Source organism: Marinobacter sp. C1S70 (assembly GCF_000475355.1).
GTDB lineage: Bacteria > Pseudomonadota > Gammaproteobacteria > Pseudomonadales > Oleiphilaceae > Marinobacter > Marinobacter nauticus.
On sequence record NZ_AXBW01000041.1, the window covers coordinates 115,344 to 159,735 of the forward strand.

43 protein-coding genes and 1 tRNA gene (1 of these 44 running past the window's edge) are annotated in these 44,392 nt (G+C 58.3%); 26 read left to right on the forward strand and 18 right to left on the reverse strand.

Annotation, left to right across the window (positions count from 1 at the left end; genetic code table 11):
- From Q669_RS13355 to Q669_RS13365, 3 genes are all read right to left on the reverse strand, one after another.
- On the reverse strand, positions 1 to 624 hold the 5' portion of the coding sequence (locus tag Q669_RS13355) for an HIRAN domain-containing protein (protein ID WP_011783615.1). It extends 129 nt beyond the left edge of the window; only the first 624 of its 753 coding nucleotides appear in the window; the start codon lies at positions 622 to 624; the stop codon falls past the left edge of the window.
- Positions 621 to 1,616 (reverse strand): hypothetical protein, encoded by a 996-nt coding sequence (locus Q669_RS13360; RefSeq protein ID WP_152525051.1) that lies wholly within the window; start codon positions 1,614 to 1,616, stop codon positions 621 to 623. The genes Q669_RS13355 and Q669_RS13360 overlap by 4 nt, the downstream gene beginning before the upstream one ends.
- Positions 1,617 to 1,834: 218 nt before the next feature.
- Positions 1,835 to 1,911 (reverse strand) — tRNA-Pro (locus tag Q669_RS13365).
- A 223-nt stretch (positions 1,912 to 2,134) separates the two neighbouring features.
- Here Q669_RS13365 and Q669_RS13370 point away from each other — a divergent pair.
- Positions 2,135 to 3,580, forward strand: coding sequence for a TrkH family potassium uptake protein (locus tag Q669_RS13370; RefSeq protein WP_022992647.1), 1,446 nt, complete (start codon positions 2,135 to 2,137; stop codon positions 3,578 to 3,580).
- 57 nt (positions 3,581 to 3,637) lie between these two features.
- Here Q669_RS13370 and glyS read toward each other — a convergent pair whose 3' ends face one another.
- From glyS to def, 6 genes are all read right to left on the reverse strand, one after another.
- Positions 3,638 to 5,719, reverse strand: coding sequence for a glycine--tRNA ligase subunit beta (glyS, locus tag Q669_RS13375; RefSeq protein ID WP_022992648.1), 2,082 nt, complete (start codon positions 5,717 to 5,719; stop codon positions 3,638 to 3,640).
- A 2-nt stretch (positions 5,720 to 5,721) separates the two neighbouring features.
- Positions 5,722 to 6,744 (reverse strand): glycine--tRNA ligase subunit alpha, encoded by a 1,023-nt coding sequence (gene glyQ / locus Q669_RS13380; RefSeq protein WP_036149746.1) that lies wholly within the window; start codon positions 6,742 to 6,744, stop codon positions 5,722 to 5,724.
- Positions 6,745 to 6,878: 134 nt separating this feature from the next.
- The gene (gene trkA, locus Q669_RS13385; protein WP_022992650.1) at positions 6,879 to 8,282 is read right to left on the reverse strand and encodes a Trk system potassium transporter TrkA; all 1,404 of its coding nucleotides are present in this window, start codon (positions 8,280 to 8,282) and stop codon (positions 6,879 to 6,881) included.
- Positions 8,279 to 9,580 (reverse strand): 16S rRNA (cytosine(967)-C(5))-methyltransferase RsmB, encoded by a 1,302-nt coding sequence (gene rsmB / locus Q669_RS13390; RefSeq protein ID WP_022992651.1) that lies wholly within the window; start codon positions 9,578 to 9,580, stop codon positions 8,279 to 8,281. The genes trkA and rsmB overlap by 4 nt, the downstream gene beginning before the upstream one ends.
- Positions 9,581 to 9,582: 2 nt before the next feature.
- Positions 9,583 to 10,518: a methionyl-tRNA formyltransferase gene (gene fmt, locus Q669_RS13395; RefSeq protein WP_022992652.1), complete on the reverse strand. Its 936-nt coding sequence runs from the start codon at positions 10,516 to 10,518 to the stop codon at positions 9,583 to 9,585.
- An 80-nt stretch (positions 10,519 to 10,598) separates the two neighbouring features.
- Entirely contained in the window at positions 10,599 to 11,105 is a 507-nt protein-coding gene (gene def, locus Q669_RS13400) for a peptide deformylase (protein WP_198324811.1), read from the reverse strand.
- 464 nt (positions 11,106 to 11,569) lie between these two features.
- Here def and Q669_RS13405 point away from each other — a divergent pair, with 464 nt between their 5' ends.
- The 8 genes from Q669_RS13405 (at position 11,570) to Q669_RS13440 (ending at position 18,272) form a co-directional block, all read left to right on the forward strand.
- Complete coding sequence (locus Q669_RS13405) at positions 11,570 to 12,586, forward strand: LysM peptidoglycan-binding domain-containing protein (RefSeq protein ID WP_022992653.1); 1,017 nt, start codon at positions 11,570 to 11,572, stop codon at positions 12,584 to 12,586.
- Between the two features lie 33 nt (positions 12,587 to 12,619).
- A complete protein-coding gene (gene dprA, locus Q669_RS13410; protein ID WP_022992654.1) occupies positions 12,620 to 13,837 on the forward strand; it encodes a DNA-processing protein DprA in 1,218 nt (405 codons plus the stop codon).
- A gap of 15 nt (positions 13,838 to 13,852) precedes the next feature.
- Positions 13,853 to 14,425, forward strand: coding sequence for an L-threonylcarbamoyladenylate synthase (locus Q669_RS13415; RefSeq protein ID WP_022992655.1), 573 nt, complete (start codon positions 13,853 to 13,855; stop codon positions 14,423 to 14,425).
- Positions 14,426 to 14,433: 8 nt separating this feature from the next.
- Entirely contained in the window at positions 14,434 to 15,360 is a 927-nt protein-coding gene (gene hemF / locus Q669_RS13420) for an oxygen-dependent coproporphyrinogen oxidase (RefSeq protein ID WP_011783627.1), read from the forward strand.
- On the forward strand, positions 15,353 to 16,180 hold the full coding sequence (gene aroE / locus Q669_RS13425) for a shikimate dehydrogenase (protein ID WP_011783628.1): 828 nt from the start codon (positions 15,353 to 15,355) through the stop codon (positions 16,178 to 16,180). Before hemF ends, aroE begins: the two co-directional genes overlap by 8 nt.
- Before the next feature lie 38 nt (positions 16,181 to 16,218).
- Entirely contained in the window at positions 16,219 to 16,992 is a 774-nt protein-coding gene (locus Q669_RS13430; protein WP_011783629.1) for a motility protein A, read from the forward strand.
- Positions 16,993 to 16,995: 3 nt separating this feature from the next.
- On the forward strand, positions 16,996 to 17,829 hold the full coding sequence (locus tag Q669_RS13435) for a flagellar motor protein MotB (RefSeq protein ID WP_022992656.1): 834 nt from the start codon (positions 16,996 to 16,998) through the stop codon (positions 17,827 to 17,829).
- 125 nt (positions 17,830 to 17,954) lie between these two features.
- On the forward strand, positions 17,955 to 18,272 hold the full coding sequence (locus tag Q669_RS13440) for a PA4642 family protein (RefSeq protein WP_022992657.1): 318 nt from the start codon (positions 17,955 to 17,957) through the stop codon (positions 18,270 to 18,272).
- A 39-nt stretch (positions 18,273 to 18,311) separates the two neighbouring features.
- Here Q669_RS13440 and Q669_RS13445 read toward each other — a convergent pair whose 3' ends face one another.
- Both Q669_RS13445 and Q669_RS13450 read right to left on the reverse strand, forming a co-directional pair.
- A complete protein-coding gene (locus Q669_RS13445; RefSeq protein WP_022992658.1) occupies positions 18,312 to 18,767 on the reverse strand; it encodes an Hsp20/alpha crystallin family protein in 456 nt (151 codons plus the stop codon).
- Positions 18,768 to 18,957: 190 nt separating this feature from the next.
- Positions 18,958 to 19,497: a gamma carbonic anhydrase family protein gene (locus Q669_RS13450; protein WP_011783633.1), complete on the reverse strand. Its 540-nt coding sequence runs from the start codon at positions 19,495 to 19,497 to the stop codon at positions 18,958 to 18,960.
- Between the two features lie 282 nt (positions 19,498 to 19,779).
- Here Q669_RS13450 and prlC point away from each other — a divergent pair, with 282 nt between their 5' ends.
- Together prlC and Q669_RS13460 are read left to right on the forward strand one after the other, a co-directional pair.
- On the forward strand, positions 19,780 to 21,825 hold the full coding sequence (gene prlC / locus Q669_RS13455) for an oligopeptidase A (protein WP_022992660.1): 2,046 nt from the start codon (positions 19,780 to 19,782) through the stop codon (positions 21,823 to 21,825).
- A 56-nt stretch (positions 21,826 to 21,881) separates the two neighbouring features.
- Positions 21,882 to 22,133 (forward strand): YheV family putative zinc ribbon protein, encoded by a 252-nt coding sequence (locus tag Q669_RS13460; RefSeq protein WP_011783635.1) that lies wholly within the window; start codon positions 21,882 to 21,884, stop codon positions 22,131 to 22,133.
- 58 nt (positions 22,134 to 22,191) lie between these two features.
- Here the strand turns inward: Q669_RS13460 and Q669_RS13465 are convergent, their stop codons facing one another.
- Together Q669_RS13465 and Q669_RS13470 are read right to left on the reverse strand one after the other, a co-directional pair.
- Positions 22,192 to 23,514 (reverse strand): Na+/H+ antiporter family protein, encoded by a 1,323-nt coding sequence (locus Q669_RS13465; RefSeq protein WP_022992661.1) that lies wholly within the window; start codon positions 23,512 to 23,514, stop codon positions 22,192 to 22,194.
- Between the two features lie 114 nt (positions 23,515 to 23,628).
- Entirely contained in the window at positions 23,629 to 23,859 is a 231-nt protein-coding gene (locus Q669_RS13470; protein WP_011783637.1) for a DUF1653 domain-containing protein, read from the reverse strand.
- A 160-nt stretch (positions 23,860 to 24,019) separates the two neighbouring features.
- On the opposite strand from Q669_RS13470, the gene Q669_RS13475 reads away from it, so the two are divergent.
- On the forward strand, positions 24,020 to 25,816 hold the full coding sequence (locus tag Q669_RS13475) for a diguanylate cyclase (protein WP_022992662.1): 1,797 nt from the start codon (positions 24,020 to 24,022) through the stop codon (positions 25,814 to 25,816).
- Positions 25,817 to 25,818: 2 nt separating this feature from the next.
- On the opposite strand, the gene Q669_RS13480 is transcribed toward Q669_RS13475, so the two are convergent.
- The 3 genes from Q669_RS13480 to Q669_RS13490 form a co-directional block, all read right to left on the reverse strand.
- Positions 25,819 to 26,205, reverse strand: coding sequence for a DoxX family protein (locus Q669_RS13480; protein ID WP_022992663.1), 387 nt, complete (start codon positions 26,203 to 26,205; stop codon positions 25,819 to 25,821).
- Between the two features lie 80 nt (positions 26,206 to 26,285).
- A complete protein-coding gene (locus Q669_RS13485) occupies positions 26,286 to 26,933 on the reverse strand; it encodes a hypothetical protein (RefSeq protein ID WP_031211724.1) in 648 nt (215 codons plus the stop codon).
- A gap of 191 nt (positions 26,934 to 27,124) precedes the next feature.
- Positions 27,125 to 28,471 (reverse strand): MATE family efflux transporter, encoded by a 1,347-nt coding sequence (locus Q669_RS13490; protein WP_022992664.1) that lies wholly within the window; start codon positions 28,469 to 28,471, stop codon positions 27,125 to 27,127.
- Positions 28,472 to 28,659: 188 nt separating this feature from the next.
- On the opposite strand from Q669_RS13490, the gene coxB reads away from it, so the two are divergent.
- The 4 genes from coxB to Q669_RS13510 are packed head-to-tail and all read left to right on the forward strand — an operon-like array spanning position 28,660 to position 32,933.
- Positions 28,660 to 29,784 carry a cytochrome c oxidase subunit II gene (gene coxB / locus Q669_RS13495; protein ID WP_011783642.1) on the forward strand — a complete coding sequence of 375 codons (1,125 nt, stop codon included), beginning with the start codon at positions 28,660 to 28,662 and terminating at the stop codon, positions 29,782 to 29,784.
- 57 nt (positions 29,785 to 29,841) lie between these two features.
- Entirely contained in the window at positions 29,842 to 31,425 is a 1,584-nt protein-coding gene (ctaD, locus tag Q669_RS13500; protein WP_022992665.1) for a cytochrome c oxidase subunit I, read from the forward strand.
- Between the two features lie 13 nt (positions 31,426 to 31,438).
- A complete protein-coding gene (locus Q669_RS13505) occupies positions 31,439 to 32,029 on the forward strand; it encodes a cytochrome c oxidase assembly protein (protein ID WP_022992666.1) in 591 nt (196 codons plus the stop codon).
- A gap of 16 nt (positions 32,030 to 32,045) precedes the next feature.
- The gene (locus Q669_RS13510; protein WP_022992667.1) at positions 32,046 to 32,933 is read left to right on the forward strand and encodes a cytochrome c oxidase subunit 3; all 888 of its coding nucleotides are present in this window, start codon (positions 32,046 to 32,048) and stop codon (positions 32,931 to 32,933) included.
- Between the two features lie 11 nt (positions 32,934 to 32,944).
- Here Q669_RS13510 and Q669_RS13515 read toward each other — a convergent pair whose 3' ends face one another.
- Positions 32,945 to 33,148, reverse strand: coding sequence for a twin transmembrane helix small protein (locus tag Q669_RS13515; RefSeq protein ID WP_011783646.1), 204 nt, complete (start codon positions 33,146 to 33,148; stop codon positions 32,945 to 32,947).
- 97 nt (positions 33,149 to 33,245) lie between these two features.
- Between Q669_RS13515 and Q669_RS13520 the strand changes: the two genes are divergently transcribed.
- The 9 genes from Q669_RS13520 (at position 33,246) to Q669_RS19560 (ending at position 41,095) form a co-directional block, all read left to right on the forward strand.
- The gene (locus Q669_RS13520; RefSeq protein WP_022992668.1) at positions 33,246 to 33,995 is read left to right on the forward strand and encodes an SURF1 family protein; all 750 of its coding nucleotides are present in this window, start codon (positions 33,246 to 33,248) and stop codon (positions 33,993 to 33,995) included.
- Positions 33,976 to 34,617 (forward strand): hypothetical protein, encoded by a 642-nt coding sequence (locus tag Q669_RS13525; RefSeq protein WP_011783648.1) that lies wholly within the window; start codon positions 33,976 to 33,978, stop codon positions 34,615 to 34,617. The genes Q669_RS13520 and Q669_RS13525 overlap by 20 nt, the downstream gene beginning before the upstream one ends.
- 15 nt (positions 34,618 to 34,632) lie before the next feature.
- The gene (locus tag Q669_RS13530) at positions 34,633 to 35,739 is read left to right on the forward strand and encodes a COX15/CtaA family protein (protein ID WP_022992670.1); all 1,107 of its coding nucleotides are present in this window, start codon (positions 34,633 to 34,635) and stop codon (positions 35,737 to 35,739) included.
- A complete protein-coding gene (gene cyoE, locus Q669_RS13535; RefSeq protein ID WP_022992671.1) occupies positions 35,736 to 36,656 on the forward strand; it encodes a heme o synthase in 921 nt (306 codons plus the stop codon). The genes Q669_RS13530 and cyoE overlap by 4 nt, the downstream gene beginning before the upstream one ends.
- A gap of 32 nt (positions 36,657 to 36,688) precedes the next feature.
- Entirely contained in the window at positions 36,689 to 37,345 is a 657-nt protein-coding gene (locus tag Q669_RS13540; RefSeq protein ID WP_022992672.1) for an SCO family protein, read from the forward strand.
- An 82-nt stretch (positions 37,346 to 37,427) separates the two neighbouring features.
- Positions 37,428 to 38,630 carry a YbfB/YjiJ family MFS transporter gene (locus Q669_RS13545; RefSeq protein ID WP_022992673.1) on the forward strand — a complete coding sequence of 401 codons (1,203 nt, stop codon included), beginning with the start codon at positions 37,428 to 37,430 and terminating at the stop codon, positions 38,628 to 38,630.
- A 1,020-nt stretch (positions 38,631 to 39,650) separates the two neighbouring features.
- Entirely contained in the window at positions 39,651 to 40,049 is a 399-nt protein-coding gene (locus tag Q669_RS13555; RefSeq protein ID WP_022992675.1) for a hypothetical protein, read from the forward strand.
- A 13-nt stretch (positions 40,050 to 40,062) separates the two neighbouring features.
- Positions 40,063 to 40,722, forward strand: coding sequence for a hypothetical protein (locus Q669_RS19555; RefSeq protein WP_152525052.1), 660 nt, complete (start codon positions 40,063 to 40,065; stop codon positions 40,720 to 40,722).
- Positions 40,670 to 41,095 carry a hypothetical protein gene (locus tag Q669_RS19560; RefSeq protein ID WP_152525053.1) on the forward strand — a complete coding sequence of 142 codons (426 nt, stop codon included), beginning with the start codon at positions 40,670 to 40,672 and terminating at the stop codon, positions 41,093 to 41,095. Before Q669_RS19555 ends, Q669_RS19560 begins: the two co-directional genes overlap by 53 nt.
- A 257-nt stretch (positions 41,096 to 41,352) precedes the next feature.
- On the opposite strand, the gene Q669_RS13560 is transcribed toward Q669_RS19560, so the two are convergent.
- Positions 41,353 to 42,297, reverse strand: a complete 945-nt coding sequence (locus tag Q669_RS13560) for an IS5 family transposase (protein ID WP_011784145.1) — start codon at positions 42,295 to 42,297, stop codon at positions 41,353 to 41,355.
- An 85-nt stretch (positions 42,298 to 42,382) separates the two neighbouring features.
- Here Q669_RS13560 and hrpB point away from each other — a divergent pair.
- On the forward strand, positions 42,383 to 44,392 hold a 2,010-nt coding region (gene hrpB / locus Q669_RS13565; protein ID WP_036149747.1), incomplete at its 3' end, for an ATP-dependent helicase HrpB.

Here is a 44,392-nt window from a genome sequence, read left to right on the forward strand (position 1 = left end):
GCCATCATTCAAAAAATCGAGGATAACAGGAGCGTGCCCCCGGGCGACATAGCCAATCTTTGTGCCACGCAGCTCTATTCGAATCGCATGGGGATCATATTGGTTTTCAGGTTCCGGATGGAACGTTACGCTTTCACCCACCACGATTTGATCCGCCGGGATGGTGGATTCGTGTCTGAAACCCGCTACTTCTAAAACGAACTCAACTTGGTCACCAGCATGCTCGAACGTATGGACAATTTCGAACCCGTCGTTCGGTAACTTGGCTCCCGTATAACCGAGCAGCGCAAAGTCGCTAATCTCCGCTTCCGGTGAGATTCCTCTCATTTCCAAATAACGAGAGAAATCTCGGCGATTCCTCGGTGGCAGTCGACGTGTGAAAGCCTCAAGAACTTGGCCGGTATGAACGTCACCGCTACGGATTGGGAACGCTGGATACCCAACGAACCCATTGTTCAACGCCTCTTTAAATTCCGGAGTACCAGTAAAGTACCTCAATGTCACATTTTTTTCTCTTTGCACCAATTCGCCAACCACATAGCGAGATCGACTCTCACTATCTCTGGCTTGCCAGCAAAGGAGCAAACGCCTTGGCTCGATGATGTGTTCTATAAAACGTGTCATTCAAGTTCCTCTAGAGCTTTCAGTAGCAGCTCTCTTCTTTTCATAGTGAGACTATAGACGAATTCAGCTCGCAGTGCTGTTAAAGGGGCTGCGATATCGAACTCTGTTAAGTTGTCCAATATTTGCTTTAACTGTCCAGAATCCCAGCGCGTAAGACGATCAGTAAGTGTCGGAATGATTGAAGGGTATTTTGCGCAAAATTGCCTGACGCCCTCGATGAGCCCCATGCGCGCCGCGTCATCCCGATTCCACCTCATATGATGCCGCCCTTTTTGGATGTAGTGAAGAAGCGCCCCATCGTCGTGCAGCAATGTCTCTATCTTTTTCTCGAAAAGCTCATGGCCTAAACTCGTGCCATTATCAAAATACGGTGAAAAACGCGCTCGATCTTCATCTCGGTTCCAAATCACACCCCAGTTTTCTTGGTGCCTATCTGTATTGCCGATCAGAGCGTCAAAGCAAAGACACAAACCCCAGTACGCAATCCAATCTTGGGATAAAAGGCCCCGAATTGCTAATGCTCTGCTGAACGTTAGTATTGTACTCAGGTTGTGCTGGCGCCCTTTTTCACGTTCGTATTCTGGTATGGCTGCCTGCATATGGTCCCCGCCGTCAGTATATCTCTCTTCGACAGGACCATAATTTAGGAACCATTCGCTTATTACCCCTGGTTCGTTTGTTTTAGAGTCGATCGCAACGAACGTTGGGGGAATAGTGAGCCCCATTAGTCGTCCAATCTTAAAAGCTATCACTTCGGCCCAGTATTGATCCGGATGCCTCGGCTGATCAGGGTTTTTAGCGCTCTTGATCGCTTCCTTGAAAAGGTATCGGTGCCCAGGGATGCAAAAATCAAATGGGGTTGGATCCGGACAAATTCGAAGTGACTTATTGCGTGCCCCCGATGGAAACACCTCGTAATCCTGATAAAAATCCCATTCGGTTACATCAACAATTTGGTCTGGTTGTTGGTCGCTTATTCGCCGATTGATCACTCCCTCGCTCCCTGCATTCTTAGTTGGCACTCGACCCTGTTCGCCCGAATACATCATGAGCTAAGGAGCCTGCTCAACCAAGTCTATCGACTGGATGCATGGAAAAGGATAGTAGCTCCCAACATCGCAGGAATGGTGGCAATTTGATGGCTGAAGAAAAGTAGCCTGTAAAGCTGAAATAACGGGCGGTCGTAACTAGATGATAATGCGGGATTATTTGGTCGGCGTGGCAGGATTCGAACCTGCGACCCCTTCGTCCCGAACGAAGTGCGCTACCAAGCTGCGCCACACGCCGATCAACGGCCGGTATTATACGCATTGGCGGCGGTTTTGCTACCCCTTCCCCGGGCTGGAATTCAAAAATTCTGTTGTGGATTGTCCGGACCGGTAGCTAGCAGAAGCCTCACCCTGGCAGTGGTAAACCCGGTTGAATGGGCGTATAACAGCGGCGTGGATGCCACCTTGCCTTGCAAGGCGTTGCGACTGGTCTGTGTCCGGACATCGGAGCCCCCTGCCCTGTGAACATTATCCCCATTGTTCAGATCCTCGGTTTTCTGCTCATCCTGCTCAGTTTCCTCATGACCCTTCCGGTTAACCTGCTGGTGTTCGGTGATACGCCGGATTGGCTGGCGTTCGTGAAATCCTCGGTGGTCTGTTTCAGCATTGGTGCCGCGGCTCTGGCTTTGGCGGGGCGGCAGAAACACGCGCTACGCCAGCAGCAGATGTTCATGTTGACCGTGTCGGCGTGGGTTGTGATTCCTCTGTTCTCCAGTTTGCCGCTGTTGCTGAGTGACATGAAGCTGAGCATGACCGATGCCTTCTTTGAAAGCATTTCCGGCGTGACCACTACGGGTTCCACCGTTCTTACCGGCCTGGATCATCTGCCGGACGACATTTTGCTCTGGCGTTCGATTATGCAATGGATGGGCGGTATCGGGATCATCGGTATGGCCGTTGCCATCCTGCCGTTTCTCCGGATTGGCGGTATGCGGCTATTTGCCACCGAATCGTCCGAATGGAACGAGAAAGCGGTGCCCCGCACCAACCATCTGGCCCGCAGTCTGGTACTCATCTATCTGGGCTTGACGCTCGGTTGCGTGCTCACCTACTGGCTGCTGGGGATGAGTTTCTTTCAGGCACTGAATCACGCGTTGACCACGGTATCGACCGGCGGCTATTCCACTTCAGACAGCTCCATGGGGCAGTTTGATTCGCCGTCCATTCTCCTGGCGTCGACGGTATTCATGGCGATGGGCGCCATGCCGTTCTTTCTGTTTGTCCGGTTTATTCACGGGCAGCGCCAGCCCCTGATTCGGGATCAGCAGGTGCGTTTCTTCCTCCGGTTCCTGGTGATTGTCGCTGCGTTGCTGACCATTTACCGGGTTCTGAGGGAACCGGTAGATCCGTTTGAAACCTTTGTTTCAGCGCTGTTCAATGTTACGTCGGTGGTGACCACCACGGGCTATGCTTCTACCGACTATTCCTTGTGGGGCCCGTTTGCGGTGGTGGTATTCCTGTTCATTACCTTTGTCGGCGGGTGTTCCGGGTCCACGTCCGGCGGCATGAAAATCTTCCGGTTCCAGCTGTCCATGCTATTGCTCAGGGAGCAGGTACGTCGTTTGCTGCACCCTCACGCGGTGTTTGCCCGCAACTACAACGGGCGGGTGATTGGTGACGATATCGTGGCCTCCAGTGTCGCCTTCTCTTTCATTTTTCTGGCGACGCTGGCGCTGGTGACGGCGATTCTGGGGGCGCTGGGGCTGGATCTGGTGACCAGTCTTTCCGGAGCCGCTACGGCTTTGACGAATGTCGGGCCAGGACTGGGCGATACCATCGGCCCGGCAGGCAATTTCCAGACGTTGCCGGATGCGGCCAAATGGGTTCTGATGGGCGCCATGATTCTGGGCCGGTTGGAGCTGTTGAGTGTGTTTGTGATGTTGTCGCCGGACTTCTGGCGCAGCTGAGTGGAAAAGCAGGATATGCAGGCCGCTGGTTTATTGTGAACCAGCGGCCTGTGTGCCTCAGCCTGCTGTGGGCAGCAGGGAGATGTCGGCAACCCGCAGGAACAGGTTGCGCAGGCGGTTCAGCAGTGCCAGACGATTGTTGCGCACGGCTTCTTCGTCTGCCATCACCATCACTTCATCAAAGAAGGTGTCGACCGGCTCACGCAGGCTGGCCAGCGACGTCAGCGCACTGGCGTAGTCACCCTGCTCGAACATCGGCAGTACTTTCTGTGCCTGCTCTTCCACCTTCGCGGCCAGGGTCTTCTCGGCAGCGTCCTGCAACAGCGCGGTGTCTACGGTCTCGCCGATGCTGTCACCACCCTGTTTGGTGAGGATGTTGGAAACCCGCTTGTTGGCGCCTGCCAGAGCCTGGGCTTCCGGCAGCTGGCGGAAGGCTTCCACGGCTTTTACGCGGCGATCGAAGTCCAGCGGGCGGGTTGGGCGGCGGGCGTGCACAGCCAGGTACACTTCGGCGCCGATGCCCTGCTCATCATAGTGGGCACGGAAACGCTCCAGCATGTAGTCCACCACGGTGCTGGCGGTGTTCTTCTCGGTCAGCACGGTAAAGTTCTGTTCCGCCCACTCGCACACCGTCTGCAGGTCCAGCGGCAGTTCACGTTCGATGATGATGCGCAGCACACCGAGAGAAGCACGACGCAGGGCGAACGGGTCCCGGGTACCGGACGGCGGCTGGTTGATGCCGAACAGGCCGACCAGGGAATCGATGCGGTCAGCAATGGCCACCGCACAACCGGTCAGGGTGGTGGGCAGGTCGTCGCCGGCAAAGCGCGGCATGTACTGCTCGTTCAGGGCCTTGGCGACATCGGCATGTTCGCCGTCGTTGGCGGCGTAGTACTGACCCATAATGCCCTGCAGGTCGGTGAACTCCAGCACCATTTCGGTGACCAGATCGGTCTTGGCCAGCATGGCAGCACGCTCGGCCAGGGCCGGGTCGCTGTTGATGGCTTCGGCAATCTTTTTGGCCAGGGCTGCTACCCGTACAGATTTGTCGTAGATGCTGCCCAGCTTGTCCTGGAACACGATGGGCTTGAGTGCCTCGATGCGGTCTTCAAGCCTGGTCTTGCGGTCGGTGTCGTAGAAGAAGGCGGCATCGGACAGGCGCGGGCGAATCACTTTCTCGTTACCGGAAATCACCTGGGCCGGGTCTTTACTCTCCAGGTTGGCCACGGTGATAAACAGCGGCAGCATCTTCCCGCCGGCATCCACTACGTGGAAGTACTTCTGATGTTCCTTCATGGAGGAGATCAGGGCTTCGGCGGGTACATCCAGGAAGCGCTCCTCGAAGCGCCCCATCAATGGTACCGGCCATTCGTTCAGGGCAGTCACTTCGTCTAGCAGGTCTTCGTCGATTACGGCCTTGCCGCCGGCTTCTTTCTCCGCCAGCGCGGCCACGCCGGCGCGGATCTGCTCACGACGCTCGGCGAAGTCTGCCAGTACGTAGCCTTCCTGCTTGAGCACCACTTCGTAGTCGGCCGGGGTGGGCACAATCAGCTCTTTCGGGCAGTGGAACCGGTGGCCACGGGTCTTGTTGCCGGGCTTGAGGTTCATCACCGGTGCTTCAATCACCTTGTTGCCGTACAACAGAATCAGCCAGTGTACCGGGCGCACGAATTCGGTCTTCCAGGCACCCCAGCGCATGCGTTTGGGAATGGGCAGGGCGGCCAGGGATTTGTCCACCAGATCCGGCATCAGTTCTACGGTGGGCTTGCCCTTCTCAACGGTACGGTACACCAGCCAGGCACCCTTGTCGGTCTCCATGGTGTCGAGCTGATCCGGGGTAATCCCCAGGGAGGTGGCGAAGCCGGTCAACGCCCGGGTGGGGTTACCGGAATCATCAAACGCTGCTTTCACGGCCGGGCCGCGCTTCTCGACCGATTTGTCCGGCTGGGCATCGGCCAGGTCCCGGATACGTACCGCCAGACGACGGGGTGCTGCGAAGCTTTCCACCGCACCAAAGGCCACGCCGGCTTCTTCCAGGCCTTTGACAATGCCCTGGGTGAAAGCGTCAGAGAGGGGCTTGAGAGCTTTCGGAGGCAGCTCCTCGGTGCCCAGTTCGACCAGAAAATCCTGAGTTGCCATGATTATGCGTTCCCCTGTTCCTGCGGTGCCTTGTTGGCTTTCTTGCCCTTTTTACTGGCCTTGGCGTCGGCGGCTTCAGCGGCGGCCAGCACTTCCTTGCGGAGGTGTTCCGGGGCCAGCGGGAAGCCCAGCTTGCGACGGCTCTCGAAGTAGGCCTGGGCCACGGAGCGAGCCAGGGTACGTACACGCAGGATGAAACGCTGGCGCTCGGTCACGGAGATGGCGTGACGGGCGTCCAGCAGGTTGAATGTGTGGGAGGCCTTGAGCACCTGCTCATAGGCCGGCAGTGGCAGACCTGCGTCGATCAGGCGGGCGCTTTCCCGCTCATAGACATCGAAGCTGTGGAACAGGAACTCGGTGTCGGCATGTTCGAAGTTGTAGGTGGACATTTCCACCTCTTGCTGATGGAACACGTCGCCGTAGGTAACCACGCCATCCGGGCCATTGGTCCAGACCAGGTCATACACGCTGTCCACACCCTGCAGGTACATGGCGATACGCTCAAGGCCGTAGGTCAGCTCGCCGGTGACCGGATAGCATTCCAGGCCGCCTACCTGCTGGAAGTAAGTGAACTGGGTCACTTCCATACCGTTCAGCCAGATTTCCCAGCCCAGGCCCCAGGCGCCCAGGGTCGGCGATTCCCAGTTGTCTTCGACAAAGCGGATGTCGTGCACCAACGGGTCCAGGCCCAGGGCGCGCAGAGAATCCAGGTACAGCTCCTGAATGTTGTCCGGAGACGGCTTCAGAACCACCTGGAACTGGTAGTAGTGCTGCAGGCGGTTGGGGTTCTCGCCGTAACGGCCGTCGGTGGGGCGGCGGCTGGGCTGGACGTAGGCGGAGTTCCAGGTTTCCGGACCGATGGATCGCAGGAAGGTGGCCGGGTGGAAGGTACCGGCGCCCACTTCCATGTCCAGGGGCTGGAGAACCACGCAGCCGTGCTGCGCCCAGAAATTCTGCAATGCCAGGATCAGACCCTGGAAGGTCTTGATGTCCGGCGCGGAGTTGTTGGTTGCCTTGTCTGTCACGACGTTTGCCTGCTGGTCAGTCTGTGTGTGGGCCCCGGTTCCGGGGCACTCCGAAAATTTGAAAACGCGCATTATACGCTGGCCGGCGCCGCATTTCTAAGTGCCAGCCAGGGTGTTGTTTTGCCTGAGATCAATCAGAAGAACGTGAGGCCCACCTGGAACAGTTTCTCGACGTCCCGTATGCGCGACTTGTCCACCAGGAACAGGATCACGTGGTCGTCTGGTTGCACCCGAAGGTGGTCGTGGGCGATGAGCACTTCGTTGTGCCGGACAATGGCACCAATGGTCGTTCCGGATGGCAGATTGATTTCGTCCAGGCGTTTGCCAACCACCTTGGAGGAACGGTGGTCGCCGTGGGCGATGGCCTCAATGGCTTCGGCCGCGCCCCGGCGCAGGGCGTGCACGTTCACCACATCACCACGGCGCACGTGGGTAAGCAGGCTGCCGATGGTGGTCTGCTGGGGTGAGATGGCCACGTCGATATCGCCGCCCTGGATCAGGTCCACGTAATCGGGGTTGTTGATCAGGGTCAGGACCTTGCGGGCACCCAGTCGCTTGGCCAGCAACGAGGCCATGATGTTGGCTTCGTCGTCGTTGGTGACGGCGCAGAACACATCGGTATTCTCGATGTTCTCTTCCAGCAGGATGTCCTTGTTGGCTGCATTACCTTCCAGTACCACGGTCTTGCGCAGGCGCTCGGACAGCATCACGCAGCGTTCATGGTCCCGTTCCAGGAGTTTCACCTGATAGCGGTCTTCCAGGGTGTTGGCCAGCCGGTAGCCGATGTTGCCACCGCCGCAGATGAAGATGCGTTTGTAGGGCTTCTCCAGCGGTTGCAGTTCGCTCATCACCGAGCGGATATGGTCGGCGGCGGCGATAAAGAACACCTCGTCGCCGTCTTCAATTACGGTATCGCCCTGGGGCATGATCGCCCGGTCCTTGCGGAAAATCGCCGCCACCCGGGTATCGATCTTGGGCATGTGGGTGCGAAGGTAGGACAGTTCGTGCCCCACCAGTGGGCCGCCCTCGGTGGCGCGAATGGCGACCAGTCGGGTCAGGCCCTTGGAGAACTCCAGTACCTGCAGGGCACCGGGGTATTCAATCAGCCGGGTAATGTGCTGGGTTACCAGATGTTCGGGACTGATCAGAACGTCCAGGGGGAAGCCTCTCAGGCTGTCCAGGTCCTTGACCGTATCCCGGTTGTAGAACAGTTCCGGCTTGGCCAGATAGGCGCCGGCACGCACACGGCAGATGGTAGTGGGGGTCTTGTACAGCAGCTTGGAGACCTGGCACGCCACCATGTTGGTTTCATCGCTGTTGGTCACGGCGATGATCATGTCGGCATCTTCGGCCCCGGCCTGCCTCAGTACCGTAGGGTAGGAGGCCCGGCCATGCATGGTGCGGATGTCCAGTCGGTCCTGCAGTTCCCGGAGTCGAACACTGTCGTTGTCCACCACGGTAATGTCGTTGGCTTCATTAGCCAGGTTTTCCGCCAGGGTGCCGCCGACCTGGCCGGCGCCGAGAATCAGGATTTTCATGGTTCAGGTTTCTCCAGCACGGCGTAGAAAAAGCCGTCATGGCTGTCCGGGTCTGGGAACAGCTGACGCCCGGTGTTCATGTCCCGGCCCCAGTCTGCCTCGATACACTTCAGCGTTGCCTGATTCTGCTGCTTCAGGAATCGCTGGATTATACGGTGGTTCTCCTGTGGAAACACCGAACAGGTGGCATACACCAGTCGCCCACCGGGCTTCAGGATAGACCACATGGCCTCCAGCAGGCCAAGCTGGATACTGGCCAGCGGCACAATATCGGATTCCCGGCGCAGCAGTTTGATGTCCGGGTGCCGGCGAATCACGCCGGTAGCGCTGCAGGGAACGTCCAGCAGGATGCGGTCGAAGGGCGTGCCGTCCCACCAGCTGTCGATATCGGCGGCATCGGCCTGGGTCAGGGTGGCCTGCAGGTCGAGCCGGTCCAGGTTTTCCTGGACCCGGGGCAGGCGCTCGGCGGATTCGTCGATGGCCACCACTTCGTCCAGTGCGCCACAGGCTTCAAGGATGGCGCAGGTCTTGCCGCCGGGGGCAGCGCAGGCATCCAGTACCCGCTGGCCGGGCTGCAGGTCCAGTAAAGTCGTACACAATTGGGCGGCTTCATCCTGAACACTGGCCGCACCGTCCTCGAACCAGGGCAGGCGGTCGACCGGCACTGGCCGTTCCAGCTGGATTCCGTTGGGCGCAAAGCGGGTGGCGTGGGCTTCGATGCCGGCTTCAGACAGCAGCTTCAGGTACTCGTCACGCTTGAAGCGCAGGGCATTGACCCGCAGGGTCATGGGCGCCTGCTGGTTGTTCGCTTCAAGGATGGTCTGCCAATAGTCAGGCCAGTTATGGCGGAGCTTCTCCACCATCCACGCGGGATGACTGAAGCGGCCACTATCGTCTTTCGGCTCCGGCGCCCCTTCGCGTTCGGCGGCCCGCAGGACCCCGTTGACCAGGCCAGTCAGGTGCGGCTTGTCCAGGGCCCGGCAGGCTTCTACGGTCTCGTTCAGCACCGCGTAGGTGGCCTGTTCGCTGTAACGTAACTGGAACAGCGCCACCAGCATCAGATGGTGGATGATCCGGTCCGGCTTGCGCAGGGGCTTCTTCAGGCGCTGGTTAAGCTCACCTTCAAGCCGGTGATACCAGCGGCACGTGCCGTAACAGATGGCTTGCAGTTGTGGCCGTTGTTCCGGGGGTAGCTGGTTCAGGGCAGGTGGCAGGCATTGGGATAACGATTGACCCTGTTCCACCGCCAGCAATACGTTGGCGGCAATGGCGCGGAATGGCAGGGGCTGGTAGGCCATGGTCAGTTCAGCTCCTGGCCGGGCAGCAATACCTGCTTACCACCGTTGATCAGGTCGTTGATGCTCTGGGCCTTGCTGCCTGGTAACTGCACGGAAGTGATTCTAAGGGTGCCGGTGCCGCAGGCAACCTCAACGCCTTCTCTCTCGCGACTGACCACGGTGCCTGGTGCCTTGTCACTGCTCTGCTCCAGTGCGGTGGCGTGATGAAGGCGGATGCGCTGCTCGCCCAGATCGGTAAAGGTGCCGGGCCAGGGGTTGAAGGCGCGAATCAGTCGTTCTATCTCCTGCGCGCTTCGGCTCCAGTCGATGTGGCCTTCTTCCTTTGACAACTTGTGGGCGTAGTTGGCGTCGGCGTCGTTCTGTGGCTCAGGCGTCAGTTCGCCGTTTGCCAGCCGCTCCATGGCCTGCACAATAGCTTTGCCGCCTATGTCTGCCAGGCGGTCGTGCAGGCTGCCGCCGGTGTCGCTGGCGTGGATCGGGGTGCTGGTTTTCAACAGCATATCGCCGGTATCCAGGCCTTCGTCCATCTGCATGATGGTGATGCCGGTTTCGGCGTCGCCGGCGGCAATGGCCCGCTGGATAGGGGCGGCACCTCGCCATCGCGGCAGCAGGGAGGCGTGAATGTTCAGGCAGCCATGGGTTGGTATGTTCAGCACTGCCTTGGGCAGAATCAGGCCATAGGCAGCCACGATCATCACATCCGGTTGCAGCGACGCCAGTTCCTGTTGGGCCTCTTCTGGCTTCAGACTGACCGGTTGATACACGGGAATACCAGTATCCAGTGCCACCTGTTTAACCGGGCTGGGCATCAGTTTGCGGCCGCGGCCGGCGGGGCGATCAGGCTGGGTGTAAACGCCGACGATGTCGTAACCGGCATTCAGCAGGGTTTTCAGGGCGGTGGCGGCGAAATCCGGCGTGCCGGCAAACACAATGCGCACGTTGGTTGCTTCTCTGTGTCGTTGATACGAAAAAACCGGGTCGTAACCCGGTCCTGAATTCGGTCTATGCTGGCAGCGCCTCAGGCGCTCTGCTTGTGCAGCTTTTCCAGCTTCTTGCGAATGCGATTACGTTTGAGCTGGCTCAGGTAATCGACAAACAGCTTGCCATTCAGGTGGTCCATTTCATGCTGGATGCAAACTGCCAGCAGGCCTTCAGCCTCCAGGACAAACTCCTTGCCGTCGCGATCCTTGGCGGTAATCCGGCAGTGCTCGATGCGCTTCACATCTTCATAGAACCCCGGTACCGACAGGCAGCCTTCCTGCATGGCTTCGAGCTCGCCATCCAGCACTTCCACTTTCGGGTTGATGAACACCCGCGGCTCGGTTTTATCTTCGGACAGATCCATTACGATGATCTGCTTGTGCACATCCACCTGGGTCGCGGCCAGGCCAATGCCGCGGGCATCGTACATGGTCTCGAACATGTCGTCGATCAGCGTACGGATGTCATCGGTCACTTCCTCCACCGGCTTGGCGATGGTGCGAAGTCGTGGGTCCGGATACTCAAGAATTTCTCGAATCATAATGCTCTTGCTTCTGGCCTGTGTGTATCGGGCAATCTCTAATGTCAGCCTGTTTGACGGGCTGCCCAGCGCAGAATTTTACCATTTGTAACGCTGTGAAACCGATTGCCGAAATGCGACAGCGTACTGCGCAAATTTTCTTGGTCTGCCTATGATGAATCCAGAGATTCCGACAGTATGAACCGTTAATGCTGGCAGAGTTCCCAGGTTCAAGGTAATAACGTCCGCCTGACGGTGCCTATTATCCAATAATTCGCCGATTGAGTACAAACTGATCAGTTAATAGTTAAAATCTTTCACGAATGCGCTTCGATGGCTGCAGAAATCACTCGAAGAACAAAAGATAACATCACAAATTCCGGGACTTCTTCTATAGTAACGGGAATAACAACGTAATATGCTGCGGGGATTCTGCGGCGACATTACCGAACGCAAAGATTCAAGGCACGCGATCAAGGACATAAACAATGAGGAAACTGTTGTACGCTCTGGCAGCCTCTGCGCTGCTGTTTACCTCCTGGGCCCAGGCACAGCCGGAGCTGAGGTCTGATCATCCTGAGCGTTACACTGTCGTCAAAGGGGACACCCTCTGGGACATTTCAGCGCGATTCCTGAACAACCCGTGGTACTGGCCGGAAATCTGGCACGTGAACCCGCAGGTTGCCAACCCACACCTGATCTATCCCGGTGACCGCCTGGCACTGGTGTACATCGATGGCAAGCCCCGGATTACCAAGGTCGCGACCAGCGATGTGGTGAAGCTCTCGCCTCAGGTTCGTTCCGAGGCCATCGACACACCAATACCGGCCATCCCCCTGGATGCCATCGCCAGTTTCCTGACCGAAACCCGTATTGTCAGCCCGGAAGAAATCAACGGTGCGCCCTATGTGCTTGAAGGTGAGGACGGCCGCATCATCACCGGTGCCGGTGACCGTATTTACGCTCGCGGCGAGAAGCCGGCCGATCGCGTGGGTATTTTCCGTCGCAGCAAGGAATTTGTGGATCCGGACACCGGCGAGTTCCTTGGCCTGGAAGCCCGGAGCATTGCCCGCGGCAACGTTAATACCGAAAACGGTGATGTGCTGACCGTAGGCATTACCAAGTCCAGTGAAGAAGTGCGTATTGGTGACCGGTTGCTGGTGAATGAAGATCGCCGGCTGACCACCAGCTTCGTGCCCAGCTCGCCGGATAGTGAGATCGAAGGCAAGATGATTTCTGTCGATGGCGGTGTCAGCCAGATCGGTCAGTACGATGTGGTCGCCATTAACCGTGGTGAGCGCGAAGGCCTGGCGCCCGGTAATGTGCTGGCGGTGCTGAAGGCGGGCAACATGGTTCGTGATCCGGTCACCGGCGAAACCATTGAATTGCCGTCTGAGCGGGCTGGCCTGCTGATGGTGTTCCAGGCCTATGAGAAAATGAGCTACGGTCTGGTGCTGCAGGCAACGCGGCCCCTCTCGGTGGGTGACAAGGTCACCAATCCCTGAGGCCGCGCGTTTGATGAGTTGAAGGAATAAGACATGGCCGGGCCGGAATGCCCGGCCATTGTTGTTTTCAAGGAAGAGAAAATGTCAGATCAGGAATTTCTGCAAACACCGGCAGGCCAGTGGCTGCTGCTGTCACTGCTGCCCCGGTTCGGAATCCCCCTCAGGGAGCGGATTCTGGGTTCTGTTGATACGCTCACCGATATCCTGCCCCTGAATGCTGCCACGCTTCGCGCCATGGGGCTTGGCGGCGATGCCGTGGAGGCGATTGTCGCTTGGCAGGCGGGGGAGCTCAGCCAGGGCGTCATAGCCCGGGCACTGGATATCTATCGTAAATGTCGGGAACGGGGTATTGGCGTGCTCGGACAGGGCCAGGCGCCCTACCCGGAATGCCTGCGCCATATCCACAATGCGCCTCTGGTGCTCTATACCCTGGGTAACGTTGAGTTATTGCAACGGGACCAACTGGGCGTGGTCGGCAGTCGCAACGCCACCCGGGCGGGGCTGGACCATGCCCGCCAGTTTTCTGCCGAACTCAGCCGGCGGGGGCTGCTGATCACCAGCGGTCTGGCCCTCGGAATAGATGGCGCAGCCCACGCCGGCGCCCTGGATGCTGGCTATCCGACACTGGCGGTGGTGGGTTGTGGTCTCGACCGGTTGTATCCGGCCCAACATCGTAACCTGGCCCACCGCATCATTGAGAACGGCTTGATTGTTTCTGAGTACCCGCCGGGCACCCAGGCCAGGGCCGCCTATTTCCCCCAACGTAACCGCATTATCAGTGGCCTCGCCCGGGGCGTGCTGGTGGTGGAGGCCAGCCTCCGGAGCGGTTCACTGATTACCGCTCGAACCGCCCTCGAGCAGGGGCGGGAGGTGTTTGCCATTCCCGGTTCGGTGCACAGCCCGGTGGCCCGGGGCTGTCACCAACTGATTCGCCAGGGCGCCCGACTGGTGGAGACCGCCGACGACGTGATGGAAGAACTGGGCACCTGGTGGTCCATGCAGGCGCAGCCCGCAGAACCGGAAGCAACGGAGAATTCGTCAGACCTGTCGTTTCTGGACAGCCGGGAAATCGCGGTATTCGAGGCTTTGGGGTATGATCCGCAGTCTACCGATGCACTGGGCCTTGCCACGGGTTTGCCCGCGGATCAGTTGCTGCAGTCACTACTGATCCTGGAGCTTGAGGGCCTCGCCCATGCCTGCCCGGGTGGTTATCAGCGCACCGGTCGGGACCTTGTTCATTGTTCTGCATGAGGGCGCCGATATCTGATGGCGGATACATCTTCTCCGAGTTTTCTTCAACTGGCTCTTGCCCGCCAGACGGTACTGGCAGGCGGGGTAATCGCCTATCCCACGGAAGCGGTGTGGGGACTGGGGTGCGATCCCTGGAACCGGGAGGCGGTCGAATACATCCTTGAGCTCAAGCAGCGGCCCATGGAGAAGGGCGTGATACTGGTGGCAGCCTCGGTTGAACAGGTGCGTTTCCTGCTGGATCCGTTGCCCGAGGCCGTTCAGAGCGAGGCTCTGCGCCACTGGCCAGGGCCGGTCACCTGTCTGTTGCCGGACGTAAACCAGCAGGTGCCGGAGTGGGTCCGCGGCAAACACAGTTCCATCGCCGTTCGGGTCAGTGATCATCCGGTGGTGCGGGCCTTGTGTGAGGCGACGGGTATGCCGCTGGTCAGTACCTCATGCAATCCGGCGGGGCGTCAGCCGGCCCGTGCCATCTGGCAGGTGCGGCGCTATTTCGGCGACCGCATAGATCGTATTGTCCCCGGTGCGCTGGGCGGCAATCGCAAGCCCAGTCGCATTATTGATATTGTTACCGGTCAACAGTTTCGCTAGGAGAATTCATGTCACAGCAGCCGGATATCCAGGCCGTCAAGGACTACCTTATCGGTCTTCAGGAGCGCATTTGTCAGCGGCTGGAAGCGGTCGATGGCCAGGCATCGTTTATCCGTGACAGTTGGCAGCGGCCGGAAGGCGGTGGCGGTATCAGCCGCGTACTGGCCGACGGTGGTGTTATCGAGAAGGGCGGCGTTAACTTTTCCCACGTGATGGGCGAGACCATGCCAGCGTCTGCCACGGCTCACCGCCCTCACCTGGCGGGCGCACCCTGGCAGGCCATGGGGGTGTCGCTGGTGATTCATCCGAACAATCCATACGTGCCCACGTCTCATGCCAACGTGCGCTTTTTCATCGCTACGCCGGAGGACAGCGCTCCGGTGTACTGGTTCGGTGGCGGCTATGATCTCACGCCCTATTACGGATTTGAGGAAGACTGCGTGCACTGGCACCGCACCGCAAAGGCAGCCTGCCAGCCATTCGGTGACTCCGTCTACGCGGACTACAAGCGCTGGTGCGACGACTATTTCTACCTCAAACACCGGCAGGAGCCACGGGGCGTCGGCGGGCTGTTCTTTGATGACTACAACACCGGCGATTTCGACCGTGACTTTGCCTTTATGCAGGCCGTGGGCGACAGTTACATTGAGGCCTACGAGCCGATTGTGCGCCGGCGTATGGATCAGCCCTGGGGGGAACGGGAGCGGGAATTCCAGCTCTACCGCCGGGGCCGCTATGTCGAGTTTAACCTGGTGTACGACCGGGGCACGCTGTTTGGACTGCAGTCGGGCGGCCGGACCGAGTCTATCCTGATGTCCCTGCCCCCGTTGGTGCGCTGGGATTACGACCGCCGTCCGGAGCCAGGCACTGAGGAAGCCCGGCTGACCGAGTATTTTCTGACCGGCCGTGACTGGTTGGAGGAACGTAATGACTAACGATCTGTATGCCGTGGTGGGCAACCCCATCAGCCACAGCAAATCACCCCGTATCCACAGCCTGTTCGCCCAACAGACCGGTGAGGCCGTGGAATACACCGCGATTCAGGCGCCGCTGGAGGATTTCGCCGGCACCGTTCATCATTTCTTTGACCACGGCGGCAAGGGTCTGAACATTACGGTGCCGTTCAAGGAACAGGCCTGGACCCTGGCCGAGCACCGGACTCACCGGGCCGAGCTGGCAGGTGCCGCCAATACTCTCTATCTGGATCAAGAAGACCAGCTGGTGGCCGATAACACAGATGGTGTGGGTATTGTTCGCGACCTCCGGGACAACCATGGTGTGCCTCTTAAAGGCGCGCGAGTACTGGTGCTGGGCGCTGGTGGTGCGGTGCGCGGGGTGCTCGGGCCTCTGCTGGACGAGCAGCCCGCCAGTGTGGTTGTGGCCAATCGTACTGTCGCCAGGGCCGAAGCGCTGGCCCGGCTGTTCGGCCGGGAACACAGTGGCATTGAACTCTCGGCCTGTGGTTTTGAGCAGGTCGAAGGACCGTTTGATCTGGTGATCAACGGCACCAGCGCCAGCCTGAAGGGCGACTTGCCAGCCATTACGGCAGATGTGATCCGCGCAGATACCGTGGTCTACGACATGATGTATTCTCTGCAGACCACCACGTTTAACCAGTGGGCCCTGGATCATGGCGCCGTACGCGTGTTTGACGGTCTGGGCATGTTGGTGGAACAGGCTGCCGAAGCTTTTTTCGTGTGGCGGGGCGTACGCCCGGAAACCTCGGCCGTCACCGAGGAACTGAGAACAGACTGAGGCAGGCGATGCAGCCGAGCCGTCGATAAGGGTCAGTTATGGATATTCTTACGCTTGTCGGGTTGCTAGCCGGAACCCTGATTGTGTTGCTCGCCATGTTGGCGAATGCAACCGTGCTTACCTTTCTGAACCTGCCAGGCCTGGCCATCGTACTCGGTGGGACGTTTGCCGTTACCCTGATCAAATTCCGCATGCCCTCCGTGCTGAGTGCTTTCCGGCTGGCATTCCGCGCGGCCTTTACGGACAAGCTGGCGCGCCCGGCGGAACTGATTCGGGAAGTGGGCGTGCTGGCCCGGGTGGTTCGCAAGGAGGGCATTCTGGGTCTGGAGAACCATGACACCAAGGACGAGTTCCTGCAGAAAGCCATCAACCTCTGTGTCGATGGCCATCCGCCGGAACTGGTAGAAGAGGCCCTGTTGCAGGACAGCCAGCAGACCGCCGAACGCTACGAAGTGGCGGAAAGGGTGTTCCGCGGCATTGGCGAATCGGCACCGGCCATCGGCATGCTGGGTACCCTGGTGGGGCTGGTGCAAATGCTCAATACCCTTGATGATCCTTCCTCCATTGGTCCGGCCATGGCCATTGCCCTGCTGACCACCCTGTACGGCGCATTCATTGCCCAACTGATGGCGTTACCCCTGGCCGACAAGTTGCAGCTGAAGGCGGAAGACGATGCCCGTAACCAGATGCTGATCATTACCTCCATCAAGAGCATCATGCGCGGTGAAAACCCCAGGGTTATGACCGAACTGCTGTCTTCCTACGTGTCTCCGGAACACCGCACCAACCTCGAACCCGAGCGGGAGGCCTGAGGTTTGCAACCGGCACGGCCACTGAAAAAGAACCGGGGCAAGAAAGGCACCCCGGACTGGATCGTGACGTTTGCCGATCTGGCCACACTGCTGCTGACGTTTTTTATTCTGCTGCTGTCTTTCGCCGAAATGGATGTGGAAAAATACCGGGCCATGGCCAACTCCATGTCGCTGGCCTTTGGTTCCAGCAACGTGATGGCGGAGGACGTGGGTGGCTCCCCTATTACCCTGGTGGAATCGGATACCGTCTCGCTGCCCGAACCGTCGGAATCGTTGCAACAACAACCTGAGTTTATTGATGAGCGTACTGAGCGCTCGGAAACCCGGCAGATACCCGGCGGTGTGCTGGACCTGGCCGGGCGTCTGGTTCGGGAACTGGAAGAGGAAGTAGCTTCCGAAACCCTGCATGTGAACTACGACGAGGATCAGGTGGTTATCCGGTTCTCGGAGGAAGCGACCTTCCGCTCTGGCGACGCCACCATCAAGCCGGAAATGATCCCGATCATCGAGCGTGTGGTGAGTGTCCTCTCCGCCTGTAGCGGGGATGTGGTGGTTTCCGGGCATTCCGACGATCGACCGATTTCCAGCAGCCAGTACCGCTCAAACTGGGACCTGTCTGCTGCCCGGGCGGTCTCGGTGGTGCATGAACTGGTACTCAACCGGGATATCCCCGCCGAGCGGGTCGTTGCCGCGGGCCGTGCCGAGACCCGGCCACTGGCCCCCAACACCAGCCCGGAAAACCGCGCTATCAATCGCCGGGTGGAAATCGCCATCCGTAACCCCGAGTGCAGTGATGAAGTGCCCGCCGCAGACCTGCCGGTGGAAATCCTGCCCTGAGACGCCGGTATGTACCACCCGCCTTATGCTCGCAGCGCAGATACTCATAGTGGATTCATATAACCTCTGCCCATTCAAAGCCTTATACTGTGCGCCCTGAATTGCAGACAGCAGGAGATGCCAGCATGAGCGGACCGGACAAACCCAAAGTCATTGGCGAGGAATGGAGCGACGATCGGGTAAAGAGCTATCTCGATCTGACACCCTGGGACCGAAGCATCAATGCCGACTATTTTGTGCTGAGTCGGGCTTATGAATCTATGCGGGCCGAGGATTTCGAACGCTTTATCAGCTTCTTTGTTGAAGCCCGTCGTGACCTGAATGCTGAAGACGAGCACGGGGCAACCATTCTGGATCGGGTTGCTCGTCACCGGCGTAGTGCGGATTATGCCCGTGCCCTGGAAAACGCCGGCGCACAAAAAAAGGCAGCGGCCGGGAACTGATTCCCGGCAAGGCTGCCTTGCAGGCTCGAAGGCGAGGGCTTACTTTACCTCGACTTCGATCGCCTTCGGTTCTTTGGGCTCGGCCTTCTGGATGCTCAGTGTCAGCAGGCCGTCCTTGAAGTTGGCCTTCACACTGTTCTCATCCACGTTGTCCGGCAAGGTGAACCGGCGCATAAAGCTGCCGTAGAATCGTTCAATGCGGTGCAGCTTCTTGTCCTTGGTTTCCTCTTCGCTCTTGCGTTCACCCTGAATGGTGAGCACGCCGTCGTGTACGGTCACCTTCACATCGTCTTTGCTCATACCCGGCAGCTCGGCTTCCACCATGAAGGCCTCCGGGGTCTCCTTGATATCCACTGCAGGTGCCCAGTCACTGCGGCTGAACAGATCCTTGCCTTCCTGTTCACCGTTGGTGCGGGCCAGGCCGAACATCCGGTTGTAGCGGTTCATCATGTCTTCGAACTCACTGATCGGATTCCAGCGTGTAATGTTGCTCATGGGAACTCCTCCTTTAACGATGTCGAATCTGAGATGGTCATCAGCTTCGCTCGCGGAACAGCTCCAACCCGGTGGCGCCCCCGGATGGACTCCGTGAACTTCTGCTATTCTCGAAAGTAGGTGCAGGCGGGAAATTTTCAAGGTGCCCCTGATCAGAATTTGATCTGAATCAGGGGCGGTTGGTCAGGGCTTATTCGGCAGGATTCAGGTATTCGTCTTTCAGTTTGACGTAGTTGGCGGCGGTGTATTTGAAGAACGTTTTTTCCTTATCGCTCAGGGCCCGGGCCTGCTTGCACGGGGAGCCCACATACAGGTAACCGGATTCCAGGCGTTTGCCTGGCGGTACCAGGGTGCCGGCGCCGATAATGACTTCATCTTCCACCACGGCGCCGTCCATCACGGTACAGCCCATGCCGACCAGAACCCGGCTGCCAATGGTGCAGCCATGCAGCAGGGCTTTGTGGCCAACGGTCACGTCGTCGCCCAGGATCAGCGGCCAGCCGCCGGGGTTGTAGTCGCTGGCGTGGGTGATGTGCAGCACCGAGCCGTCCTGGATGCTGCAACGGTCGCCGATGCGGATCTTGTGCATGTCGCCTCGGATTACGGTCATGGGCCAGACCGAGCAATCCTCCCCCATTTGTACATCTCCGATGACCACGGCGCTGTCGTCTACCCAGGTGCGTTCGCCAAATTGTGGTGTGATACCCTTGTGAGTTCGTACATTCGCCATTACATATACCTCAATGCTGTCCAAGTGCGGTGCAAGGTGCCGGTGGGGGATGGCTTTCAGAAACACGCTCCTTCGGCACTCCTGCGGAGTCCGGCCCGCAATCACAGATTGCGGTCGCTCAGCGGTCGCATGAAGCTTCGCTTCATAAACGCTCGGCGGAGCCCCTGTGACGCTTGAGTTCCGCCATCCCTGGCTCCACACAGTTTCTGAAAGCCATCCCCCACCGGCACCCCGTAAGTTGGTGCAAGCTATCTCATTAACGAACGGCTGAGAAGGGGACCTATGAATAACCCGCTACTGACAGACGATCTGTTGCCGAAGTTCGGCCATATCCGTACCGAGCACATGGAAACAGCCATAGACCAGATTCTCAGCGAGAACCGGATGAAGATCCAGACGCTGGCCCAGCAGGAGGATCCCAGTTGGGAAACTCTGGCTCAGCCCATGCAGGAGCTGGAAAACAAGCTAAGCAATGCCTGGTCGGTGATCTCCCACCTGAACGGTGTCATGAACAACGATGACCTGCGCAAAGTGTACAAGAACTGCCTGGAAAAACTGACTGAATACAGTACCGAAGTCAGCCAGAACAGTGTCTTGTGTGAGGCCTATAAAAAACTGGCCGCCCGCGATGATTTCCACAATCTGAGCGAATCCCAGCGCAAGTCCATCGACAACATCCTGCGGGATTTCCGGCTCGGTGGTGTGGATCTGCCCGAGGACAAGAAAAAGCGTTACGCGGAACTGTCCCGGGAGCTGGCGGAACTGTCCAACAAGTTCAGCGATAACGTGCTGGACGCCACCCAGCACTGGTACAAACACATCACCGATGTGGACGAGCTGTCCGGTCTGCCCGAAACGGCCATTGAAGGCGCCAGGCAGGCGGCCCGGCAGAAGGAGCTGGACGGTTATGTGATTACCCTGGATTTCCCCAGTTTCTATCCGGTGATGACCTACGGTGACAACCGCAGCCTGCGCCGGGAAGTGTACGAGGCGTTTGTGACCCGGGCGTCAGATCAGGGCCCGGATGCCGCGAAGTGGGATAATACCCCGGTGATGGCTGAGATTCTCAAGCGTCGCCATGCCCTCGCCCAGTTGCTCGGATTCGACAACTACGCCGAGCGTTCGTTGGCCACCAAGATGGCCCGCAGTGTCGATGAGGTGATGGAGTTCCTGAATCAGTTGGCGGCGAAATCCAAGCCCCAGGCGGAGAAGGAGTTCGCCGAGCTGAAGGCTTTTGTGAAAGACGAATACGGCGTCGAGGATCTTCAGGCCTGGGATGTGGGTTATTACAGCGAGAAGCTGCGCCAGAAGCGTTATGACATTTCTCCGGAAACCCTGCGCCCCTGGTTCCCGGTGGACAAGGTAGTGCCGGGCCTGTTCCGGGTGGCAGAGAAGCTGTTTGATGTTCAGATCGAAGCCCATCCGGAGGTGGAAATCTGGCACGCAGATGCCCAGGCTTACTGCATCAGTCGCCACGGCGAGCCGATTGCCTGGTTCTACCTGGATCTCTATGCCCGCCAAGGCAAACGCGGTGGTGCCTGGATGGCGGACTGCCGGGTGCGCTGGCGCGATTTGCGCGGCCGGTTGCAGTTGCCAGTGGCGTTCCTGACCTGCAACTTCACGCCACCGGTGGACGGCAAGCCGGCATTGCTGACTCACGACGAAGTCACCACCCTGTTCCACGAATTCGGTCATGGTCTGCATCACATGCTGACCCAGGTCGAGGTGATGGATGTGTCGGGTATTAACGGTGTGGCCTGGGATGCGGTGGAGTTGCCCAGCCAGTTCCTGGAGAACTGGTGCTGGAATCCGGAGTCGCTGGCGCTGATTGCCAGTCACCATGAAACCGGAGAACCGCTGCCGGAAGATCTGCTGCAGAAACTGTTGGCGGCCAAGAACTTCCAGTCCGGGATGGCCATGGTGCGGCAGCTGGAGTTCTCGCTGTTCGATTTCCGGTTGCACGCGGAATTCAGCGAGCAGGCGCCGACCAATCCGCTCGACATGCACCGGACAGTGCGGGAAGAGATTGCCGTGGTTCAGGCGCCGGAGTTCAATCGTTTTCCGAATGCTTTCTCCCACATTTTCGCCGGGGGCTACGCGGCGGGCTATTACAGCTACAAGTGGGCGGAAGTGCTGGCGGCCGATGCGTTCTCGCTGTTTGAGGAGAATGGTATTTTTGATCCGGAAACCGGCAAGGCCTTCCTGCACAACATTCTGGAGAAAGGCGGCTCGCAGGAGCCCATGGAGCTGTTCAAGGCGTTCCGGGGCAGGGAGCCCGAGGTGGATGCCTTGCTGAAGCAGACCGGCATTACGGACGAAGCGGCCTGATACAAACACGCCCGGTGGTCGTACTGGCCATCGGGTGACTTATCTGGAGTTGAATTATGGCGAGTCCGAAACGCTTTATCGCCGGCGCTGTCTGTCCCCGTTGTGCGGAGATGGACAAGATCATGATGTTTACCGATGACCACGGTGAGCAGGTGCGCGAATGCGTGGCATGCGGGTTTACCGATGCCATGTCCGATCAGGAGCAGCCGGCGGCACCGGAGATCGAGACCCGGGTGAACAAGCGCGACAACAAGGACGATCACACGGTAAAACAGGTGGTGTTCTTCAAGTCCGGTTCAGAAGACTGATCCCCCGGCTTGCCTGGCCGTCTTCGGCCGGCGGCAAACCGAGGGCGTCGCCGGTGCCTCAGAGCACCATGGCGGCCAGCCAGCCGAAGGCCAGCAGTGGCAGGTTGTAGTGCAGGAACGTGGGCACCACGGTGTCCCAGATGTGGTTGTGCTGGCCATCCACATTCAGGCCGGCGGTGGGGCCAAGGGTGGAGTCTGATGCCGGAGAGCCGGCATCGCCCAGAGCACCCGCCGTGCCCACCAGGGCTACGATGGCCAAGGGGCTGAAGCCCAGTTGCAGGGCCAGTGGCACATACAGGGCGGCGATAATGGGGATGGTGGAGAATGATGACCCGATGCCCATGGTAATCAACAGGCCCACCACCAGCATCAGCAATGCTGCCAGCGCCTTGTTCTCGCCTATGGCGGCGACCGAACCTTCCACCAGAGTGGCGATTTCGCCGGTTTCCCGCATGACTTCCGCAAAGCCGTTGGCGGCGATCATGATGAAGCCGATCATGGCCAGCATTTTCATGCCTTCTGTGAACAGGTCGTCGGCTTCTTTCCACTTCACCACGCCAGAGACATTGAAAAGCACGAAGCCGGCCAGGGCGCCCAGGATCATGGAGCCCAGCCAGAGTTGCACCACGAACGCTACGGCAATGGCGACCAGCGCCATCACCAGCGTTCTGGGGCTGTATTTCACATCCACACGCTCGGTCTGTTCGATACGCTTGAGGTCATAGCCTCGACCGCCCCGGTAGCTGAAGAAGACCGCAACCAGCAGGCCAAGGAGCATGCCCAGGGCCGGCAGCGCCATGGCAGACATGACGTTCAGGTTGCTGGCATCAACGCCGTTGTCGGCCACGTTGGCCAGCAGGATTTCGTTCAGATAGATACCGCCAAAGCCTACCGGCAGGAACATATAAGGCGTGATCAGCCCGAAGGTCAGCACGCAGGCCACCAGCCGGCGATCCATGTTCAGTTTCGCCATCACGTACAGCAGTGGCGGCACCACCAGCGGAATGAAGGCGATGTGAATCGGCAGGATATTCTGGGACGACACGGCAATGGCCAGCAGCAGGCCGATGATCATGAACCGGATGCCGGTGGCAGCGCCCCCTTCATCCTGCCGGCCCACCATGGCCAGGGCCTTGTCGGCCAGGGCGTGGGCCAGCCCCGATTTTCCGATGGCGACGGCAAATGCACCCAGGGTGGCATAGGACAAGGCCACGGTGGCACCACCGCCCAGGCCGGTATTGAAGGCATTGATGGTATCTTCAAGGGACATACCCGCCACCAGGCCACCGGATATGGCGCCGATGATCAGGGCAACAACAACGTGAATGCGGCACAGGCTCAGTACGAGCATGATCAGTACCGCGGCAACTACGGCATTCATGGCAAACTCCGGATAGGAATCGAGGGTATACCGGCACCTTTTGGGCGCCGGCAGCACGAAAAGTGCGCTAATGTGCAGGAAATGGCCGCCGCAGTCAAAACGGTTGTGTAACCGTTACTCGTCCTCAACCCGCATGAAACGGGGAACCTGTTCGCCGGCCACATCGACGGTTTCCAGAAACATGGGGAGCGGGCGAACCCATAGACTATGGTCGCCGTACAGGCAGCGATAGACCACCAGCGGCTCTTCGGTTTCGCTGTGGCGGGCCACGCCGATCACGTCGTAGTCCTTGCCTTTGTAGTGCCGGTAGCGGCCGGGCTGAACCGTGTGTCTGCGTTCGGGCATGTCTTCCTCTCTGGTGGTAGCGGGGCTTTACCCCTTAATTTCGTCGGACTTGAGCCGGATATCCGTCTACACTGTTTGTGAAGCACGGTTGGTTATGGTATTTCCCATCAGAACACAACAGTGTAGTTCAAGCACTTCGGGCCGGAAATTACAGACAAGAATGAACGGGCGCATTTCCCGCAGAACAGGCATATTCCTTACCTTGCTGCTGTGCTTGGCCGTCAATGCTGCCCATGCCGAGCCGGTAGCCTTCCAATGGTTGTCGGTACCTCAGGGGGCCAGGGATGTCGAGGCGGTCCGCGCCTTCGGCCCTGACCAGTGGCAGACGGTTCCCGCAGGCCAGACCCTGAACCGGGGATTCAGTGACGACGAATTCTGGTTGCAGGTACGGGTACCGGCGCAACCCGCCAACCGGGTTCTGGAAGTGGGTTATCCCCTGCTCGATGAAGTGTCGGTGTATTGGGAACTGGATGGCCGGATTATCGAATCCCATCACACCGGGGATACCCGGCCGTTCGACAGCCGGCCAATTGTGCACCGCAATTTCGTCTTTCTGGTGCCGTCCAATACCGAGCCGGTCACCGCCTGGATTCGTGTGCAGACCCAGGGCTCGGTTCAGGTTCCCGTCGCGGTAACCCCGTCCGCCGAATTTCTTGCCAACGAGCAGATTTCCTATGGCTGGCAGACCATGTTCCTGGGAATCGTGGTCGCCCTGGCCCTGTATAACCTGTTTCTGTTCCTGATTGTCCGCCACCAGACCTATCTCTGGTATGTGCTGACAGTTGTCTGTTCCGGTGCCGTGCAGCTCAACTTCAATGGCCTGCTGTTCCAGTGGTTCTGGCCTGACGTGCCGTGGATCAACCGTTACTTCACTGTGCCGGTGGTCAGTGCCGCGCTGATTGCGGCCATTGTTTTCACCATGAAATTCCTGTTGGTCAAGAGTTACTCGCGCTGGGGTTATCGGATTCTTCAGGCACTGCTGGCGGTCAACCTGTTGGGTCTGATCTATGGTTTCCTCGGTTCTTACCAGGTGGGCATTATCTGGATAAGCAGTCTGGCTGCGTTCGCGACCCCGGTGGCCTGGCTGATTGGTATCAATGTCTGGCGCAGGGGCCAGATCCTGGGCGGCTTTTATGTACTTGCCTGGACGCCCTTGCTATTGGGGCACCTGGTGCTGGCAGTCAGCAAGCTGGGCTGGATTCCGCGCAGCCCGTTTACCGAACTGGCGCCCCAGGCCGGGGTGGCGGTTGAGGTGATCTTGCTGTCGTTTGCCCTGGCCTACCGGATCAACATGGAACGCCGGCGCCGGCAACAAGCCCAGGAGCATGCCCTGGACATACAGCGCCAGGCCAACCTGACCCTGGAATCCCGGGTTCGGGAACGCACCGAGGAGCTGGAGCAGGCAAACGAGCAGTTGCGGGCCATCAGTCTGACCGATGGCCTGACTCACGTCGCCAACCGGCGCCGGTTTGATGAGAAACTGGAAACCGAGTGGAACCGGGCGTTGCGTCACGAGCATGAACTGAGCCTGATTCTGCTGGATATTGACCACTTCAAGCAGGTGAACGACCGCTTCGGTCATCTGGTGGGGGACGATTGCCTGGTGGCGCTGGCCTCGATTCTGTCCGATGAAGTCCAGCGCTCTGGGGACCTGGTGGCTCGTTACGGCGGTGAGGAGTTCGCCATTCTGCTGCCCACCACGGATGTGGCCGGCGCGCAGCAAGTGGCGGAACGGATGCGGCTGTCGGTCGCCCGAACGCCGGTCAACAGCGGCGAGCATATGTCGCCGGTCAGCCTGACCATCAGTCTCGGTGTGGCGACATTGACCCCCAACCGGCAATCCGATTGTCAGGAACTGATTCGCCGCGCCGATGAGGCGCTCTATGCCGCCAAGTCTGATGGGCGCAATCGGGTGGTGGTCTGGCACCCGAAAGCGGTTGCGCCCACCACCGGCTGACCTCAGTTCTTGAGCTTGTACCGGCCCGGCCCCAGGAAAATCAGCGCCAGTGCGGTGAACAGGAAGAAGCCCTGAAGTTCCAGCGCCCAGCCGCCATTGCTGCTCAGGGTCAACAGCTGATGGCCATGCACCAGGGCGATGGCAACGATCATGTTGAAGACAATGATCAGGGCGCCAATCCGGGTCTGGTATCCGAGAATCACCATCAGCGGTGCAATGACTTCCCCGATATAGACGCCGTAGGCCAGGATCGTGGGCAGGCCATGGCTGGCCAGGTGGCCTTCGATAAAGCCAATGCCATTGAGCAGTTTGGCGATGCCGTGGAACAGCAGTAACCCGCCCAGTGTCAGCCGTACAATCAGTTTTCCAAGATCGGCATTATCCAGCACGTTTGGCCTCCTCAGTGTTGTTCGGGAGGGCAAGAATACTGGTTTTCCGGAGGCAATTCAGTGACGTGTTGTTATTAAACTCAGCACGACGGCCCGAGGGCGAAGCGGATGTGGTTCCGCTCCAGCAGGTTTTCCCAGTACTGTCGCATCCAGTCCCAGGCCTGGTTATTGACCTGGTCGATGAAGGGTTCCAGGTCCAGGTCGTAGTAATCCGGGGTGCCGGCAATCTGGAGTACGGTAACGGTAATGGCATCGTCCAGCTCATTGGCGAAGGGTTCACCAATGAGCTCGTGCACCAACAGGTTGGCCCGGGTGGCTTCCAGGTCAATCAGTTCGCTGGCGCGGGTAGAGCGGTTGTTATCGTGCATTTCTTCCATCAACCGGTGGCACAGGTAAGCGCGTATGAGCAGCCCGTCCAGGCCATCGTAGCGGACCAGCAGTACTGAGGGCTGGGTGAAGTAGCGGGTAGCGGCATCAATGAAGGGTTGGAACAGTTCGGTTATGCCGGCTTCCCGGGCACAGGCGTCAACACATTCCACCAGCCTGGGCGCCATCTCGATGTATTCCACCGCGAACTGGAACAGGGACGTTGCCGGTTGATAGCCATCCACCACCACCGAACCCGGCAGCCGGGCGGCTTTCTCTTTCATCTGGCGTAAGAAGGCGCCGGATCGTGCTTCCTGGCGCCTTGCCTGATCGATGATTTCAAGGACGGCCTGTGGTGTCATTTCAGGAGATGCCGAAGTCTGAACAATGTGAGGTCGCAAGGCGCCTCCCGTTCTATCAAGGAGTAACCGGAGGCAGGAAAGCAGGGGCTGGCTACCGCAACATGCCTGCCGTTTCTGACTAGTGTAGCCAAGATTTGTTGCCTTGCTGCCTGTACTGGCAAATTTAACGGTTACGGTGTGTATAGCTGGCGTCAGCGTGCATCAAACCACCGGCCCTCGCGGGTATAGCGCCAGCACAACCAGCCCATGCTTCCGGCTCGCGCCAGCATCAGCGTAATGAGCGAAAACCAGAGTCCGTGGTTGCCCCACCCGGTGGTCAGCCACCAGACCGGCAGAAACACAGCCAGCGCTGAAAACAGCATGGTGTTCTGCATTTCCCGGGTGCGGGTGGCGCCGATGAACACACCATCAAGCAGAAAACCCCAGACCGAGGCAAATGGCAGCAGCCAGAGCCAGGGCAGGTATTGCCAGGCGGTAGTTCGCACCTCCTCCAGACCGGTCAGCAGGCTGATCAGCCAGCGGCCGCCGAGCACGAACGCAACGGTCAGCAACAACGCGCCCCAGATCGACCAGCGCAGGGCGCTCTGGAAGACCATGCGGAACCGGCGCCTGCTGTTCTGGCCAATGGCCTCACCCACCAAAGCTTCGGCAGCATTGGCGAAACCGTCCAGGGCATTGGAAATCACCAGCAAAAAGGTGATCAGCACGGCGTTGGCGGCCAGGATGATATCGCCCTGCCGGGCACCCTGAGCGGTGAAAAACGCCAGTACCAGCAGCAGGGCAATGGTGCGAACCATGATGTAACGGTTCACCTGCAGAATGGTCAGGTAGTCTGCCAACTGCCCGAACAGCGCGCGGGTCAGTCGCTGGCCTTCGGGCATCCTCCGAAGCACGATGGCAAACCCGATCAGGGCAGCACCGTATTCCGCCATCACGGTGGCCATGGCCACGCCCCGGCTGTTCCAGCCCAGTACCGTAACGAAGAACACGTCCAGCACAATGTTGATGCCGTTGGCGATGATCAGCATCACCATGGGGCCGCGGGGGAACTGGGTACCGATCAGCCAGCCCACCAGGGTGTACTGGCACAGCACCGCGGGCGCACTCCAGATACGGATAGCCGCGTATTCTGCGGCCAGAGCGGCCACCTCAGGGCTGGGATTCATCAGCTCCAGACCGATCCGGATCAACGGTTGGTGAAACAGGATCAGTAACAGCCCGATGCCGATGGCCAGCAGGATTGAGCGCAATAGCAGCGCGACCTGGGCAAAGGCATCCTGTTTACCCCAGGCCTGCGCCGCCAGACCGGTGGTGCCCATGCGCATGAAGCCGAAGGTCCAGTACAGAATGCTGAACAGGTTGGCGCCCACTGCGACCGCGCCCAGGTATTCCGGACTGTGCAGATGGCCGAGCACGGCGGTGTCCACCAGGCCCAACAGGGGCACGGTGAGATTGGTCAGCATCAGTGGCCAGGCCAGTGCCCACAGGCGTCGGTCAATGATGCCGGGCGCACGCTGCTTATTCTTTATGCTTCTCAAAACTCTGCACTTATCTTATTTGAATTTAAGGATTTTTTAGTCTTTTTTTGATCTGTGTCTATACTCAATTTTGATGTATCCATAAGCAGGCTTTCACTCGGGGATTTCCGACGGTTGCGAGTGCCATCGGTAAATTTCGGAGGGATGACGCAAAATCCGACAAGAATAACACTCTGTGGAGACACAGTATGCGCGTGCATGCCAAGCGGGCAGTAGCCCTAGCCGCTGGTCTGTTGTCACCGGCTGTGGTCGTGGCCGACTGGACCATGAACATGACGCCCGGTGTAACCGGCACCAGTAATCAGATTTTCAGCCTTCACATGACCATTCTCTGGATCTGCGTCGCCATCGGTGTGGTGGTGTTCGGGGTCATGTTCTGGTCTATTTTCGCCCATCGCAAATCCCAGGGCGCGAAACCGGCCAATTTCCATGAGAACACGGTGGTCGAAATTCTCTGGACCATCATTCCGTTCGCCATTCTCGTGGCCATGGCCATTCCCGCCACGGCAACGCTGGTGGAGATGTACGACACCACCGAATCCGAAGTGGATATCAAGGTTACCGGCTATCAGTGGCGCTGGCAGTATGAGTATATCAATGAAGATTTTGGTTACTTCTCCAGCCTGTCTACACCCCGGGACCAGATCGAGAACCGCCAGGCCAAGGGTGAAAACTACCTCCTGGAAGTGGACAACCCGCTGGTGATTCCAGTCGGCAAGAAAGTGCGTTTTCTGTTGACCGCCAATGACGTAATCCACTCCTGGTGGGTGCCGGAGTTTGGCGTGAAGAAAGATGCCATCCCCGGTTTTATCAATGAAACCTGGACCCGGGTGGATGAGCCGGGAATTTACCGTGGCCAGTGCACCGAGCTGTGTGGCAAGGACCACGGCTTCATGCCGGTGGTGGTCGAGGCGGTGCCGGAAGAGGAATACAACGCCTGGGTGGCGGAGCAGCGCGAGGCAGCCGAGAAAGAACGCCAGCTGACCCAGAAAGACTGGACTCTGGAAGAATTGATGGCGCGTGGTGAGAAGGCTTATGCCACAGCCTGTGCGGCCTGCCACCAGGCGGATGGCAGCGGGGCCCCCCCGGCGTTCCCCGCGCTCAAGGGTAGCCCGATTGCGACCGGAGATATGACGGCTCACATCGACATTGTGGTGAACGGCAAGTCCGGGACGGCGATGCAGGCGTTCGGCAACCAGCTGAGCGAAGTGGACCTGGCTGCGGTGATTACCTATGAGCGTAATGCCTGGGGTAACAACACCGGCGATATGGTCACGCCCAAGGAAATTTTTGATTACAAGAACCAGCAGTAATCAACGCCAGATAACAACAATCACCAGCCACATCAGAAGGCGGTAACGGGGGTTTTCATGAGTGCGGTTGCAGATACCCACAGCCAGGAACATCACCACGGCCCGGCCAAAGGCATCAGCCGCTGGCTGCTGACCACAAACCACAAAGACATCGGGTCCATGTACCTGATGTTCAGTTTTGCCATGTTCCTGCTCGGCGGCAGCATGGCCATGGTCATCCGGGCCGAACTGTTCCAGCCCGGCCTGCAGATTGTGCAGCCGGAGTTCTTCAACCAGATGACCACCATGCACGGTCTGATCATGGTGTTCGGGGCGGTCATGCCGGCTTTTGTCGGGTTAGCCAACTGGATGCTGCCCTTGATGATCGGCGCGCCGGACATGGCACTGCCGCGCATGAATAACTGGAGTTTCTGGCTGCTGCCCTGCGCCTTCCTGATTCTGGTCTCCACCCTGTTCATGCAGGGCGGCGCCCCCAACTTCGGCTGGACCTTCTACGCGCCGCTTTCCACCACCTATGGGCCACCCAGCACCACGTTCTTCATCTTCGCGGTGCACATCATGGGGGTGTCCTCAATCATGGGCGCCATCAATGTCATTGCCACCATTCTCAACATGCGGGCGCCGGGCATGACCCTGATGAAAATGCCCCTGTTTGTCTGGACCTGGCTGATCACCGCGTTCCTGTTGATTGCGGTCATGCCGGTGCTGGCCGGCGTGGTGACCATGATGCTGATGGACATCAACTTCGGTACCAGTTTCTTTGATGCCTCCGGTGGTGGCGATCCGGTGCTGTTCCAGCATGTGTTCTGGTTCTTCGGGCATCCGGAGGTTTATATCATGATCCTGCCGGCGTTCGGGGCCATCTCCCACATTGTTGCGGCCTTCTCCCGCAAGCCGCTGTTTGGCTATGCCTCCATGGTGTATGCGGTGGGTGCCATTGCCCTGTTGTCGTTCGTGGTCTGGGCGCACCATATGTTTACCGTGGGTATTCCACTGGCCGGGCAGTTGTTCTTCATGTACGCCACCATGCTGATTGCCGTGCCCACCGGGGTGAAGGTGTTCAACTGGGTCACCACCATGTTCCGGGGCTCCCTGAGTTTCGAGGCGCCCATGCTGTTCGCCGTGGCCTTTATCATTCTGTTCACTATCGGTGGTTTCTCCGGGCTGATGCTGGCCATCGCGCCTGCGGACTTCCAGTACCACGATACCTACTTTGTGGTCGCGCATTTCCATTATGTGCTGGTGCCCGGTGCCATCTTCGGCATCTTCGCTTCGGCCTACTTCTGGCTGCCCAAGTGGACCGGCCACATGTACGACGAAACCCTGGCCAAGACCCACTTCTGGCTGTCGTTCATCGGCATGAACCTGGCTTTCTTCCCCATGCACTTCCTGGGGCTGGCGGGCATGCCCCGGCGGATTCCGGACTACGCGCTGCAGTTTGCTGACTTCAACATGGTATCGAGCATCGGGGCCTTTATGTTCGGCGTCAGTCAGTTGCTGTTCCTGTTCATCGTGGTGAAGTGTGTGCGAGGGGGCGAGAAGGCCGCCGCCAAACCCTGGGATGGTGCTGAAGGGCTGGAATGGACGGTGCCCTCACCGGCGCCCTATCACGCTTTCTCGACACCGCCGGAAGTGAAATAACCGGGAGGTCGCCATGGCAGAGCCACAACACGGCAAACGCAGCAACGGTCGGGTGATTGCCTGGTGCATGGCCGGCGTGGTCGGTATGTTCGCCTTCGGCTTTGCCCTGGTGCCCTTGTACGACGTGTTCTGCGAAATCACCGGTATCAATGGCAAGACCGGCGGCCGGTACGAAGCGCAGGTCACCAACCAGGTGGATGCCAACCGCACCGTGACGGTCCAGTTCCTGGCCAGTAATGGCCCGGGCATGTCCTGGGAATTCCGGCCGGTGACCCGCAGCATCAAGGTGCATCCCGGTGAGCCGGTGACCGTCAATTTCTACGCCGAAAATGGCAGCGACCAGGCCATGGTGGGACAGGCAGTTCCCAGCCTGTCCCCGGCTGAGGGCACCCTGTACTTCCACAAGACCGAGTGTTTCTGTTTCAACCAGCAGCCCCTGGAAGCCGGCGAAAGCACAGAAATGCCTCTGGTGTTTATCGTGGATCCGGAACTGCCGGAACACATCACCAAGCTGACACTGTCCTACACCCTTTACGACCAGAGCCAGAAGGCCGAGGTATCGGGTGCCGCCGGGGCAGCAAAAACAACCAACAATAACGGCTAAGCCATCGGAGACAGCTATGGCGGATCACCAGACCTACTACGTTCCCGAACAGAGCAAGTGGCCCATTGTCGCCACCGTTGGCCTGGGGGTCACCCTGTATGGCGCGGCAGCCATCATGGTGAACGGCAACCAGGGTGAAAGCACCACCGGTTCCTGGATCATGTTCTGGATTGGCGCGCTGATCATGGCGTACATGCTGTTCGGCTGGTTCGGCAGCGTCATCCGCGAGAGCCGGGCCGGATTGTACAGCGACCAGATGGATCGTTCTTTCCGCTGGGGTATGAGCTGGTTCATTTTCTCGGAAGTCATGTTTTTTGCGGCGTTCTTCGGTGCGCTCTTCTACGTTCGGATGTTCGTGGTGCCCTGGCTGGGGGGCGAGGGTGATAAAGGCAGTAGCAACATGCTGTGGGAAGGCTTTCAGGCCAGTTGGCCTCTGGTCAGCAACCCCAACCCAGAGGCCTACCCGGGCCCGAAGGAAGTGATCGGGCCCTGGGGCTTGCCGCTGATCAACACCATCCTGCTGGTAACCTCGTCGTTCACGGTGACCATTGCCCACCATGCCCTGAAAGCGGGTAACCGGGCCAAGGTGAAGCTGTGGCTGGGAGCCACCATTGCGCTGGCGGTGGTGTTCATGTTCGTTCAGGGCTACGAGTACATGCACGCCTATCAGGACCTGGACCTGACCCTGAAGTCCGGCATCTATGGCAGCATGTTCTTTATGTTAACGGGTTTCCACGGGGCCCACGTGATGCTGGGTACTTTGATGCTCGCCATCATGCTGGTCCGGATCATCAAGGGCCATTTCACCGCCGACAATCATTTCGGCTTTGAAGCGGCAGCCTGGTACTGGCATTTTGTGGATGTGGTCTGGCTGGGCCTGTTTGTGTTCGTGTATGTGCTCTGAGGCAGATGAAGTCAGGGCGTCGGGTTCAGGGTGAGATCGCCGGTCCAGAGCGCGATCAGCACCACGGCCAGTAATAGCACGCTGAGCGAGACTCGCACCGCCAGTGAGTTCACCACACGGTTGGTTTTACCGCCGTCCCGAATCAGGAAAAACAGCCCGCTGAACAGGCTGATAATGACGGCGAACAGCAGTACGACAATGGCAAGTTTTAACATGAGGAATCCGGTTGTATCAGGTCCGCAGCCTGTTGAGCATTCTGGTGCCGGGAACAACGCCCCGGTTCGTTACCTCACTATAGCAGAGCGGCGCTAAGTGGGTTCCACCTCCCGCCGCTGGCAGTTCGACTGGCGCCTGCTGGTCTTCAGCGGTGTCTTTCTGCCTCTGCTGATCAGTCTGGGTGTCTGGCAGCTGAACCGCGCCGCGGAAAAAACCAGTCGGCTGGAGACCTGGAATTCAGAAAGCGCCGGGTGGGACTGGCAGGATGTGGCGGCTGCAGATGGGTGGCAGGAGGGCCAACCGGTCACCCTGACCGGTTGGTACCGGGAGCAGACTTGGTTGCTGGACAATCGGACCCGGGACGGCCGCGCCGGTTACGAAGTGTTGACGCTTTTTGAGCCGCTCTCAGGCCCTTTGGTGGTGGTCAACCGGGGCTGGGTACCGGCACCGGCCAGCCGTGAACAACTGCCGGAAGTGCAGACGCCTGAGCCTCTGTTTACCCTTCAGGGCCGGCTGGCGGCCTATCCGGAACCTCCGGTACTGGGGGCGCAGGAGCCCGATACACCCGGCTGGCCGAGACGGGTCCAGGCGTTGCCTGAGAGCCGTGTCCGGGCGTTGGGTAAGACGCCGGCCCCGATGATTGTTCACCTTGCCGACAGCCAGCAGCCGGGTGCATACCGGGCGGACCGGGCGCCGGATGTGATGGGCCCGCAGACGCACTACGGATACGCCGCCCAATGGTTTGCACTAGCGGTAGCACTGACTATATTGACTCTGGTGGCGAGTTATAAAAAAGACAGCGAAAGACCCAAGGCAGGAGCCGACAATGACAACGACAACGGCTGACTCTCTCTCTCATTCTGATGGCCCGAGCCCGGCTCAGGTCAGGCGGGGCCGGCGCACCGCCATGTTGCTCTTTGCGGTGGGGTTCGGCCCCATGCTGGTGGCGACGGTCATGTTTTACACCGGCTGGCTTAACCCGACCGGTCAGAGCAATCAGGGGCAGTTGGTGCAACCGCCGGTGCCGGTGGCAGAGCTGAATCTGCAAACCGCTGCGGGGAACCCCCTGCAGGCACGCTTTGGTGTTGATGTCGCCGACCCGAAATGGCTGATGCTGGTGGCCTCGGAGCGTTGCGCGGAAGACTGCGAGCAGCTGCTGTATCTGGCTCGCCAGGTTAACGTTGCGCTTGGCAAGAACGCGCCGCGTGTTGGTCGTGCCGCCTATCTGGGCACGGTACCGGCGGATCTGGAGCGGCGCTGGTCCGATGAGTACCAGTTGATGGAGCGCCTGCAACCGGCCGCTGGCAAGACACCGGCATGGCCCGCCGGGATCAACCCGGAGCAGCAACCGAGAATCCTGCTGGTCGACCCGTTTGGCAATGTGATGATGCACTATGGCAGGGAACATACCGGCAAACAGCTGCTGAAAGATCTGAAGCACCTGCTGAAACTGTCACAGATTGGCTAACGGGAGGCCTGCGGTATGACGGCGATGTCTCCGGAGCAATCCCGGGCAATAGCAAAGAAACTGGCGTTCTGGGCCACCCTGGCCTGTTTGCTGGCGGTGGTGGTGATCATGCTCGGTGCCTGGACACGGCTGGTTCACGCCGGCCTGGGATGCCCGGACTGGCCTGGCTGTTATGGCTTTTTGACCGTACCCCAGGATGAAACCCGCATTGCCATTGCCAATGCCCGATTCCCGGAGACCCCGGTGGATGTGTCCAAGGGCTGGCCGGAAATGATCCATCGCTATGCCGCCGGTACCCTGGGGTTACTGGTATTCGCACTGGCGATTGTCTCGGTGCGCAACCGCAGCGCGGGACTGCCGGTCAAACTGCCGCTGTTCATTGCTGGCTTTATCGTACTGCAGGCCGCGTTCGGCATGTGGACCGTAACCCTCAAGCTCTGGCCCCAGGTAGTGGCCCTGCACCTGCTCGGCGGATTCACCACCCTCAGCCTGTTGTTGCTGCTGACCTTGCGGCTTCGGCGGCGAGCACGGGAGAGTGCGGCATCGCGGCCGGCGATGGCGGAACCCCTGGCGAGATTCCGGCCCTGGCTTTATGGCGGTTTGTTGCTGGTTATTGTCCAGATTGCCCTGGGTGCCTGGACGGCAGCCAACTACGCGGCCGTGGCCTGTACCGATCTGCCCACCTGTCAGGGCCAGTGGTGGCCCGAGGGCATGGACTTTCAGCATGGATTTGATATTACCCAACATGTTGGCCCCAACTATCTTGGCGGTCAGCTCACAAGCGATGGCCGGGTTGCCATTCACGTTAGCCATCGCCTGGGCGCCGTCCTTGTCCTGGGTTACCTGGCCTTGTTACTGGTGCTGCTGTGGCGCCAGCGTGCCCAGAGCGGTCTAGACAGGTCTATCGCTCTGGTAGGCGGTGCCTTGGTGATCCAGTTCTGTCTGGGCCTGACTAACGTCTGGCTACATATTCCTTTGATGATCGCCGTTGCCCATAACGCCATGGGCGCCGGCCTGTTACTGTCGATGGTGCACCTGATCTGGCAGCATCATCAGCTGGCCCGGCCAGCACTATCCCCCGCACCCCATACAACAACCATAAACCGGGAGGTTACGGCATGAGCGAGCAAGTGAAGGCGCTGCCGATCCAGAATTCGACACGTGCGAGCCATATTTCCTGGCGCGATTACCTGGAACTGACCAAGCCCCGGGTGGTTGCCCTGATGATCCTCACCTCGGTGATCGGCATGTTGCTGGCAGCACCGGGCGTGCCCGGCTGGAGTGTACTGCTGTTCGGCAATCTGGGTATTGCCCTGCTGGCAGGAGCGGCTGCGGTGGTGAACCACGTGGTGGATCAGAAGATTGATACTGTGATGGCCCGTACCCGAAAACGCCCGGTGGCCACCGGACGGATTGCGCCGTTTGATGCCCTGCTGTTTGCCACCGTGTTGGCGGCCCTGGGCATGGTGGTACTGGTGTGGCAGGTGAACGAGCTGACCGCCTGGCTAACGCTGGCCTCCCTGGTGGGTTATGCCGGCGTTTACACGCTGTTCCTGAAACGGGCGACGCCTCAGAACATTGTCATCGGCGGGCTGGCCGGCGCCATGCCGCCACTGTTGGGCTGGACCGCGGTGACCGGCCAGGTGGAAGGCCATGCGTTGCTGCTGGTGCTGATTATCTTCGCCTGGACACCACCGCATTTCTGGGCACTGGCGATCCACCGCAAGGAGGAATATGCCAAGGCCGGTATTCCCATGTTGCCGGTGACCCACGGCAATCGCTACACCGAACTGCATATTCTGCTCTATACCCTGATGCTGCTGGCGGTCAGCCTGCTACCGTTTGTCACAGGCATGTCCGGCGGTATTTACCTGGTGGGCGCTCTGGCGCTAGGCTTGAGGTTCCTGCAATATGCCGTTCGCCTGCTGCGCGGCGACGATCGGCGGGTAGCACTGAACACTTTCAAGTACTCCATCACCTATCTGATGGCGCTGTTTGTGGTGTTGCTGGTGGATCATTTTGTGTTTGTCCCGGCCTGACCGGTCGGGGTAAGGCCTGGTTGGGAGACCCTATGGGGCGGTCGATTCGGATCACGTTGTTTGTTCTGGTATTGCTGGTGGTGCTGGTGTTCGGTCTGACCGTGGGCCGACAGGTCTTTCTGGTGGAGGGCGAACCGGCGCCGGCGCCGGACCTCGGCCAGTACAACGCTTATGTCTACGATCAGCCACGGCCCCTGGTGGCGTTCTCGCTGATCAACGAGGAAGGTGAGACGGTCACCCAGGAAGATCTCCGGGGCCGTTGGACCTTCGTATTCGTGGGCTACACCAATTGCCCTGACATCTGCCCCGCTGCCATGGCCAATCTGCGCCGTACCGACCAGTTGCTGTCCCCGGAATTACCCCAACCGGACTATCTGCTGGTCTCGGCAGACCCGGAGCACGATACCCCGGCGAAGCTGAAGGCCTATACCGATTTCTTTGGTGAGCATTTCCACGGCCTGACCGGCGATCTGGACACCCTGCGCCAGGTCGCCAAGAGCGTGAGCGCGGTGTTTGTGCACCGGCAGGTGAATGGCGAGTTGCTGGTGGACCACAGCGGGCATTTTGCCTTGCTCAATCCGGACGGCGACGTTCAGGCGCTGATCCAGCCACCCCACAAGCCGGAACAGCTGGCCGAAGCCTTTGAGCGTATCTACCAGTGGGCCAACGCCAATCGCCAGCCAGGCTGAGGCGAAGGTCTCACTGACAAGCATTGGTTAGTCACCTACACTACCCGGTTTCCGTTGATAACCTGACGACCGGGCCTATGCCATGACTTCTGCAAATACCCCCACCCCCAGGCAACTGTTTACGGTTCTGCTCGCCGGTAGCCTGGTGTTGCTGGTTGTCCACGGCCTTGGCCGATTCATCTACACCCCGTTGTTGCCCTACCTGGTGGCCGATAACCAGTTCAACGCGCCGGATGGAGCTGCGGTGGCCACCTGGAACTACCTCGGCTATCTGATGGGGGCAATGCTGGCCATCCGTTGGCACAGAATCGACCAGATCCGGCTGATGTTGCCTCTTTTCCTGGCGGTTCATGTGGTGACCACGCTGATCGTGACCCAGACCGACCAGCTGACGGTGATTTCTGTCACCCGCTGGCTGAACGGTGTGGCTAACGGCGTGGTATTCGTCCAGGCGCCAGCCCTGATTCTGGAATGGCTGGTAATGCGCAACCGGGCCTCTCTCAGCGGTCTGGTCTATATCGGTGTTGGTGTAGGGCTGCTGGTGTCCAGCGGCCTGGTTACCGGGCCCGCCAGCCTGCTGGAGGGCCCGGAGCGCTGGTGGCCGGCTGCCCTGTTGTCGATTCCCCTGGCCTGGTGGGGTGCCATGCAGTTACGGCAACTGGAGGTACCGGTGCGCCAGCATGATGACGCCGGTAAGGCGGTGGTCAATACCCCGTTGCTGGATCGCGCCAGCATCCCGCTGTTTCTGTCCTATGCCGGGGCGGGCCTGGGTTACATCCTGCCCATGACCTTCCTGCCCCTGTTGGCAAAACTGGAACTGCCTGAGGGCCACGCCTTGCTGGACGGCACCTGGGTGATCGTCGCCCTGTTCACCATCCCGGCGCCCTGGCTGTGGAACAAACTGGGGGCCCTGATGGGAGACTTGCCCGCCCTTCGCCTGAATTTTCTGATTCAGCTGGCCGGTGTGCTGGCCACCGTGGTCTGGCCTGGCGCCTTGGGCTTGGTGTTGTGTGCCGCCCTGGTCGGCAGCACCTTTCTGGGCACGGTATTGCTGACCCAGCGCATCGGGCGCGCGCTGCATCCGCATCAGGGCCCGCGCCTGTCGGCAGCGATGGTGGCACTGTATGGCTTTACCCAGATGGTCGGCCCCTGGCTGACCAAACAGTGGCTGGATGCGGGAGGCACCCTGGTGTCGGCCTTCGGCATCGGGGTGGCAGCGTTGGCGTTTGGCCTGGTATTTGCGTTTTGTGTGCCCCGGCCGAGATCTTTAGCTGGTGTGCAATGAACCCGAATAGAAGTGTCGACATGGCCCCCACCATCGAAAATATTTTTTTCAATAACTTATCGGATAAGATGACCGCACAGGTTGATCAACGAGGTTTTCATCAACAACACCTCAGAGTTGCATCCGCCCTAATACTAGTGACAGAAGGAGTCAAGTTTCTCGGGGTTAACTTCCCGGTCCTAGGTCTGCTGAGCGAACTGAGAGTCCCGTCACCGTCTCTAGGTCAATGGGACTACTTTTGCCGGGACCCGGGGCAGTATTTGTACGTTAGTTTAGTGAAGAAGAATGGATGAAAAGTCCGGATTCCACTACCACCATTGAGTGATTAAAAACGGAGTTTTGCGACAACGTCAAATGCTTAGACGATTGCGTGTTGGGGTTTCGTAAACTCTGAATGCATAGGCAACCCTAACTGCCTAGGTTTCGCAAAAGTCGGCTTGTTGGAGAATCTAACCCCTACGCTCTCAACCAGTACATTCTACGAACCCCTACTAGCGCAAAACATAATCGTTCCTTTTTTGGAATCGACTATTCTGAGGAACGTCTTGTTAACAGCGACGGCCAAAGCCGTTTGCGCCATAGGCTAGGTTTGTCGCTTTGTTTGTGCGGACGTAATTAGAAGGTGTTTGAACATTTGTGATCATATTATAATTACATGTTTGCATTCTTTACATTTAATTATATCTTGACAAAGAATCAACCCTTGCTAATATCATATTGACCTTTTTACAAGGATGTTGCGTTTGTGTTTGCATTTGTAAATAAAGGTCTCATAAATAAAATTAGTTGAGGCTTTTTTATGAAGATAATATTATTTTTTTTGGTTTTGTTTGGAGCAGGACTTGCTTGGGCAAACGAGCTCAAAGGAATTGAGTCCGGGTTTAGTCTAAATAATATTGATACTTATGATAAATCTTTGTTGGAAGATAGAGTTAAACTTTCCGAAATTTCCTCTCTTAATCCAAAAAAAACTTGGATGCTGTAATATTCTTTGAGAGCGAATATTCTCTAGAAGAAGTTGTGACTAGTGATATCGTGAAAAATCTCAAAGTTAAGGGGTTTCGTCATGGGAACTCTGAATATAGTGGAGGCTATAGAGTAAAGAAAGAGGAGACTTTGATTGAGGCAGTTGAGAATTATCGTTCTGATCATGTTAGATTTCTTCAAAGAGATGAAGAAAATATGAGGGCTATGTTAGAAAGCTCTTATGACGACACGCAAGTAAGGGATGCAGCGTCAGCTAGACTGAAATCGGTAGTGGGAAGGCAAGCTGACTATCTAAAAAAAGGTCTGAAAGTGATTGGGCTTGAGGTGAATGCTAGCTCTAGGGCGTTGATGGATTTGTGGAACTACAGTGCCTATAGAGTTAGAACTATTAAATTAAAGGAAAGTGTTCCGGTACCAAATAAATTTGATTAAAGGGACGTTGATCATGAAGAGAGGCATGTTAATTCTTTTTTGTGTTTTAATGGTGCTATCTGGGACCTCCTATTCCGCTACTGTAGGATGCTCTGCTGCTTACAATGATACATGGGTTCCGAGCAAAGGATACGCGTGGATATCTGAAGATAATATTAATGCATCAAACTCACACTATATTCAGCAATATGTTTTTTGGAGAACATCCGATAGGTTGAAGTGGTTCTCTAATAATGCTGATAGCACCTATGAGCCGGATGCTCTATTCTATAATTACGCCAATAATGGTACGTATGGATATGAGCCACTAGGTTATTGGGCTTCAGATCTGCCCTCTCCGTACGTTGATACTCAAGCATTTGATAGCGATAATGAGCTTGCCATAACTGTTGGTTCGGCTAATGCGCAATTAATCGAGCCTGGTAAGTTTTATTATACAGTAACAAGAATGACTTGGGTGTCTGGGGTTGGTAGTATAGATACAAAGGTTAAGCTAATGTCCCAGCGAGGCCGTCGAGTTCCTTCTGGCTGTTATACAACATTTTGTTCTTTTGGTTGTGATAACGCAAATAATTACCGAACAGTTCCTTTTTCGGACGGTTTTACCGCTCCTGGAGGTCGTGTTTATTGGTGGAAAGATCCCAGTACTTCAAGCCAGCCGTGGACACCGTAAATATTTTCATGATTTTTATGAACAGCTTGCACTGCAAGCTGTTCATATTTGGTTGCTTTTCATGAATATAAAAAAACAGTTTTTATTTTTGGCATTAGCGCTTATTTTAACGCTGGCTACATTATTTTTCCCGGTTGCAGTTAATAGTGAAGATGAATTGAAGTCTGCGGATTTTGGTTGGCCCTTCTCGTTTGTGAATCAAGATTTTTCTCGTTATGATCCTGATACCTATCCACAAGTTTTTTATCTGGGTGGCCCTTGGGAAAATCCCACCTATTTAATGTGGCACGGGTTCTTGTTTTCCTCTTTGGTCTTTTTTTCTATTTTAAATATTGTTTCTTTGGTTTATTTTTTTGTATTAAAGATTTTATAGTTTGCGAAAGCTTCGGGTCGATCTTGAGCTAATTAACGGGAGCTTGTCACTATAGAGTAAGTCAGGTTTGACTGTTTCAGTAGACTTGATAGCTTAACCGCAGAAATCAAAGGCTAAGGAAGGTCTGAATAACTGCTGATATTTGCCCATCTTGGGTTTAAACGGCAAAAAATCGAAGATTCAGACACTATTTTCCCTTTATTTGTGTGTTTTTTGCCCGTTTCCCGCCATTTTGGCGGAAAACAGGCGCACTGGCCCTACGCCAGCATGTATTTTTCACCGATCAGCAGGTTGCTAAACGCGGCCAGCAAATGCAACCGGTTGCTGTTCTTGGCAAGGCCGCGATAGCGGACCTTGCCATAACCAAAGACCCGCTTGATGTACCGGAAGGGATGCTCGACCTTGGCACGAACACTGGCTTTGATCTTCTCTGCTTTCAGTTTGTCGGCATCCAGCGTCTTCCGGGTGCCAGGCCGTTTGGCAATGAACCAGGAGACGTTTTTGCGGTGCTTATGCTCATCCCGCTTCTGAATGCCAAGGTAACCGGCGTCGCCGAAGACTCGTTGCTCTTCACCATGCAGCAGCTTGTCGGTGGGCACGATGTCGTGAACATTGGCAGCGGTGGTATCAATGCTATGAATCAGACCGAACGTGTCGTCGACACCAATGTGCATTTTCATGCCGAAGTGCCATTCGTTGCCCTTTCTGGTCTGGTGCATCTCCGGATCACGCTTGCCAGTTTGGTTCTTGGTGGAGCTGGGAGCAGAGATGATGGTGGCATCTACGATGCTTCCTTCACGCAACATCAAGCCGTTTTTCTCCAGGTGTTTGTTCACCTCTTTAAACAGCGCCTTGCCAAGACCGTGCTGCTCCAGGAAATGCCGGAAGTTGAGAATCGTCGTCTCATCTGGCAAACGGTCCAGCTTCAGACCCGCGAAGTGCCGCATGGATTCGATCTCGTACAGCGCGTCTTCCATGGCCGGATCGCTCAAGTTATAGAACAACTGCATGCAGTGAACCCGCAGCATGGCAGGCAGCGGATAAGGGGGCCGTCCGTTCCGGCCCTTCGGGTAATAACGGGCTACCTTCTTCTCCAACTGCTTCCACGGAATCAGCTTGTCCATCCGTTCCAGAAAGATCTCGCGACGGGTCTTGCGCTTCTTGGTCTGGTATTCGGCTTCGGAGAAGGTGATCTGATCCATGCTGGCAACGATCCTATGCGATTGACGATGGCCGTATTATCGCTGATTTTGGAGACTTATTCAGAGCCTCCCTAAGCTCCCCCCTATGCGCCCAATAGATTACATACTCACAAAGATAAGACAAATCCTGAGCGAGACCACCACCGCTTTGCTCCAGGCGCCGCCCGGCGCGGGTAAAACCACCCGGGTACCGTTGGCCCTGCTGGATGCGCCCTGGCGCGATGGCCGCAAAATCCTGATGCTCGAACCCCGCCGACTGGCGGCCCGGTCGGCAGCGCGGTATATGGCCCGGCAATTGGGAGAGGCGCCCGGGCAGACGGTGGGCTATCGCACCCGACTGGATACCAGGGTCTCCGGCACCACCCGGATCGAAGTAGTGACCGAGGGTATACTCACCCGCCTGATCCAGACCGACCCCATGCTGGAAGACTATGCCGCTGTTCTGTTTGACGAATTCCATGAGCGTTCCCTGCAGGCCGATCTGGGGCTGGCACTGGTGCGAGAGAGCCAGCAGGCCCTGCGAGAAGACCTGCGCCTTCTGGTGATGTCCGCGACACTGGATACCGCGCCCATTGCCAAGGAGCTGGGGGACGTGCCGGTGATTTCCAGTGAAGGCCGGGCGTTTCCGGTGGATGTCCTTTATCGGCCCTTGTCCCGCAATGCCCGGATGGTGGATCACGTAACGGCGGTGGTGCTGGAGGTCCTGGGAGACCAGGCTGGCTCGGTGCTGGTGTTCCTGCCCGGGGCCGGTGAAATTCGCCGGGTGGCGCAACAGCTGGCCGGACAACTGCCGGCAAACGTGGTGCTGGCAACCTTGTACGGCAACCTCAAGGCTGAAGAACAGGACCGGGCCATCGCACCGGCCCCGGACGGTGCTCGCAAGGTGGTCCTGGCCACTGCCATTGCCGAGACCAGCCTGACCATTGAAGGCGTGCGGGTAGTGGTTGATGCCGGCCAGCAGCGTCGGGCCGTGTTTGATCCCAACAGTGGCATGACCCGCCTGATCACCGGCCGGGTGTCCAAAGCCTCTGCCGAGCAGCGTAAAGGCCGGGCAGGACGGGTCGAACCGGGGGTGTGCTACCGGTTATGGAGCGAGTCGGAGCAGTTTGGGCTGGCTGAGTTCACGCCAGCGGAGATTCAGGAGGCGGACCTGGCGCCGCTGGTACTGGAGCTGGCCCAGTGGGGGGCTCGTTCACCGGATCAGGTGGCCTGGATTGATGCGCCGCCACAAGCCCACTGGCAGCAGGCGGTGGATTTATTGCAGTGGCTGGATTTGCTGGATGCTGACGGTGCTATTACCGATCACGGCAAGGCCGCCCGGGATCTGGGGATGCATCCCCGCCTGGCCCATATGGTTCTCCGGGGCAGGGCCCTGGGATTTGGCCAGCTGGCGGCGGAACTGGCGGCATTGCTGGAAGAGCGTGATTTGCTGGGGCCAGGCTCCGGTGCGGATTTGCACGAACGGATCCGGGTGGTACGGGGACAACGGCCACCCCGTGGTCTGGATACGGCCCGGTTACAGGCGGTACGGCAGGCGGCGAAACGGTTGTGCCGGGAGCCGAGGTCACGGAGCGAACCCGTTGCTACCGAGGTGGGCCGGGTTTTAGCCCAGGCCTATCCGGACCGCATTGCCCGTCGCCGTTCGGGCGAGGCACCGCGCTACCAGCTCAGCAATGGCAAGGGGGCGAGCCTGCGGGAACATGATCCGCTGGCCCGGGAGAATTGGCTGGTGGCCGCGGACCTGGACGGTAAGGCCCGGGAGGCGACGATTTATCTGGCGGCGCCAGTGGATCTGGGGGATCTGGAGCAGGACCTGGCTGCGCACATACAAGAACGGGAAGAAGCCCTCTGGGACGACAAGCGGGGCACAGTGGTGGCGCGTCACGTACGCAAGCTTGGCGCCCTGATACTGGCGGAAAAGCCGTTGCAACAGGTGGCCCCCGAACTGATCCAGCAGGGTTTGCTGGATGCCGTCCGTCGCAAAGGACTGGATCGGCTGCCCTGGAACGAGGCCGCCCGCCAGTGGCAGGCCCGGGGGCAGTTACTGGCCACACAGTTCCCCGGTCACTGGCCGGATGTGACGGATTCTGCCCTG

Coding starts and splice junctions, on each gene's coding strand:
- cyoE (WP_022992671.1), top strand. CDS start 35,736: ATGAGCGAGCAAGTGAAGGCGCTGCCGATCCAGAATTCGACACGTGCG.
- Q669_RS13485 (WP_031211724.1), bottom strand. CDS start 26,933: ATGACACCACAGGCCGTCCTTGAAATCATCGATCAGGCAAGGCGCCAG.
- Q669_RS13515 (WP_011783646.1), bottom strand. CDS start 33,148: ATGTTAAAACTTGCCATTGTCGTACTGCTGTTCGCCGTCATTATCAGC.
- Q669_RS19555 (WP_152525052.1), top strand. CDS start 40,063: ATGAAGAGAGGCATGTTAATTCTTTTTTGTGTTTTAATGGTGCTATCT.
- Q669_RS13470 (WP_011783637.1), bottom strand. CDS start 23,859: ATGCCCGAACGCAGACACACGGTTCAGCCCGGCCGCTACCGGCACTAC.
- Q669_RS13560 (WP_011784145.1), bottom strand. CDS start 42,297: ATGGATCAGATCACCTTCTCCGAAGCCGAATACCAGACCAAGAAGCGC.
- Q669_RS13530 (WP_022992670.1), top strand. CDS start 34,633: ATGACGGCGATGTCTCCGGAGCAATCCCGGGCAATAGCAAAGAAACTG.
- Q669_RS13510 (WP_022992667.1), top strand. CDS start 32,046: ATGGCGGATCACCAGACCTACTACGTTCCCGAACAGAGCAAGTGGCCC.
- Q669_RS13445 (WP_022992658.1), bottom strand. CDS start 18,767: ATGAGCAACATTACACGCTGGAATCCGATCAGTGAGTTCGAAGACATG.
- Q669_RS13475 (WP_022992662.1), top strand. CDS start 24,020: ATGAACGGGCGCATTTCCCGCAGAACAGGCATATTCCTTACCTTGCTG.
- Q669_RS13540 (WP_022992672.1), top strand. CDS start 36,689: ATGGGGCGGTCGATTCGGATCACGTTGTTTGTTCTGGTATTGCTGGTG.
- aroE (WP_011783628.1), top strand. CDS start 15,353: ATGACTAACGATCTGTATGCCGTGGTGGGCAACCCCATCAGCCACAGC.
- Q669_RS13460 (WP_011783635.1), top strand. CDS start 21,882: ATGGCGAGTCCGAAACGCTTTATCGCCGGCGCTGTCTGTCCCCGTTGT.
- Q669_RS13430 (WP_011783629.1), top strand. CDS start 16,219: ATGGATATTCTTACGCTTGTCGGGTTGCTAGCCGGAACCCTGATTGTG.
- Q669_RS13525 (WP_011783648.1), top strand. CDS start 33,976: ATGACAACGACAACGGCTGACTCTCTCTCTCATTCTGATGGCCCGAGC.
- Q669_RS13450 (WP_011783633.1), bottom strand. CDS start 19,497: ATGGCGAATGTACGAACTCACAAGGGTATCACACCACAATTTGGCGAA.
- hemF (WP_011783627.1), top strand. CDS start 14,434: ATGTCACAGCAGCCGGATATCCAGGCCGTCAAGGACTACCTTATCGGT.
- Q669_RS13440 (WP_022992657.1), top strand. CDS start 17,955: ATGAGCGGACCGGACAAACCCAAAGTCATTGGCGAGGAATGGAGCGAC.
- ctaD (WP_022992665.1), top strand. CDS start 29,842: ATGAGTGCGGTTGCAGATACCCACAGCCAGGAACATCACCACGGCCCG.
- Q669_RS13505 (WP_022992666.1), top strand. CDS start 31,439: ATGGCAGAGCCACAACACGGCAAACGCAGCAACGGTCGGGTGATTGCC.
- rsmB (WP_022992651.1), bottom strand. CDS start 9,580: ATGGCCTACCAGCCCCTGCCATTCCGCGCCATTGCCGCCAACGTATTG.
- Q669_RS13545 (WP_022992673.1), top strand. CDS start 37,428: ATGACTTCTGCAAATACCCCCACCCCCAGGCAACTGTTTACGGTTCTG.
- trkA (WP_022992650.1), bottom strand. CDS start 8,282: ATGAAAATCCTGATTCTCGGCGCCGGCCAGGTCGGCGGCACCCTGGCG.
- Q669_RS13465 (WP_022992661.1), bottom strand. CDS start 23,514: ATGAATGCCGTAGTTGCCGCGGTACTGATCATGCTCGTACTGAGCCTG.
- dprA (WP_022992654.1), top strand. CDS start 12,620: ATGGCCGGGCCGGAATGCCCGGCCATTGTTGTTTTCAAGGAAGAGAAA.
- prlC (WP_022992660.1), top strand. CDS start 19,780: ATGAATAACCCGCTACTGACAGACGATCTGTTGCCGAAGTTCGGCCAT.
- coxB (WP_011783642.1), top strand. CDS start 28,660: ATGCGCGTGCATGCCAAGCGGGCAGTAGCCCTAGCCGCTGGTCTGTTG.
- Q669_RS13415 (WP_022992655.1), top strand. CDS start 13,853: ATGGCGGATACATCTTCTCCGAGTTTTCTTCAACTGGCTCTTGCCCGC.
- Q669_RS13405 (WP_022992653.1), top strand. CDS start 11,570: ATGAGGAAACTGTTGTACGCTCTGGCAGCCTCTGCGCTGCTGTTTACC.
- glyS (WP_022992648.1), bottom strand. CDS start 5,719: ATGGCAACTCAGGATTTTCTGGTCGAACTGGGCACCGAGGAGCTGCCT.